This window comes from Pedobacter sp. AJM (assembly GCF_002197755.1).
Taxonomy (GTDB): Bacteria; Bacteroidota; Bacteroidia; order Sphingobacteriales; family Sphingobacteriaceae; genus Pedobacter.
In genome coordinates this window covers 173,014-215,297 of record NZ_NHOT01000004.1, presented here as the reverse complement: position 1 = coordinate 215,297, position 42,284 = coordinate 173,014, and the positions used below count along the sequence as shown (strand labels likewise).

General features: G+C 39.9%; 38 protein-coding genes and 1 tRNA gene (1 of these 39 running past the window's edge). 17 read left to right on the top strand and 22 right to left on the bottom strand.

The genetic code is table 11. The features are described 5' to 3' along the window. Positions 1 to 1,289: RHS repeat domain-containing protein (locus CBW18_RS11900; RefSeq protein WP_140418673.1), on the top strand; the 1,289-nt coding region annotated here is incomplete at its 5' end. A gap of 11 nt (positions 1,290 to 1,300) precedes the next feature. Next, on the top strand, positions 1,301 to 1,690 hold the full coding sequence (locus tag CBW18_RS11895) for a hypothetical protein (protein WP_088301552.1): 390 nt from the start codon (positions 1,301 to 1,303) through the stop codon (positions 1,688 to 1,690). Positions 1,691 to 1,964: 274 nt separating this feature from the next. On the opposite strand, the gene CBW18_RS11890 is transcribed toward CBW18_RS11895, so the two are convergent. Next, positions 1,965 to 2,303 (bottom strand): hypothetical protein, encoded by a 339-nt coding sequence (locus CBW18_RS11890; RefSeq protein ID WP_088301551.1) that lies wholly within the window; start codon positions 2,301 to 2,303, stop codon positions 1,965 to 1,967. Between the two features lie 491 nt (positions 2,304 to 2,794). Between CBW18_RS11890 and CBW18_RS21880 the strand changes: the two genes are divergently transcribed. Genes CBW18_RS21880 through CBW18_RS11875 form a run of 3 tightly spaced genes read left to right on the top strand, consistent with a single transcriptional unit; the run spans position 2,795 to position 4,070 of the window. Beyond that, positions 2,795 to 2,935, top strand: coding sequence for a hypothetical protein (locus CBW18_RS21880; protein WP_371566794.1), 141 nt, complete (start codon positions 2,795 to 2,797; stop codon positions 2,933 to 2,935). Next, the gene (locus tag CBW18_RS11880) at positions 2,922 to 3,536 is read left to right on the top strand and encodes a hypothetical protein (protein ID WP_088301550.1); all 615 of its coding nucleotides are present in this window, start codon (positions 2,922 to 2,924) and stop codon (positions 3,534 to 3,536) included. Before CBW18_RS21880 ends, CBW18_RS11880 begins: the two co-directional genes overlap by 14 nt. Further along, on the top strand, positions 3,537 to 4,070 hold the full coding sequence (locus CBW18_RS11875) for a hypothetical protein (protein ID WP_088301549.1): 534 nt from the start codon (positions 3,537 to 3,539) through the stop codon (positions 4,068 to 4,070). A 238-nt stretch (positions 4,071 to 4,308) separates the two neighbouring features. On the opposite strand, the gene CBW18_RS11870 is transcribed toward CBW18_RS11875, so the two are convergent. Further along, positions 4,309 to 4,500, bottom strand: a complete 192-nt coding sequence (locus CBW18_RS11870; RefSeq protein ID WP_088301548.1) for a hypothetical protein — start codon at positions 4,498 to 4,500, stop codon at positions 4,309 to 4,311. A gap of 506 nt (positions 4,501 to 5,006) precedes the next feature. Then, complete coding sequence (locus tag CBW18_RS11865; protein ID WP_088301547.1) at positions 5,007 to 5,228, bottom strand: hypothetical protein; 222 nt, start codon at positions 5,226 to 5,228, stop codon at positions 5,007 to 5,009. Positions 5,229 to 5,422: 194 nt separating this feature from the next. On the opposite strand from CBW18_RS11865, the gene CBW18_RS11860 reads away from it, so the two are divergent. Continuing rightward, complete coding sequence (locus tag CBW18_RS11860) at positions 5,423 to 5,929, top strand: hypothetical protein (protein WP_088301546.1); 507 nt, start codon at positions 5,423 to 5,425, stop codon at positions 5,927 to 5,929. Here CBW18_RS11860 and CBW18_RS11855 read toward each other — a convergent pair. Continuing rightward, positions 5,926 to 7,200, bottom strand: a complete 1,275-nt coding sequence (locus tag CBW18_RS11855) for an HRDC domain-containing protein (RefSeq protein WP_140418672.1) — start codon at positions 7,198 to 7,200, stop codon at positions 5,926 to 5,928. The two genes, CBW18_RS11860 and CBW18_RS11855, sit on opposite strands and share 4 nt — an antisense overlap. Here CBW18_RS11855 and CBW18_RS21385 point away from each other — a divergent pair. Then, complete coding sequence (locus CBW18_RS21385; protein WP_172406510.1) at positions 7,192 to 7,329, top strand: hypothetical protein; 138 nt, start codon at positions 7,192 to 7,194, stop codon at positions 7,327 to 7,329. The genes CBW18_RS11855 and CBW18_RS21385 overlap by 9 nt on opposite strands. A gap of 18 nt (positions 7,330 to 7,347) precedes the next feature. Here CBW18_RS21385 and CBW18_RS11850 read toward each other — a convergent pair whose 3' ends face one another. Next, a complete protein-coding gene (locus CBW18_RS11850; RefSeq protein ID WP_172406509.1) occupies positions 7,348 to 8,028 on the bottom strand; it encodes an AAA family ATPase in 681 nt (226 codons plus the stop codon). A 347-nt stretch (positions 8,029 to 8,375) separates the two neighbouring features. On the opposite strand from CBW18_RS11850, the gene CBW18_RS11845 reads away from it, so the two are divergent. The 6 genes from CBW18_RS11845 (at position 8,376) to glgX (ending at position 14,594) form a co-directional block, all read left to right on the top strand. Continuing rightward, entirely contained in the window at positions 8,376 to 8,690 is a 315-nt protein-coding gene (locus CBW18_RS11845; RefSeq protein ID WP_088301543.1) for a hypothetical protein, read from the top strand. A gap of 9 nt (positions 8,691 to 8,699) precedes the next feature. After that, complete coding sequence (locus CBW18_RS11840) at positions 8,700 to 9,446, top strand: competence protein CoiA (protein ID WP_088301542.1); 747 nt, start codon at positions 8,700 to 8,702, stop codon at positions 9,444 to 9,446. Positions 9,447 to 9,570: 124 nt separating this feature from the next. Beyond that, positions 9,571 to 10,401: an aldo/keto reductase gene (locus CBW18_RS11835; protein ID WP_088301541.1), complete on the top strand. Its 831-nt coding sequence runs from the start codon at positions 9,571 to 9,573 to the stop codon at positions 10,399 to 10,401. 216 nt (positions 10,402 to 10,617) lie between these two features. Next, positions 10,618 to 11,070 carry a VOC family protein gene (locus CBW18_RS11830; RefSeq protein WP_088301566.1) on the top strand — a complete coding sequence of 151 codons (453 nt, stop codon included), beginning with the start codon at positions 10,618 to 10,620 and terminating at the stop codon, positions 11,068 to 11,070. A gap of 76 nt (positions 11,071 to 11,146) precedes the next feature. After that, on the top strand, positions 11,147 to 12,262 hold the full coding sequence (locus CBW18_RS11825) for a serine hydrolase (protein ID WP_088301565.1): 1,116 nt from the start codon (positions 11,147 to 11,149) through the stop codon (positions 12,260 to 12,262). Between the two features lie 202 nt (positions 12,263 to 12,464). After that, the gene (gene glgX, locus CBW18_RS11820) at positions 12,465 to 14,594 is read left to right on the top strand and encodes a glycogen debranching protein GlgX (RefSeq protein ID WP_088301540.1); all 2,130 of its coding nucleotides are present in this window, start codon (positions 12,465 to 12,467) and stop codon (positions 14,592 to 14,594) included. Positions 14,595 to 14,629: 35 nt separating this feature from the next. Here the strand turns inward: glgX and CBW18_RS11815 are convergent, their stop codons facing one another. From CBW18_RS11815 to CBW18_RS11780, 8 genes are all read right to left on the bottom strand, one after another. Continuing rightward, positions 14,630 to 14,833, bottom strand: coding sequence for a hypothetical protein (locus CBW18_RS11815; protein WP_088301539.1), 204 nt, complete (start codon positions 14,831 to 14,833; stop codon positions 14,630 to 14,632). 10 nt (positions 14,834 to 14,843) lie between these two features. Continuing rightward, positions 14,844 to 15,065 carry a DUF3606 domain-containing protein gene (locus tag CBW18_RS11810; RefSeq protein ID WP_088301538.1) on the bottom strand — a complete coding sequence of 74 codons (222 nt, stop codon included), beginning with the start codon at positions 15,063 to 15,065 and terminating at the stop codon, positions 14,844 to 14,846. Positions 15,066 to 15,448: 383 nt separating this feature from the next. Next, positions 15,449 to 16,957 carry a RagB/SusD family nutrient uptake outer membrane protein gene (locus CBW18_RS11805; RefSeq protein ID WP_088301537.1) on the bottom strand — a complete coding sequence of 503 codons (1,509 nt, stop codon included), beginning with the start codon at positions 16,955 to 16,957 and terminating at the stop codon, positions 15,449 to 15,451. Between the two features lie 18 nt (positions 16,958 to 16,975). Next, positions 16,976 to 20,008 (bottom strand): SusC/RagA family TonB-linked outer membrane protein, encoded by a 3,033-nt coding sequence (locus CBW18_RS11800; RefSeq protein WP_253249020.1) that lies wholly within the window; start codon positions 20,006 to 20,008, stop codon positions 16,976 to 16,978. Between the two features lie 103 nt (positions 20,009 to 20,111). After that, on the bottom strand, positions 20,112 to 21,020 hold the full coding sequence (locus CBW18_RS11795; RefSeq protein ID WP_088301536.1) for a carbohydrate kinase family protein: 909 nt from the start codon (positions 21,018 to 21,020) through the stop codon (positions 20,112 to 20,114). Between the two features lie 11 nt (positions 21,021 to 21,031). Continuing rightward, the gene (locus CBW18_RS11790) at positions 21,032 to 22,216 is read right to left on the bottom strand and encodes a glycoside hydrolase 100 family protein (RefSeq protein WP_088301535.1); all 1,185 of its coding nucleotides are present in this window, start codon (positions 22,214 to 22,216) and stop codon (positions 21,032 to 21,034) included. Positions 22,217 to 22,220: 4 nt separating this feature from the next. Then, positions 22,221 to 23,564 (bottom strand): MFS transporter, encoded by a 1,344-nt coding sequence (locus CBW18_RS11785; protein ID WP_088301534.1) that lies wholly within the window; start codon positions 23,562 to 23,564, stop codon positions 22,221 to 22,223. 1 nt (position 23,565) lies between these two features. Beyond that, complete coding sequence (locus tag CBW18_RS11780; RefSeq protein WP_216359230.1) at positions 23,566 to 25,275, bottom strand: alpha-glucosidase; 1,710 nt, start codon at positions 25,273 to 25,275, stop codon at positions 23,566 to 23,568. 267 nt (positions 25,276 to 25,542) lie between these two features. Between CBW18_RS11780 and CBW18_RS11775 the strand changes: the two genes are divergently transcribed. Continuing rightward, positions 25,543 to 26,541: a LacI family DNA-binding transcriptional regulator gene (locus tag CBW18_RS11775; protein ID WP_172406508.1), complete on the top strand. Its 999-nt coding sequence runs from the start codon at positions 25,543 to 25,545 to the stop codon at positions 26,539 to 26,541. Positions 26,542 to 26,576: 35 nt separating this feature from the next. On the opposite strand, the gene CBW18_RS11770 is transcribed toward CBW18_RS11775, so the two are convergent. Beyond that, positions 26,577 to 27,845: an Hsp70 family protein gene (locus CBW18_RS11770; RefSeq protein WP_088301531.1), complete on the bottom strand. Its 1,269-nt coding sequence runs from the start codon at positions 27,843 to 27,845 to the stop codon at positions 26,577 to 26,579. 425 nt (positions 27,846 to 28,270) lie between these two features. On the opposite strand from CBW18_RS11770, the gene CBW18_RS11765 reads away from it, so the two are divergent. Further along, positions 28,271 to 28,343 (top strand) — tRNA-Lys (locus CBW18_RS11765). Between the two features lie 166 nt (positions 28,344 to 28,509). Here the strand turns inward: CBW18_RS11765 and CBW18_RS11760 are convergent. Beyond that, complete coding sequence (locus tag CBW18_RS11760; protein WP_088301530.1) at positions 28,510 to 29,154, bottom strand: pyridoxamine 5'-phosphate oxidase family protein; 645 nt, start codon at positions 29,152 to 29,154, stop codon at positions 28,510 to 28,512. A 79-nt stretch (positions 29,155 to 29,233) separates the two neighbouring features. Here CBW18_RS11760 and CBW18_RS11755 point away from each other — a divergent pair, with 79 nt between their 5' ends. Beyond that, a complete protein-coding gene (locus CBW18_RS11755) occupies positions 29,234 to 30,709 on the top strand; it encodes a PLP-dependent aminotransferase family protein (protein WP_088301529.1) in 1,476 nt (491 codons plus the stop codon). A 405-nt stretch (positions 30,710 to 31,114) separates the two neighbouring features. Here the strand turns inward: CBW18_RS11755 and CBW18_RS11750 are convergent, their stop codons facing one another. The 7 genes from CBW18_RS11750 to CBW18_RS11715 form a co-directional block, all read right to left on the bottom strand. Beyond that, positions 31,115 to 31,570 carry a MarR family winged helix-turn-helix transcriptional regulator gene (locus CBW18_RS11750; protein ID WP_088301528.1) on the bottom strand — a complete coding sequence of 152 codons (456 nt, stop codon included), beginning with the start codon at positions 31,568 to 31,570 and terminating at the stop codon, positions 31,115 to 31,117. Next, positions 31,545 to 31,991: an EVE domain-containing protein gene (locus CBW18_RS11745; RefSeq protein WP_088301527.1), complete on the bottom strand. Its 447-nt coding sequence runs from the start codon at positions 31,989 to 31,991 to the stop codon at positions 31,545 to 31,547. Before CBW18_RS11745 ends, CBW18_RS11750 begins: the two co-directional genes overlap by 26 nt. Next, complete coding sequence (locus CBW18_RS11740; protein ID WP_216359229.1) at positions 31,988 to 32,428, bottom strand: SRPBCC family protein; 441 nt, start codon at positions 32,426 to 32,428, stop codon at positions 31,988 to 31,990. The genes CBW18_RS11745 and CBW18_RS11740 overlap by 4 nt, the downstream gene beginning before the upstream one ends. Before the next feature lie 966 nt (positions 32,429 to 33,394). Next, positions 33,395 to 34,714 (bottom strand): gluconate:H+ symporter, encoded by a 1,320-nt coding sequence (locus CBW18_RS11730; RefSeq protein WP_088301524.1) that lies wholly within the window; start codon positions 34,712 to 34,714, stop codon positions 33,395 to 33,397. A gap of 9 nt (positions 34,715 to 34,723) precedes the next feature. Then, positions 34,724 to 36,439 (bottom strand): IlvD/Edd family dehydratase, encoded by a 1,716-nt coding sequence (locus CBW18_RS11725; RefSeq protein ID WP_088301523.1) that lies wholly within the window; start codon positions 36,437 to 36,439, stop codon positions 34,724 to 34,726. Between the two features lie 135 nt (positions 36,440 to 36,574). Then, positions 36,575 to 37,411 carry a fumarylacetoacetate hydrolase family protein gene (locus CBW18_RS11720; protein ID WP_088301522.1) on the bottom strand — a complete coding sequence of 279 codons (837 nt, stop codon included), beginning with the start codon at positions 37,409 to 37,411 and terminating at the stop codon, positions 36,575 to 36,577. Between the two features lie 274 nt (positions 37,412 to 37,685). Beyond that, positions 37,686 to 38,573 (bottom strand): AraC family transcriptional regulator, encoded by an 888-nt coding sequence (locus CBW18_RS11715; RefSeq protein WP_088301521.1) that lies wholly within the window; start codon positions 38,571 to 38,573, stop codon positions 37,686 to 37,688. 570 nt (positions 38,574 to 39,143) lie between these two features. Here CBW18_RS11715 and CBW18_RS11710 point away from each other — a divergent pair. Then, positions 39,144 to 42,284: the 5' portion of a SusC/RagA family TonB-linked outer membrane protein gene (locus CBW18_RS11710; RefSeq protein WP_088301520.1), read on the top strand. The gene runs 30 nt beyond the window's last position; 3,141 of the gene's 3,171 nt are visible here — the first part of the coding sequence; its start codon is at positions 39,144 to 39,146; its stop codon lies off the right edge, out of view.

Below are 42,284 nucleotides of genomic sequence, written 5' to 3'. Positions count from 1 at the left end.
ATGGCAGCCAGCTGTGGTTTGCGGCGGAGGTAACCAATGGCTATGAATATGACCGGAATGGGAATGCGGTAATTGACGGGCGTTCGGGATATCATTTTGATTATAATGTGCTTAACCTGCCCCATGAGGTGAGGGCTGCGAACAACATCGACCTGGTTACAGGCTATACTTATGATGCAGCTGGTAACAAGCTCAAAAAGAGCACATCTGCTGGAACCATTAATTACATTGATGGGATCCAATATAAACCAGATAAGAGCATCGATTTTATCCAGACGGAGGAAGGTTTGGCCAGAAATAATGGCAGTGGGAATTACAGTTACGAATATCACCTGTCCGATCATTTGGGCAATGTTAGGACAACTTTTTACAAAAACCCAATCACCAACCAGCTGGAAGTATTACAGCGGGATGATTATTACGCTTTTGGTTTAAGAAAAAATACACAATTCGGAAATAATAAATATCTTTATAACGGCAAGGAGTTGCAGGAGGAGTTAGGGCAGTATGATTACGGGGCAAGGTTCTATGATCCAGTAATTGGCAGATGGAATGTGGTAGATCCGTTAGCGGAGAAGATGCGTAGGCATTCGCCTTACAACTATGCGTTCAATAATCCTATTAGGTTCATTGACCCCGATGGGATGATGGCAAAACCCTTTGACGAGTGGCTTATCGATGGAGAAACTGGCAAGAAGCTGCAGAAGCAGAGTGGTTTAGGAGGTAAAGATATAGATTACCTTCACCATATTGGGGGAAAAAATGATGGGCAAACAGAAATAGTTAATAATAAAACAGGTGATAATACTTTTACGAAGGCTGGAGAATTTATTCGTGGATATAGCCACAGGTCATCAGATGTTCGATATACAACAATAGCAAATGAGTTTTTCAGTGGTACAGGGCCTAATAAAAGTTTGATAGAGGGAGCTGACCACAGAATGAACCAAGACATAATGAGATCGCCCCAGTTTGCGAAAGCTGCATCCGAGTTTATGAAAAATGGAACCGATAAGAATTATATGTTTAAAGGCGAATTTGGAGTACTTGGGGCTCTAAAAGCTGACAACAATATGACAGCACAAATGATTGGGAAAGCAAATATCAGCTTTTATCCTGTCGGTGATCAACTTGTAATTATGGTGGTTGATAGTAAGTCAAAAACATCGTGGTCAGTGAACCCTTTTGCAAAAGGAGAACAAAATAACATAACCCGAGGAGAATTTGGAACAGGAGGTCCTCAAAGTACAACGCATCAAACTTACATTTGGAATCTCCCAATTAGATAATATATGTATTTATGAAAGCTAAAGTCTATTATTTTTTATTTATTGCCTTGTGTTGTTGTTCGTGTAACGTGACAGTCAAAGATATCGTCGGAACCTACGTTTCGAACTTTAGAGTAAACAATCTTGATACTCTTAAGGTAAATACGGACGGCACATATGAAAAGCATGTGTATAGAATATCTGATAATAGGCTTATATATCAAAACAAAGGAAGCTGGGAATTAAGAGATGGAAGAATAATATTCAAAGACTTTTTCGAGAGCGATCAGGCTTTTTCTAAAGAATTTAAGGGCTATTCAGATATTTTGATTACCACTTCTTTAGATGTAAATAACAGTTTTGGAAAGGTTTCATTTGATTTTTCGGAAGAAAAGAATGATTATCTGTATAGAAAGTTATAACCCACGCTGGTGCGAGCGTGCCGCTCCTAACTGTTCTTAGCGTCTCGCTAAGAACAAAATGCAAGTTACATAGCAAAGCCCGGCAGTTTAAAAATTGCCGGGCTTTGTTATTTCTGCACCAACCCAAGTTTAAGGAGTCTAGCTTTGATGGCTCCGTAAGTCCCCGATTGGGGCTTCATTTGTAAAATAGCTTTTACCCAAAGCTGGCGCACGCGTGTCGCGTGTGAGAGATGAATATAATTGTAGCAAAGCCTGTCAGAAATGCCGCGCTTTATTATTTCTGCAGGCGTTCAAGTTTGAGGAGTCTGGCTTTGATTGCTCCATAAGTCCTTAAGTGCAGTTTGGCGAGTTCTGTAATCTTGGAGCCATTACCAAAGCGTTCTACCAGCAGTTTATCTTCTTCTTCGCTCCGGGCTAAACCTTGGTTTCCTTTTTTGGTGAGGGCTTCGAGTTGATTAATGGCGAAAAATAGCGGCCTGATGATTTCTTGCTGGTTGTATGGGCTGTCTGCAGAGAATACCTCACCTGTTATGGGGTCGGTGCCAATGGCCAGCGCCTGGAAAATTTCCAGGTGTCGGTTATTATCCTGCACAGGCTTTACCGGTTTTGGCATCTCTTATGATTGTGTTGGCCAGGAAAAGTAATTTATTTTTATAGAGGATTCGAGTTTTTAAATATTATAATATATTGATGGGATCCAGTATAAAGCTGATAAGAGCATCGATTTTATCCAGACGGAAAGGTTAGGCCAGAAACAACGGCAGTTGGAATTACAGCTATGAATATTACCTGTCCGACCATTTGGGCAATGTACGGACGACGTTTTATAAAAACCCAAGTACCCACCAGCTGGAAGTGTTGCAAAGAGACGATTATTCATAAGCTGCTTATGTTTTTATTGGTATTCATGAGCTCGGCAAAGCCTCGGTTATTATGCATTTGGATTAAGAAAAAATATACAATTAGTAAATAATAAATATCTTTATAACGGCAAGGAGTTGCAGGAAGAGTTAGGACAATATGATTATTCACATTTGGCCTGTATGCTAAAGGTGTTCATGAACTCGGCTAGGCCTCGGTTACGAGGCTAGATTCTATGACCCGGTGATTGGAAGGTGGAATGCGGTGGATCCGTTGGCGGAAACCAGTAGAAGGTTTAGTCCATATGTTTATGGTAACAATAATCTAATTCGTTTTATAGATCTTGATGGGATGGCTTCAATGCCATTCTATGCAAAGGATTGATAAAAAGAACAAACCAGATAGGTTGGTAATGGAATTTGTCGATGATCGTAAAGATATGACTATAACTACGAAAGTATATTATAATTTTAATGATCCAAAAACAGATGTTCAAGCTATCAAAAATGGAGCGATAACCCATGTAGAAATTATGGGGGACGAGAAAGTAGATAGGCAAATTAACAATAGTGGGGTTAAAGATGTGAAGTCAGGTCCACAGGATTATGCAAAAGACCAGGCTACGAAAAAAATGGATTATGGCGTAAGAGGTCAGGAAACAGGTGATTTAGCTTCAAATACGTTTTACGTACGAGAAGGAACTGCATATAACATAGGAGATATTGGAAATTACTTATGGGGTCGAGGAATGTCTGAATTAGGCATTGGGCTTGGTACAGCTAAAACGGGAGCTCACTATAATAATATTGTGAATGGACGTGATCAGAAGACTTCATCATATGATTTTGGGCTAGGAACGTATGGAGGTCCAGGTTTTTGGGATTCTCCTGCGGATCAGCGTGCAATTAGCAATGGATATAATAACAATAAGAATCCGACAGTAAGAAAAATAAATTGGGCCGAACTTTTTAGAAACCCTAAATGAATGAAAAGAGTGTATAAGAGAATTCCTATTGTAATTTTTGTACTATGCTTTGTCTCAGCATGCAATCATATGGATAAATATCCTTTAATGGTGTTTGAAAATAGAAGTGTCTTTATTGATGAATTTAATAATGTAAGTATAATAAGAAGTAGAGGAAAAAATACAATTATACTTTATTTTTATAATGGAGTGAATAAAAATCAATTTTTTTTCGATGTAGATAAAGGCAAGCTAACTTTAACTCAAACTAGTAAAAAAAATAATGAAAAGCTTTTTAAAGAAGATGAACTTTTCGAAAAACAGATAATTTTGCTAGCCGAAAGAAAGGTTAAACTAATGGATAAGTATAACATTAGAGATGTTAGCCATGAATTTCAAAATCAGGGTATTAGTATGAAAGTATATTTCAATTCCTTAGAGTCATTGCTGTATATTAAAGATATTGCAAATGTCAATAATATAGAATGGCTAAGGCATCTTAAAAAAATAAAAAAGCTAGATGAACATTGGTTTTACGAAACTGAGCAAAGCTAAATAGATAAATCAAAGCCCAGCAGTTTAAAAACTGCACTGCCCCCAAAAAGTTAGACACTATTTGGGGGCAGTGCAAAATATCGGGCTTTGTTATTTCTGTAGTAACCCAAGTTTAATTAGTCTGGCTTTGATTGCTCCATAAGTGCGAGAGTGCAGTTTAGCGAGCTGGGTTAATCTTGATGCCTTTGTTAAAGCGTTGTGTGAGCAATGCATCTTCTTCTTCACTCCATGGAAGGCCCTAGTTACCTTTTTCGGCGAGGGCTTTGAGTTGGTTAATGGCAAAGAAAAGTGTTCGGATGATTTCGGGATGGTTGTACGGGCTATTGGCAGGGAACACTTCTCCGGTTACGAGATCTGTGCCGATGGCCAGCGCCTGGAGAATTTCCAGGTGGCGGTTATTATCCTGCATAGGCTTTGCCGGTTTTAGCATCGCGTATGATGGCGTTGGCCAGAAAAAGGAGTTTGTCCTTAATGGAGGGGGCGAGTTCTTCTATTTCATCAATAAGCTTTAAGGTCTGTTTGTCAAAGCCTGTTTTGCTGCCAGGTAATCGAGCGAAACTTCGTTTCTTTCGTACCTTCCAATAATTACCGCTATTTCATCGCATGGTTAGTCGGTTTCAGTCCCCGTCTTTAGCGTATGTTTAGATTTTCGCTATTGCTAGCCTGTATGTAGCCGGTACAAAAATAAAAAAAATAGCTCAACGGTTTCAAAATCACTGGGCTATTTATCTTTTAGGTAGGGACTACTTTTTAACTTTAATACTAAAAGCAATAAGACAAAAGGGTTAACTATCGAAATCAAAATAAATATATTGATTAGTTCGAATATGCTGCTGATTGAAAATTTTTAGCCAGCACTAACTATCCTATATCAATTTTTCAGAACTAGTTAATCCATAAAAAGAAAGAGCGATCAGTCATGATCGCTCTTTCTTTTTATGCATCTGTTTCTTCGTCATCCTCGTCTTCTATCCACTCATCCAGTTTGGTACCTTCGCCATCAGCAAATGGAATTTCCTGTTCTGTGTATGCTGAATCATCTTTTTCTTCCTTAGGCAGGTGTCCTTCTCCGGCGTTTCCACCTGCACGGTGCATTTGGAACTGATCAGAATCTTCAATTTTTTTCTCGTCTTTTGGTTGATCTTCCTGGTCTCTCATAACTTTATATTTTTCTTTAAATAACAGTTTCGCGCTGGCATAAGTTTTTATTTTCAGAAAAATGAAAGGTATAGAAAAATCGTTTTAAATATATTTAATCTGTTTAGTCTAAAAATGCGTATTTATTTTATTGCAAAACTATCAGGTTAAATATATTTTTGCTTTATTGCCAGATATTACCAACGTTCCACTAAATGAAGAACCATTCCATCAGTTTAACTCCGGCTAAATGTGAGCTTTTGGATAACATCCTAAAAGAATTTGATGAAGAAGTTTACATCAAATCTGATCGTGTGCTTAAAATTTTCAGGGGTAACGGGAGTCTGGCATCAGATTATTTAGATTTTCTGGTCCAGATGAATCTGGTTATTTTGGTAGGGCAGGTAGATGGCATACCGTTGCCGGCCATGGTGGGGAAACAGGCTGGTGTTGATATGTTTATCAGCGAAGGTGGGTTTAAACGTCGCTATGCCCTGAACAAGCTGGAACAGGATACCGGCAAAAGTATTTTTGATTTACAGAATGAAAATCTTGATTTAAAAGAAAAACTAATGAAGCAGGAACAACTGCTTAAAAGTTTAGAAAATAGCCTCACACAGCAAGGGAAGGATATTTTAGAAAAGTGGCTGGTACGGATCTTATGCTTTCTTGCAGGGATATTATGTGCCTATGCTTATTATAAAATCTTTCACTCCGCTTAAAAAAGCGTACTCGCACCCAAATAGTCATTCACTATTTTTAAAATTTCCTTTCCTAAATCCACCGCATTTCCAATGCCTACACCTTTTATCGCAGCCAATTGATCGGCCGATCGCGGAGGCTTAGCCGCAATGTTTAATAAAGCCAGATCAGATAAAACAGAATGAGCCGGAACGTTTCGCTGCTGACTGAGGCCCTTTCTCCAGTCCACCAGGCTTTGATATAATTTCTGGTTGATCACCTCTTTAGGAAGTTCGGTTTTGGCGAAGGTTAGTTTTTTAGGTCGCTGATCAAATTTATTGGTTGCTCCAAGATAAGTTTTAGTATAATCTTCCAGCGAAAAAGGATGCCATGAAAAATTAAAGAGTGCCAGTTTAACATTCAGCGCATTGGCGCAATGGCTTAGGGTGGCTAAAACCCTTTCTGATTGTTCATCCAGGTAAATATTTAAGGAAGCAAATTTGCTCATTTCATGGGTCACCGTTTCGAGTTTCGGAATAAAATATTGAGCTGCCTTAGTCAGACGGCCTAAAAAAACCGCATCATTTTCCAGGATTGCGCTTTTATCTATTTTAACCAGTTCCTGATCTTTAAATCTTCCCGCAACCCGGATGATGTCTTTTTCCAGCAGGACATTAACAACCGCGCGAAGGTTATCTAGTGCTGCATTTTCATCATTTGCCCTGAATTTTGCAGTTTTCAGGATCCCCCAGTAACCTTGAATGACGCCGAAATCAAATAAATCATCAATCAGGTTCCAGGCATATTGCTGCTGGAAAATATTTAAATCATTTGCAGTGGGCTTCTTGCTCACAGCTTGTTCTGTAAAAGCAATAATCCTTTTATCTGTCATGATGTTTTCCATCTTCACAGGAGCTTTAAGCAGCAGGCCATCCAGGCTTTTACAGCGGCTTAAGGCTACATAAGCCTGGCCATGGGTAAAAGATGAGCTGATGTCAACAATGGCTTTCTCAAAAGTTAAACCCTGACTTTTATGAATGGTAATGGCCCAGGCAAGCTTAAAAGGGTATTGCGCAAAGGAACCGGTATTGGTTTCATTAATCTTATTTTCATCCTGATCCAGTGCGTATTTAACATTTTGCCATTCTTCACGCTCTACTTCAAATGACTGACTATCATCCAGAAACTGCACATGAACACTATCTTTTTCTATACCGACAACCTTCGCAGCCTTACCATTATAATATTGTTTTTTTCCTGAAGAATCGTTTTTAATGAACATCACCTGCGCACCAACTTTCAAATGGAGCACCTCATCCACCGGATAGGCATCTTTAGGGAAATCGCCGGTTACCCTGGCTGCGAAAGCATGCGTTTCACCATCCAGTTTTTCAAGGCATTCCGTATTAATCTGCCCAACCAGGTTATTGTGGGTGGTTAATGTGATGTAATCTTCTTTTCAGGCATCTGCCAGTGTTGGATCATAGTGTTCATTCAGCTGATTTAAAAGGGCAGGGGTGAGCGTGTTTTCCCTGATCCGGTTTAAAATATCCAGAAACAAGGGGTCAGACTGCCGGTAAACTTTCTGCAGTTCGAAAGTAAGCAGTGAAATCCGCTTTAGAATTAAACTATCGAAAAAGTAAGGGCTTAAATAATAATCCTTAAGGATATGCCAGGCATCATGTGCAATGGGTGAGAGCTGGTAAAGGTCGCCGATCATTAAAACCTGTACGCCACCAAAGGGTAAATTAGATGCTTTTACATTTTTGAGTGTCTGGTCAATAAAATCGAGCATATCTGCCCTGACCATACTGATCTCATCAATCACCAGAAGTTCAAGGCATTTCAGTAATTTAATTTTATCCTCAGCGTATTTCAGTTCTTTAGAAGCTTCGCCAGGCTGATTTGGAATAATGGGACCAAAGGGCATCTGGAAAAAAGAATGGATGGTTACCCCGCCTGCATTGATGGCAGCTACAGCAGTGGGTGCCACAACGGCGAAATTTTTAGCAGTGGTGGACTTGATTTTACGCAAGAGTGTGGTTTTCCCGGTTCCTGCCTTTCCCGTTAAAAATATAGGTTGGTTGGTGAATTGAATAAAATCAAGGATAAGTTGATGATCCTGATCCGAATTTTCCAAATTGTGCTTGTTATCCATCTTTACTTACTGATCTCCTGAAAGCATTTCGCTAATTTTTGCAAAGATGCACAGAATTGAACTGATCCTGGCACTCTTTTCTATACAGGTTATGCACAAAATCATCATCATAATTGTTGATCCAGATTTGGGACCTTATTGCCCTGAAGAAATGGAAAAGGTATCCTGTTGATGCTCAGTGATGTTTTTAAATATGACATTCAACTAAAGAAAATATCTTTAATATTTTTGTTTACTAAGTATTTTAGTATAGATTTGTTTGTCTCGAAAGAGTTATTGATGATTTAGCGAAGAAAGCAGCTGGCTGTTTTCAAAGAATAGGGGATAATATGACTGTTACCGTTTTAGCAATATTTGAAACAGATTTTCGACCAGACCATTCACTGGGTAAAATTATGAATGAGCGGCTTAAGGTGGCTGCGGATGACTTACGTGATATCCATTTACAAGCCATGGAAGCCGTAGGGCAACGCAGTGATGATCTAGTGGTGTACATCAGTTATAATCCAAAATATAAGATTCGCTGGCGCATTGTAAATGATGTACCGGAAGAGGTAGAACAGTATGTTGGCCGGGTTTGTGGCGATTTAGGCTACATTCAGTGGAAAACTGCTGTGATGAATATTTTTAAAGGGAACGAATAGCCATACCAAATGCAATATGCCCTATTAAACGGATGTAAAGCCGAAGCGGTAAGGGGTGCGCAGGGCATTTGCATGTGTTGCGGGCAAAAGGTAATTGCCAAATGCGGATCCATTAACATTAAACACTGGGCACATGCGGTGGCAGACAGATGTGATTCCTGGTGGGAAAATGAAACCATCTGGCACCGCGAATGGAAAGCTGAATTTCCGGTTAATTTTCGTGAAGTAAATTTTTTTGATGAAAAACTGCTGGAGTTTCACCGGGCCGATATCCATACCGCTGCCGGAATCACCATTGAACTTCAAAACTCAGCCATTTCATTAACAGAACTACAGGCACGTGAAGCCTTTTATCCCAAATTAATCTGGTTAGTGAACGGATTAAAGTTCAAGGGCTTTAAAATTTTAAAGTCAATTCCTGATCCCCATCATCCTGCGCTTGATGATTTTGAATTTTGCCTCTCGGAGCATCTTTCGATGATCCGTAAAATTGATGCGCTAACACAAAATCCCAATCCCGCGATTCTTAATTTCTACCACCAGGATTTAAAATCAGTTCCTGTCAGTACAGCATTTTATGCTTTCAGCTGGCGCCATCCACATCAGGCCTGGATGCAGGTGTCGTGCCCTGTTTTTATCGACTTCGGTGGGCACTTTTTATACCGGCTAAGAAAAAGATACCAGATTTCAGGCCATTACAGCTATCTGCAACTGGTGAGTAAAAGATCTTTTCTGGCCAAATATGCCATTGGTTGATGGTGCTGAAGCGATGGCATTTACATTTGTAGCGGCATGATCATAATTTTTTCCGGAACAAACATTCAGCATCATTTTCCAGTTAGTTATCATATATCTTTTTAAATATTAGCACATATAACAGATGAATTTAACATTCAAATTAGGCGATATTGAAATTAACCGTTTGGGTTATGGCGCCATGCAGTTAACCGGACAGGGTGTTTTTGGTGAGGTGGAAGACCGTGAAAATGCCAAAAAAGTTTTGCAGGCCGCTGTAGCAAACGGGGTGAATTTTATTGATACTGCCGAAGCTTACGGACCAAAATTTAATGAATTACTGATCGCAGATGCATTACATCCTTATCCATCCGGATTGTTGATTGCGACCAAAGGTGGCTTTGACAGAACCGGACCAAACAAATGGGTTCCAAATGGTCATCCGGAGAAAATTAAAGCTGACATTGAAGGAAGCCTGGAAAGGCTAAATGTTAAACAGCTTGACCTGTGGCAGCTGCACCGGATTGATCCGAATGTGGATGTAAAAAAAACACTTGCACCAGTAATTGAGGCGGTTAAAGCTGGAAAGATTAAACAAGTGGGTTTATCTGAAGTTGGTGTAAATGAAATTAAACAGGTGCAGGATCTTTTACCTATAGCTTCTGTACAAAACATGTATAACCTGGGGGATCGAAAATGGGAAGATGTATTGGATTATACTGCTGAAAAAGGCCTGGCCTTTATTCCGTGGTTTCCATTGGCTTCGGGACCTACCAAACTGGAAGATAAAATTAAAGCGATTGCAGCAGCACATCAGGCCACTACTGCCCAGATTGCATTGGCCTGGTTACTTCAGCGTTCAGATAATATCCTGCTCATTCCGGGTACCAAATCAATTGTACACCTGGAAGAAAACCTGAAAGCAGCAGACATTAATTTATCTGCAGCAGAATTTGAAACCCTTTCCCGTCAATAAAAAATCCCATAACTGGTGGTTGATGTTCATCAGTCATCAGTTATTTTACTTCCTTCTTTCTGTTCTTCTTCTCTAGAACGGTAGATCAGACCCATCAATTTTTTTCCATACGCGTCGACCATAAAAAAGCATCTCCACCAATGTAACTTTGTAAGTAGGTTTTGATAAAAACCCCATTTTTTTTATAAATTGAAGGATAAAATCAGATATTTAGGTATGAGAAAAATTATCCCTTCTTCATTGTTATTGCTATCTTTTTTCTTCTTTCAACATACTATGGCACAGCAAAAACCCGCAGTTTTAAATCATATTGCTGTTTATGTATCCGATTTAAATAAATCAACAGCCTTTTATGGTACTGTATTTAATTTAAAGGAAATTCCGGAGCCCTTTAAAGATGGTAAACACACCTGGTTTTCTTTGGGGAATGCCGGAGCTTTACATCTGATTCAGGGGGCCAAAGGCAATCAAATTTTCGATAAAAACGAACACCTTTGCTTTAGCGTGTCTTCTATTGATACGTTTATTAAAATATTATCAGCGAAAAACATTGCCTTCGAAGACTGGACAGGCAAAGCAGGAGCGGTTACCCTCAGGGTTGATGGCATAAAACAAGTTTATTTTAAAGATCCGGACGGACATTGGCTGGAAACAAATGACGCAAAATAAAGCATCTGCTATGATTCACCGTGATATTCCTTTTTAATTCAGACATATGATTTCTTCTTTTTTTTCCAAACTGATCATGATAATGGTTTTGCTGCTTCAGTTTGGCATGGCCAGGGCACAACAGGAAGGTGCTGAAGCAGATTTTGAACAGGTGATGAACAGGTTTAATGCCGTTGGTGCTGCTGTTGCAGTAGTAAAAGCAGGCAAAATTATCTATACGCACTCTTTTGGTTTGAAGGATCTGGAGCATAAAACGCCATTAACTGATCAGGATATTTTCCGGATCGCCTCCATTTCAAAATCTTTTTCTGCCACCGCTATTATGCAGCTGATTGAGGCCGGGAAATTGTCTCTTAATGATGATTTCGGTGATTTAGTTGGTTTTAAAATTAGAAATCCAAAATTTCCGGATCAGAAAATTACACTTAAAATGGCACTTTCGCACACTTCCGGTTTAAATGATAGCCAGGGATACCTGAACCTGGATTTGATTAACCCTGATAAAAACCCGGATTACGCAAAGTGTTATAACGACTATGCGCCCGGAAAAGGATATCAGTACTGCAACCTGAATTTTAATCTTATCGGAACCATTATTGAAAAAAAATCAGGTGAGCGTTTTGATCAGTACATTGAAAAACATATCCTGAAACCGCTGGGACTTTATGGAGGCTATTGTGTCGATTCTTTAGATAGCAATCGGTTTGTGAAGCTTTATGAATACCATACAGATACCAAAAGTTTCACGCCATCGCCGGCTGCCTATGCGCCCAGGCGGGAAGAAATCAGCCAGTATGTAATGGGTTACAGCACGCCCATTTTTTCGCCAACGGGCGGAATGAAAATTTCGGCAACTGATTTAGCGAAATATATGATTATGCATATGCACTATGGTCAGGCTGATGGTGTAAAAATCATGTCCAAAAAGCATTCAAGGCTCATGCAAACCAAAATTACGGAGGACGAAGAATATGGCCTGGCACTTCGCCAAACCAGTAATTTAATTCCGGGGGTAAAACTGATTGGGCATACCGGCTCTGCCTATGGATTGTACAGTACCATGTTTTTTAATCCGGAGCAAAAATTTGGCTTTGTAATTATTACCAATGGAATAAATGCCACCTACACCGGAGATTTTCCAGATTTTAGCAGGGCTGCACTGAATAGTTTATATCATTATTTTATGCCTTAACTCGCTTGTTAGTAGTAAGTTGTTTAACTTAATTGGGGCGTCAGATTCATTTGATGAAAAATGTTGTCGTCAGCAAATTCATTTTGTTAAAACTTTTAGTGCTGAATATTACTTTTAAATAGGCTGATCGGAAAATATGCTGTAAGCAATATGATATTATCCGTCAATGGCTAAAAATTTAACCATCTAATTAAAAAATATAATGCCCGAAATTTTACAATTCCCAGGAGATGCTTATCCCTTAGGCGCCACATGGGATGGTAAAGGAGTGAATTTTGCACTTTTTGCAGAAAATGCAACTGCTGTTGAACTCTGTTTTTACGATCATGAACACGCAGATACAGAAACAGACCGGATAACTATTCTGGAGAGATCTCACGAAATATGGCACGCTTATATTCCCGATATTAAACCCGGCCAGCTTTATGGCTATCGTGTACATGGGCCTTACGAGCCTGAAAACGGGTGCCGGTTTAACCCGAACAAAGTATTGTTAGATCCTTATGCCAAAGCGATTGCCGGAAACATCAGGTGGGATAATTCACTGTTTGGCTATAACCTGGGTGATCCGCTGATGGACCTGAGCTTTAGCGAAAGTGATAATACCGCCTTTATTCCGAAATCAGTGGTGATCAACCCGGCCTACGACTGGACCGGAGATGTGCATCCCAAAACCGATTATCACGAAACGGTGATTTATGAAATGCATGTTAAAGGCTTTACCAAAACGCATCCTGAAATTCCTGAAAATATCCGTGGAACTTATGCCGGATTGGCACATCCGGTGGCCATTGATTACCTGAAGAAGCTGGGCGTTACCGCAGTGGAGCTGATGCCTGTTCACCAGTTTATATCAGATCATCATCTGCAGGAAAAAGGATTGACCAATTACTGGGGATACAATACCATTGGGTTCTTTGCACCCGATTCTCGCTATGCCTCATCCGATGTAAGAGGCGGACAGGTAGACGAATTTAAAGATATGGTTAAAGCACTCCATGCCGAAGGGATTGAAGTGATTTTAGATGTGGTTTATAACCATACCGGCGAAGGCAATGAACTTGGGCCAACTTTATCCTTTAAAGGGATTGATAATGGTGCCTATTATCGCCTGGAAGAAAACAGGCGTTATTATACTGATTATACCGGAACCGGAAATACCTTAAACTCCATGTTACCCAATGTGCTTCGTTTTATTATGGACAGTTTGCGTTACTGGATTCAGGAGATGCACGTAGATGGTTTTCGCTTTGATCTGGCTTCTACGCTGGCCAGAGAACTGCATGAAGTAAACAGGCTAAGTGCCTTTTTTGATATTATACATCAGGATCCCGTGATTTCGCAGGTGAAATTAATTGCTGAACCCTGGGATGTAGGTGATGGTGGTTATCAGGTAGGTAAATTTCCTCCGGGCTGGGCTGAATGGAATGGCATGTACCGCGATACGATGCGCGATTACTGGCGCGGAAACCCAAATATGCTCGGTGAATTTGCACAACGATTTTTAGGGAGCCCGGATTTATACCAGGAAGATTATAGAAGGCCTACGGCAAGTATAAATTTCATTACTGCCCACGATGGATTTTCGCTTCATGACCTGGTTTCCTATAACGAAAAACACAATGAGGCAAATTTAGATCATAATTCGGATGGAGAAGACCACAACAGATCCTGGAATTGTGGTGCAGAAGGTGAAACCGATGACCAGCATATCGTGCAGCTTCGTCAACAACAAAAAAGAAATTTCCTGGCTACCTTATTTTTATCTCAGGGTATCCCGATGCTGGTTTCCGGAGATGAAATGGGAAAAACACAACTTGGCAATAATAATACCTATTGCCAGGATAATGAACTGTCCTGGTTAAATTGGAATGCCGTAGATGAATCATTGTTATATTTTACACAACAAATGATTGAGTTACGCTTAAATCATCCGAGTCTAAGAAGAAGAAAATGGTTTAACGGACAGGAAGTTGGCGATGATGGGGTTAAAGACATTGCCTGGTTTACACCTGATGGCAATCCAATGAAAGGCTATAACTGGGAAAGTGATTTCGCCAGGTCTATCGGGATATATTTTCATGGCGAGGGCATTCAGAGTAAAGGACCAATGGGCGAAGACATCCTGGACAATCATTTCTTTATTATATTTAATGCCCATTACGAGGGCCTTCAATATCAATTACCCAGCGAAGATTACGCTAAAAAATGGCGAAAGGTTTTAGATACCGGTACGGGAGAAATATCTAAGGATGACTTATCCTTACATGAAGCCGCTGAAGTGCTTACTGTTGGCGGAAGATCTATACTGGTTTTAAAATCAGAGGAGTAAAAAAGGAGATTTTTTAATCTCCCTTTTTCTTAAGATTAAAGTAAATTGGCCAATCCGTTTTTTGGATAAGGAATGGTCAATAACTTAATGGTCGCTTTTGGATGATTTACGGCATCACCACCCATTTTCCGGCTAAAGAATTTTTCCTGGACAGGCAAATCAATCAGGTGATTGGCATCTGTAATGGCAGGTTTAGTCATTTTGTCTTCCCTTTTCGCACTATTCTTTTCTACTAACATCACCTTTATTTTAAGAATTAACGAAACGTTGATAAGTGCTGGCAGATTTAATTTTTTCCAATCTTAAAAAATCATTTAATTTAGAAAACTCCATACTGTGGATCGCTCTAATTGTTGATTTTAATTTTTCGCTGCTTACGCCGAGTCTTGCTGCCCAGTAATTGCGATCTTGTTCGTCAGAAATGTCGATTAACTCTTTACGAGCTGTAGTCGAAATATTTTGAGTTTCCATAGGTCTATAATTTGGTTAACGGATATGTAGGGAACAACAAATCTTAACGCTTGGTTTTATAGATTTAATAGGATTTTGTTTTTTTATTGTCAGGATTGTAAAACTTAAGCCTAATTTGATGGATTTGTGGATGAAAATGATGGCTTAAATCAGTTTTTAGCTTGATTTAGCGGTTAAATGTCAGAATTATGCTTTTTTTAAATCGTTATGCTGCGATTAAATGTAATGCAAAAATTACATATGAAGATTGGTTCTCCTACCTGAGCAATTGATTGGACGATAAAAAATAATCGATACCGTTTCCATTTTAACGGATGAAAACTTGCGAAGTCTTGCCGGGTTACGGCTTTTAAGACTTCGCAAGTGAAGGTTTTTTTAAAAAATTAATATCCCGGATTCTGAATCAGGTTTGGATTGCCCAGTTGATTATCAGGAATAGGGAATAAAAGATATTTTGCCTCGCTGGCTGCTTTTTCCTGCCAGGCGGCAAGGAATTTACCAAAACGAATTAAGTCTTGTCTTCTGAAACTTTCCCAATACAATTCACGGCCCCGTTCATCTAACAAATTATCCAGCGTTAAGGTACCTAATGTTGATGCGCCCCTAACTGTTCTGATGGAATTGACAATCGTCAGGGCTGCGCCCGCTTGCGAAGTTCTGAGTAAAGCCTCTGCTTTCATCAATAAAACATCAGAATAACGATAATATACCCAATCGTTATCAGGTTTTCTGGAGCCGGCATTTTGGTAATCAATTGGATATTTAATTACCCGTATTCCGGCTACCTCCAGGTGATTTGGATCTCTTTCAATGATGCTTACCTCCGGAGTAAAGGCCAATGGATTTCCTTTTCTGTCTTTTAAAGCCGCACCGGTTTGGTCAAATTGCTGACCAACTAAAAAGCCTACTCTGATTCCTGAAATATTGGTTTGACCTGTATATGTACCCCCTCTTCTTTGATCGGTAGCCTCGAATTTGCCGTAAAAATTGGATAAGGTTGCAAATCCATTATAGCCATTCGGATTTTGGTTATAGTGAAGCGTACACTTCCATTGTCCATCTAAATCACTTCCGTCATTTCCTGCAGTATTTTCTGCAGTAAAAATGTTTTCTTTTGAAAGAACATTATTAGAAGGCGCAAAGTTGTCGAAATAGTTCGCAGATAATACATATCCGCCTGTTGCAATTTCATCAGCTAATGAAATCACCTTGGCCATATCAGCAGCATCAAATGTAGGTGCGGTACGGTTTAAGAATGCGCCTTTATTCAGATAGACTTTCATCAGTAGGGTTTTTGCAGCATTCTTATTTGCCAAGTTTGCTGGACCATTTGGCAAGTCTGGAATAATGGCAGTTAACTCACTGATTAAATAAGCAATTTCATCAGCTGCATTTCTAACCTTGGAAGGCAGTATTACACCTTCACCAGTTTCCCGGTAAGGCACCTGGCCCCAGCCATCTAAAATGGAAAATTGTGCAAAAGCCCTCAGAAAACGAGCTTCAGCTGCCTGTGCCGGCGTTGGACTGAATCTTAAAACCGTAGTAGCCGCATAACTTATGCTATTTAGATCTCTGAATACGCCAGATATTCTGGCATCATCTGCAGCCCACTTGTGTAAATGGAGTGCTCTCCATGCACCATTATCATCCCAGTCTCCTGCTCTTGTCGGAACAATTGCCTCATCAGAGGTTACTTCCTGCAAAGCAGACCAGTTCCATGGGGCTTGATAGGGACCTCTCATGGCAATATAAGCGGCAGAAATTAATCCTGGTACGTTCCCCTGAGAAAGTGTACCTGAATTTACCTGCCCATTTAAATTTTCATCTAATTTGGTACAGCCGGATAGCGCTAAAGTCGCTGCTATACAAGCAATGATATATTTATTTTTCATTTGATTACTATTGAAGGATTAAAGAGAAAAATTAACACCAAAATTGAATGTTCTTGCTGTTGGATATGCGGTATAATCTATGCCGGCAGAAGGAACACCATTCACACTTTTGTTTACATTTACTTCCGGATCAAAACCGGTATAGTTCGTAATGACGAAAAGATTCTGGCCGTTGATATAAACATTTAATGATTTGATCGCTTTTCCGATATTGCCGATGTTATAGTTTAAGGTTGCATTGGCTAGTTTTACATAATCACCTTTTTCGATGTACCTGGAAGATGCTGCAATTGGGTTTGCAAGAGATTCCTGTACGGGTAAAGCAAGAATGCCTGAAGAAACATTTCTGGAACCCAGGTTGGAAATTGCTAAAACGGAGTTTGCTGTATTATTGTAAATACTTTGTCCGAATGAACCATTAAAGTTAGCACTAAAAGATAATTTTTTATACCTTAAATTTGTGCTTAAACCCATGATAAACTTTGGATTAGGATTGCCTACATAGTATTTCGTAAATCCATCATCGGTATACAAAGAAAATCCATTGGCATCTAAACCATTGTATTGTCTGGTTACCATGGCAAATAAGGGTAGGCCATTTTGAATCACTTCTGTGGTTACATCACTTAATCCCTGACCGCTTAAAGCACCAGTTTTAATCAGGTCGCTCAGGTTTTCGACTCTGTTTTTAATGTAGGTTAAATTACCGCCTAAAGACCATGATAAATTATCTTTTTCAATAATATTTGCATTTAAACTCATCTCTACGCCTTTATTGATAATCTCACCACTTAAGTTTTTCCATGTAATTACATTACCTTGCTCGGCCGGAGCAAATGCGGTTTGCGGATATAATAAATCTTTTGTGGTTTTATTAAAATAATCGATAGATCCCGTCAGTTTATTTCCGAATAGGCCAAAATCTATACCGGCGTTGGTTTGTTTATCTTCCTGCCATTTTAAGTTATCGTTTTGGTTATTTATACCCACCTGCGGAATAGGGTCTCCAGCCTTGCTAGGTGTTCTGTATACAAAACGTTGCTGAGATGAGCCCGAAGGGAAATCCTGGTTACCGGTGATCCCATAACTTGCCCTGATTTTCAATACATCCAGCCAGGCTACATTGGCAAGAAAACTTTCCTGTTTAATATTCCAGGCTGCCGCAAATGATGGGAAATAACCATATTTATTATTTGTACCAAACTTTGTTGAACCATCTGCTCTGACTGTTGCTGTTAATATGTATTTATTGTCATAGTTAAAGATAGCCCTGGCAAAGTATGATTGCAATTCAGTTGTTGGATCATAACTGGTTACAAAAGTTCTGTTTGCCTTAAGCGTAGCCTCAAAAGCATCAGTGTAGTCAAGCGGTAGATTTCCGAAACCGGTTGCCGTATTAACAGCACTTTTATTTATGAAATTTGAATATTCATAACCGATAACAGCATTTAAATTCAGTTTAGAAACAATTTCTTTGTTAAAATTTAAGGTATTGGTGAACTGCTGCGTAACCAATTCTGTATTGGAGTAGCTGGCATAACCACCTAAGAAGTCTCCCGAAGGCTGAATACCCTGCAGGTTTAAAGTACTTCTGGTTGATGCTCTTCTGATCCCTGTGCTGTAGTTTACACTGGCGAGCATTCTGTATTCTAACCAGGGCGTAATTTTATAATAAGGCGAAACGCTTCCTAAAATGGTAGATACTTTAGCTTTGTCGCTGTTTGCAGCCAGGGCAGCTAATGGATTGATCGTTGTAGAGCCATAATCAATGAATAAGCTTCCATCCGGATTATAGAAAGATTGCGTCGGGTTCCAGGATAAGGCCTGGCTGATCAAACTTCCGGTAAATCCGGCATCAGTGGTAATGGGTGCAATATTTTCCAGATACTGATTGCTGATCATGTTTACATCAAGACCAAGCTTTTTGCTTTCTAAAAACTTAAAGTTTCCATTAAAACCAGCACTGTATTTTTTAAAATCTGAACCTTTGATAATTCCCTGTTGATTCTGGTAACCCAAGGAAGCCCTGAATGTATTACCATTTGTACCGCCACTAATGCCTACTGAATAGTTTTGGTTGTATGCTGTTCGTAAAACCTCGTCTAAAGCATTCACACTGGTGCCAAAATCACCACTGGTTAAACCATATTTTTTGAGTGCGGCACGATATTCATCCCCTGTTAAAACGTCAACTTTGCGGGCAATGTTACCTACGCCTGCAGAAGCATTGATGTCTATTTTAGTATCACCAGATTTTCCGCGTTTAGTGGTAATCAACACCACGCCATAGGCCGCTCTTGAACCATAAATGGCTGTAGCCGATGCGTCTTTTAAGATTTCCATGGATTCTATATCTGCCGGATTAATAAAGTTGAGTGGGTTTCCGGCAGGAGCAGTACCAATACCTGCGCTGGCAGAAGGCCTGGCCGAACGTCCGTCTAATGCCACACCATCTACAACATATAAAGGTTGTCCGGATCCTGTAATGGCCGAATTTCCCCTGATGCGAACAGTAGAGGCACCGCCTGGCTGACCGCTGTTGTTAATCATTTGCACACCGGCAACTTTCCCCTGAATCAACTGATCGGGCGCATTAAGCGGACCTTTATTAAAATCCTTTGCTGAAACAGTGGCAGCGGCTCCGGTAAGATCGCTTTTCTTAACCGAGGCATAACCTACTACCACAACTGCATCCAGATTATTAAGCGAAGCGAGCGTAACGTTTACCAGGGTTTGATTGTTTACACTAACGGTTTGCGATTCAAAGCCTACAAAACTCACAATTAATTTTGAAGTTGCTGAAGGTACAGCAATCTGGTATTTTCCTTCTGCATCTGTTTGTGCTTTCACGTTTGTGCCGGCTACCTGAATGGTAGCACCAACTAACGGAAGTTTGTCATTGTCGTAGATAATTCCTTTTACCACAGTCTGGGCAAAGGCGGTAACACTGAGCGAAATCATTAGCAAGATAATGGTTGTCAGTTTCCCTAAAAAATGCAATTTCTGTTTATTGTGGAAAACAGACCAATTGCTAAGTAAAGTAAGGTTCATAGTTGTTTTAATTAATGGTTAGAAAAATATATTTTAAAATAGCGCACTTAGCGGTTAAGGTGGTGCAGGTTTAAATGGGTTCATATTGAATTTAAGTTAGTTGTTATTTATATAAAGGTTCAGGTGTTTCTATTTTCTTTCTGGCGATTTCCAACGCATAACTGATGCATTTTTCCAGCGGTTTATGCTGAAGGTAGGCGGCAATAAATCCCGACCAGAATGCATCTCCGGCGCCTGTAACCCCCTTTATGGCGGCTGCCGGAAGTGCTGGCTGATATTGCCATTGTCCACTTTGTTCTTTGTACCATACACCATCTTTACCGCAAGTGAGGCAGATCAGTTTTATATCTAGCTGGTCTAACCATTCCCTGGATTCTTCCATGCTTAATGATTTTCCCCTGAAGCGCTCGAGGTCATCCACACTGATCTTCAGCAAGGGATTTAACTGGCAAATTTTCTCGAAAACTGCCTGGCCATCATTGTCACCCCACACGGAAGGTGCGAAATTCCAATCGATGGAAACTTCTTTGTGAAGTAGATTTGCTTTTGAAAAAGCAGCCAGAATGGTCTCACGTGCAGGGGAGAGGCTCAGTGAAAAAGCAGTGGTATGCAGCAGATCTGCAGATTCGATCAGTTGATCTTCAATTTTTGTAATGTAAGCATCCGCACTGCGGTAAGCTATAAAATCTGGTGTTTCCGGATTTTTTCCAACTAACACGATCGTGGTTTGGTGTTTGGGCGAGCGCAGTACATATCGATTGGAAAGCCCTGCGGTTTCAAGCTCATCCTTTAAGAAAAGGCCCAGGTTGTCATGGCCAACAGTGGCCACCAAATCCGCAGGTATGCCCAGCCATTTCAGGTTGCAGCAAAAGTTAGCCGCACTTCCGCCCTGGCTAATTTTAAATGCCGACGGTGAGGCCAGGGAGGGGATATTTTCCTCAGAAATGATATCAGCCAGTAATTCACCGATAACCAGTGCCTTTTTTTGTGAAATGTTATTGATAGATTCCATTTGCTTGCGCACTACGCTTTAAATAAGTTTTTAAATTCCGGATGAGTCAAGGCTTGTTCAGCAATGATGGCACCGGCGGCGCTCCAGGTACATTTTTCTACACCGCAAGGTGTTTTGGCCAAGCCGTGCAGACATTCATTAAAGCTGTTTTCATTTTGATTAGCCGCGTGAATATTCATGGTTAAATGAAGTGCCATATCTGTTTCCCCATTTAAATGTAATGCTGCTGCCATCCAGCCATTCCATACCGGCCACAAACCACCATTGTGGAAATAATTTGGCAGGTTTCTGAAGGAATAAGCATAGTTATTTTTCAATTCATTCATATCGGCATTGTGTACTTCTATCGTTGGTGCGAATGATGGAATCAGCGATTGATTTTCTGCATAATTATCTTTTAGATATTTCAACAAAATATTGTTCTGCTGGTCATTTCCAATACCCAGTAACAAAGAAAAGGCATTTGCCTGAAGGTCGAAATAGGCGTAAATCCTTGCCGGGTTAAAGCCCATCAGCCAGAAATTGCCGGAAGCATCTGTTAACTGATGTAGCAGATTAGGTGCATAGGCATTTTTTGGTTGTTCGGTTTTCCAGTAATTATTGATAATAGCAGCGGTAATGTTTTGTGCTTTTTTTGAATAAACTGCATTTTTTGTCAGCCTGAAAGTCAGTCTCAAAGCCCAAACACGAAGCAGCTGATCAAAAAGAATGTAGCCATGTTGAATATATTCATCAGCCCAATCGCCGCTTTGCGGCACATAAATCAGGTGTTTCCCGTTAAATTCCCAGGCTTCCATCACCGCAAGGCATTTCTCCACTTGTTGCTGATATTTTTTCCATAGACTATAATCTTCGGTTAAAATGGTGTATGTACATAAGCCAATGACAGCCCAGGAAGGATTATCGGCTCTGCCCGATGTACCGCCGTAACTGGCTGCACCATCTGCTGGCGAAACATTTGAAGGCATAAAACCACTTGCGTGCTGTTTGTTAAAGAGGGTATCGATGGTTGATTGAGCTGTTTTAATTAATTGCTCATCGCCACTTAACAGCGCGGCAATGCTGGTAATAACGCCATCCCTGGTCCAAACGCGTTTGTAATTGTCGTATTCATTTACGGCGGCTACAAATCCGAATGGTGTTGAGGCTTCGTGTAAAAGGTTCAGCGCTTGCTGATATGATTTTTCGTTTACCATGAGTTTAAACTTGAAGATCCTTGCGTCTGATTAATAAAACAAAACCACCGGCAATGGTAATGAGTACACCGGCAAAGATGATCGCATTTTCAGGGTGATGACCTAACAAATATTTGTATACATATTTAAAAGTGATGGTTTCCAGGAGCATTGGCATGACGATGAACATATTTAAGATGCCCATAAAAATGCCTGTTTTTTCTTTGGGAATACTCCCGGCAAGCATGGCATAAGGCGTACCCATCATACTGGCCCAGGCCACACCCAAACCCATAATCGGGATAAATAAAAGTTTTGCGTCGTGTATCGCCGGTAGGGAGATCAGGCAGATGCCACCAAAGATTAAACTTAACAAATGAACCCGCCTTGCCGTGATTTTCCGGGCAAAAAAGGCTAGTGGAAACGCGACTAAAAAAGTAACTACGTTATAGCCACCATTTACAGTTCCGGTGAGTAACTGTGCCGATGCAAAACCTGCTGATGCGGCATCGCTGGTATTATAAATGGTTTTAGCGAGGCAAAGCGTAATAAATTGCCAGTATATAAACATGGCGTACCAGTTAAACAGGTAAACAATTCCCAGCTTTTTCATGGTCAGCGGCATGGTTTTAAATGCTTCGTTGATGTCTTTCAAAATGCTTCCGATGCCTCCTGAAGCTGCTTTGATATCCTGAATTTCTTCCTGAGTTAAAGACGTTTCTTTAGTGCTAAAGCAACTGTACATAATGGATCCGATAGATACCACACCGCCGATAAAGAAAGCTGCATAAGTGGTGTATGGTATATTATTTCCACTTCTGGCATGAATGCTGATTAAATCAGCGGCGATAAGGATGCCCGGTGTAAGGTTGGCCAGGGTAATGCCTAAACCAGTGAAAAAACTCTGGGTTAGAAAACCCAGGGCATGCTGCTCAGTAGGTAATTTATCACTTACAAAAGCCCGGCATGGCTCCATGGTGATGTTGTTTCCGGCATCCAGAATCCATAAAATGCCGGCAGCCATCCAGATGGAACTGCTGTAAGGCATGGCAAATAGGCAGATGCTGCAAATGATGGCACCAATTAAAAAATACGGACGTCTTCTGCCGAACCTGCTCGTGGTTTTATCACTCATGGCACCAATAACCGGCTGAATAATCAGGCCCGTCATTGGTCCGGCTAAATTAAGCAGAGGCAATTGATCTGCATGGGCGCCCAGATAAGAATAAATGGGAGTCATATTGGTTTGCTGCAAGCCAAAGCTGTATTGGATGCCAAAAAAGCCCATGTTCATGGCGATGATGGAACCGAAATTAAGTTTAACCGCGTTAGAGATTTTCTCTCCTTTTTCTGGTTGTGCAACGATCATGTTAATGCTTGTTCAGTTTATAAACCACTGCCTGCCATGGCATCAGTTTGATGTTATTATTTTTTTTGGAAGGAGATTCTGTATAATTATTAATGGCCGGTGCTGCTGCGGTGGTATTAATTTTCTGATCAACATGATAGTTAATTTCCTTTGAAGAAAAATTTAACAACACCAGCAGGCTTTCTTTTTCATCTGTTCTGGTGTAGCAGTATACATCCGGATTTTCGAGGTCATATGCCTGATAATTGCCATACATTAAGGTTGGTGTTGCTTTTCTAAATGCAACAATCCTTTTAAAATAGGTTAGTACACTGTTTGGATCTTTCTCCTCCGCAAATGCGTTAACGGATTTATAATTTGGATTCACTTTGATCCACGGTGTTCCGCTACTGAAACCTGCATTTGCGGTGTTATCCCATTGAAAAGGCGTTCTGGTATTGTCGCGAGATATGAATTGCTGCTTAGCCATGAAGGTTTTGAGGTTTTTCTTTTTTAAAACCGCATTTTTATGGGCATTAATGGTGGCGATATCGCGGTAGTCTTCAATCTGATCAAACTTAATGTTCGACATGCCCAATTCATCTCCATTAAAATAAAATGGCGTTCCCCGCATGGTCATGATCAGTGTGGTTAATAATTTTGAAGAAGCTTGTCTAAATTCAGGGCTATCATTGCCATATTTACTTACCATTCTGGGTACATCATGATTCGCCAGAAAAACAGCCAGCCAGCCTTTATCGGCAAATGATGTTTCCCATTTGGTAAAGGCTTTCTTTAAATCGGTGAGCAGGTAACCTTTGGGATCGTTCCCGATGTCCATGATTTCAAAATGATAGGCCATATTTAATTCATGTCTATCTTCATCAACCAAAGCATGTGCATCTTCCAATGTGCTTCCGGCACCTTCAGCAACCGTCATGACGTTGTATTTGCTCATCACTTCTTTGTTCATTTCTTTGAGGTAATGGTGCAGATTCGGACCCATTCCGTAATAATTAATGATATTTTTCTCGTAACCTTCCGGGTATTTTTTCCAGGTGGTATCTTTTGAAACATATTGAAAAGCATCCATCCGCAAACCATCTATGCCTTTATCCAACCAGAATTTCATCATATTATATATTTCATTGCGAAGCTTTTCATTCTCCCAGTTTAAATCGGGTTGCTTTTGCGAAAAATAGTGGAGGTAATAGGATTTTGTAATTGCATCGTATTTCCAGGCATCATTATTAACGTCAAAGAAGCTGTAACGTGGGGTAGGCTTTCCTTTTTCTTCAGGCCACCAATGGTAATAATTATGGTAGGGGTTGGTACGAGATTGTTTGGCCTGTTTAAACCACTCATGCTCATCACTGCTGTGGTTTAATACCATATCCAGTATCAATTTAATATTTCGCTGGTGAAGGCCTTTCAGTAAGGCATCGAAATCTTTCATTGTGCCAAACTCTTTCATGATACTGCGGTAATCACTAATGTCGTATCCGTTATCATCATTAGGCGAAGAAAAGATCGGATTTAGCCATACAGCATCGATGCCCAGGCTTTTCAGGTAATCTAACTTGGAGATAATCCCCTTTAAATCTCCAATTCCATCGCCATCACTATCCTTAAAACTTCTTGGATATATCTGATAAATAATAGCTTCTTTCCACCATTTGGGTTGCCTTATTTTTTTCTGTGCATGGGTTTTTCCAACACAGATTATAAGCAAGCAGATTATCATTCGCAGATAGAGAAATCTCATAATATCTTTTTACACTGTACTCGTATCACTACAGCATCAGTCATTATTATTTGGTTAGTTGTGCGTAGCAAAAGGCGGGTTACCGCTACATTGCCACTTGTTTATAATATGAAGATAGGTTTAATTCAATTTAAAACCATCAAATTGAATCTAATAATTACCGCAAACGTTTGCGATAACATTTCCGCAAATGTTTGTTGTGGAAAACTTATATTTGATCAACCAAGTATGAAGATGAGACCGAACCCAACTTTGAAGAAAATTGCCGAGCAATTAAACGTGAGTATATCAACTGTTTCCCGGGCATTGAAAGATCATCCAGACATTTCTGCTGAAACCAAACGAAAGATAAATGAGCTGGCAGCTTTGATAGAATATGATCCCAATCCATATGCGGTGAATCTTCGCACGCATAACAATAAAGAATTTGCGATTGTAGTGCCTAGTTTATCCAATTTCTTTTATCACTCTTTCATTAGTTCCATTGAGGAGGATGCCCGGCGGTATGGATATTCCGTATTTATCTACCGTTCTTCTAATGATCCGCAAATTGAACTGGAGATTTTAAAAAGTTGCAGGCTTAAGCGGGTATCTGGTGTATTTATATCCATCACGACAGAAACTAAAGATATTGCGCCGTTTTTAAAAATGGATGAATACGGTATTCCGGTTATTTTTTTTGATAAGGTACCCGCTTATGAACTGTGTAATAAAATTTGCGTAGCCGATGAGCATGCGGCATCACTGGCCGCTTCAGCAATTTTGAAAAAAGGTATTAAGGATGTATTGGGTATTTTTGGCGATCAAAATATGTCGATCACCCAAGTTCGCTATCATACATTTAATCAGGTACTGGCTGAAGGTAATCAAGGGATTCAACTGCAAACCGTGAATGCCTGCAGTGCTGATGAGGCAGAACAGATCGTTTTAACAGCACTTGCTGATTTTAAAGGGATATACCTTGCCATATTCTGTATGAGTGATGAAATCCTTGCTGGCGTAATGAAGGCTGTACAGCGGAAGGGCTTAAAGTTTCCACAGGATATAGGGATTATTTGTATCAGTGATGGCATGATTCCGAAATTGTTCTACCCGGAGATTACTTACGCAGAAACCAGCGGCTTTAAGTTGGGGAAACTTGCCTTGAGTAGAATGATGCGTTGTATTGCCGGAAGCTCATTCGCGCAAACGATTATTGATGAATCGCGATTAATTGAAGGAGGGTCGCTGTAGGGGTTAGGGGAAAGTTGGTTGGGGGGATTAATCGTTTAATTTTCAAAAAGGTAGCCGCTATACGCTAAGCCTTTGGCAACACTTTTAAAATTATCACCGGAGTTAAGTGGAATATGCGGGAACTTGGTTTTGAACAGTTGCTGAATGGCAGCCACCATTGATGTTCCACCGGTTAAGAATAAACAATCGATATCTTCTGGTTTAATTTTGTGGAGTTCCATAAATTGATTGAGATAGGCTTCAATTTTATTGACATCCTTTTCTATAATACCATTATATTGAGCTATAGAAATGCTTTCATCTATTTCAATCCCCATGTTGGAATACCGGAAATCAGATTGTGCCTGATCGGAAAGTTCAATCTTTGTTTTTTCAATGGCCCTGAAAACAGAATAGCCTAAATTTTGATCGACCAGGGTAATCAGGTTTCTAAACTTCGGATCATTGCCGGAATAATAGTAGTAATCCTCCATTTCTTTCTGGATTTTCAGGCCATTAAAGAAATTCATTTTATCCCAGGTACAGATATTGGCGAAAAGCGATTTCGGTACGTTTAACTTTTTCCCCGGTGTAGCTTCATACATGGTATTTTTGCCGAAGTAAGGTGTTCCACGATCCCACATAAAGGCAGAATCCAGGCTATCACCACCAATATAAATTCCACCTGAAGCAATCATATCATTTTTACGGTCGTTGCTCCCAACTTTTTCAGGGTCAAGGATTAAATAAGTGAAATCAGTAGTACCGCCACCTAAATCGGCTACCAGCACCCTTTCTTTTTCCTTGATGGTTTTTTCATAAGCGAAAGCTGCACCAATAGGCTCAAACTGAAAACGCACCTCCGTAAAGCCAGCCATTTCAGCTGCCTTTTTTAATCGGGTTTGTGCCAAGGTATCTTTAGAAGTGTTGTCATCATCGAAAAATACCGGCCTTCCAATTACAGCCTTATTGCATTCTTCACCTATGATTTGATCTGCTTTTGCCTTTAAATCTTTAAGAATCAGGGTAACTAAATCTGATGCGGTATAGCGTTTATTGTGGATCCGGGTTTCGGTAAAGGTACTTCTCGACAGAATTTGTTTAATGGATTTAATGAATCGCCCTTTCATGCCGTCATTTAAGTATGCGTCAATGGCTTTTTCACCGACAATATGACTTTCACCATTAACAAAACTTTTTGTCTCGGTAAAATAAATGAGAGAGGGAATAGAAATCGTATCAATAATTTCCTTTTTCTGTTCGTCGTAAATGGATAGGGCTGAATTGGTTGTGCCAAAATCAATTCCGTATAAAAAGTTACTCATGTAAAACTGAATTTAAAATTCCCGGAGCATGTTTCGAACAAAATAATTGAACAATATTGATAACAAATAGGGGCTAAGTTCATGTCACATGAAGTTCCTGTTCATTGCAAAATCTGTTCATGATCATCTGTTGATCTCGAATATGCTACTGTTTTCTGAATCTTGCTTTATCGATTTAAACCAGGCTCAGAGAATATTTCGGCAAATATCTATAATTTAATGAGGTTATCTATCAAAAGTTTTCAACGGTTGAATAAGCATTTACATGACAGATTTGGCTGACGATTTTTCATCCAAGACAAATTCAAAATTTATAGATTAAAAATATTTTACTGTGAATCAGTGGTTTCAGATATGATAAGGTGAGTTTGTTTAAATGCTTATTGTTTATTATAAAAAAATTCTATCTTTGCGATCTCAATAATGATTCCGTAGCTCAGCTGGTAGAGCATTACACTTTTAATGTAGTGGTCCTGGGTTCGAATCCCAGCGGGATCACAGAAGGTAGTATTAAAACTACGTAAAAGCTTGCAAATCAAATGATTGCAAGCTTTTTTGTTTTTGTGTAAAAACCAAAATACTCACCGAATCTCATATTAAAAGTGCGTGATTCGGTGAGTAGTTTTAAAGCTGGAAAAAGAAGAACGGCCAGCTTATCGGCATCTTAACTATTCCCAATATGACTTAAATGATCAGGAAGCGGAATTTGCTGGCTCATTTCATCCGCTATTGGCTGTAGTCTTGAGGTTTGCAACGGAATAATACCCGACCATATCGGTAACAATTTATCTTCTGCCTCGTCGTTAGGCATCCCTTCCCTAATTTTCGCCGATGCCTCAGCCAGGTTAAATGCCAGAACTGCTGTTCTGCGTATCTCACTCTCCGTTATCGGACGAAGATAATTCCAGCTGCCCGGCACTATCTTATCCATAAGCCACTCAAAGGATTCAAGCTTTCCCTTTTCATCTTCTACCTTTTCTCCCGTAGCGAATATCACCACTGACCGATAATTCACAGAGTGGCTCAGTGCCGATTTGGCAACCACAAGGGCATCAGTCAACATAACAGTTATGCAAACTGGTATCCCCTTATCCAATTCCCGAATAAAATGGCTCCCTACAGAACCATGAATATAAATCTTATCTCCATAACGCACAAATGACGTTGGAATAGAATAGGGTTTATTATTCATGGCGTAACTTATGGTACAGAACAAGGCTTCATCCAATATTGGATAGATAGTTTCAACATCAAAATTTGCCCGTTTTGCTGCCCGGCTCGGGATGAGCTGATTGGTTGTTTTTTTCATTATATTTTCTTTTTAACAAAATTGTATCTTTATTGGATGCCTGTTATCATCCAATTTTTTCAAAACAAGTAGTCCGGTTATGCACCCGTTTTTCTCGACCCTTAATTTAAACAAAGGCAACTCTATAACGCTATATGTTCAATTAGCCAAAAAATTAACCCACGCCATTATAGAAGGCATCCTACAACCTGCAACGAAATTACCTAGCTCTCGACATTTGGCTGAGTTACTTTCCGTTCATCGAAAAACCGTGATTAGAGCTTATGACGATCTAATTGTCCAAGGTTGGCTGGAAAGTAAAACAGGAAGCGGCACTTTTGTAGCAGGCCATTTACCCGTAATTAAGCCTGAGAAGTTTGGCAATAAGATTCAAAACACCGGAGATGCTTTACTAACTGCAGGTTTTCATTTTGAACAAGCCGCTCATTTAAAGCGCAAGTTTATTAAGGAACATACCAGCTACCATCTGGATGATGGCTTTCCCGATCCCCGCCTCGCACCATTGCATGACTTATCCAGAGCCTATCGTACGCAGTTGATTATGGGTAACGCCTATAATCGTTTGGGATACGAAGACCCGCAGGGCTCAGCCTGGTTAAGGGAACAATTGGCTATTTACTTTAGTGAAACCCGTGGAATGAAAGTGACTAAAGATAACATCTTGATTACACGTGGCACTGTGATGGGTTTATATTTGGCTAGTACAGCCTTAATAAGGCCAGGCGACAATGTCGTAGCAGGTACACCAGGATGGGCTAGCGCAAACAATATTTTTTTACAGGCTGGAGCTAATTTATTACAGATAGTGGTAGATGATTATGGAATCAATACACATGATTTGGAACAAATATGTAAGATAAAGACTGTACGGATGGTTTATGTTACCTCTCACCATCATTATCCCAGCAGTGTAAGCTTAAGGGCGGAGCGGCGCATACAGCTCTTGCATTTATCCTCAAAATATGGCTTTATTATTTTTGAAGATGATTACGACTACGACTTTCATTACCTCAACAAACCATTATCACCTTTAGCCAGTGCAGATGAGGAAGGAATGGTTTTATATTTTGGATCGTTCACTAAAACAATATCACCAGCCTTTAGAGTAGGCTATTTGGTCGGGTCTGAAAATGTGATCGCCCAGCTTGCTAGGCTAAGGCGGATTGTAGACCGACAGGGAGATACCATGTTAGACAATGCGATGGCCGAACTATTGCAAAATGGCATTATTCAGCGCCATTTGCGCAAGTCGCTCCGCCTTTATCGGCAGAGACGCGATACTTTTTGTAATTTACTGAAGAATGAATTAAACAGCTACCTGAATTTTGTGTTACCAGAAGGTGGCATGGCCGTGTGGACAACTTTCGATCCAGCCATTGATATGTATAAACTTACACAAGATGCTCGTAAAAAGGACCTTTCTTTTTCTGATGGCAGAATTCATCGCTCGCACTTTTATCAGGCAAATTCAACACGGCTTGGTTTTGCTTCATCTAATCTCGATGAACTAGAAGATGCTGTAAACATCTTGAAACGGCTGCTTACCAGGTATTAGTTCAGGGCTAACAACCCCCATCATACTATATTCCTGAAAGTAAGGGATGCGCCTTTTGTCATAGCTCAAAAAGCTGATTGAAATTATATTGGTTCTGTTCCTGTTTTTTAGCAAATTTATTAGTGTCATCTTTATATTCCGGGCTAGCAATCAAGGTTATTTTCTTCATGTCGAAGCAAATCTCCATGAGGTTTTGTTGTTCGTCCGAAAGATCGATTTCAGATAGTTGCATTTCATTAAGCACATATGTTGTAAAGCTTCTTACCTCGGTTTTAGTTTGCCATTCATTATTTATTGAATGGCAAATTATTTTTATCCTAATTTAGGTAGTGTTGTGATGATTATAACCGGAGACTAGAAAAACAGTTAATAATTCAAAATCCTGACTCTGGTGACCTTTTTTATTTACTTTACAGTAAGTAGTTTCAATAGGTTCTGATTAAATCCTTGCAATTTTTTTTCAAGGGCGGAAAAGAAATTATGATCAAACTGTTCAACTGTAACAACAGCGTCCTTAATTATCTTTTTTCCATTTTCTGTCAATGATACAGTTTTTGCTCTTGTATCAGTCTTGTGTTCCTGTCTGCTCACCATATTCTTTTGTAGCAACGTTCTCAGTACAGTCGAGGTAGTCATAGGATCTATTTTAGTATGCATGGATAACATAATTTGCGTCACTTCCTTTTTTTCTAGAGTTAGCCAATGTATGCTGGCCATAAGTACAAACTGCGAATGGGTAATATCGTATGGCACCAGTGCTTTTTTTATCTCTCGCTGCCATAAATTAGTAACCTGCCATAACAAAAAGCCGGTACTTTCTTCTGGTTTATCAAAACTAAATGTGTTGTCCGATGGGTTCATGTTGTAGCATTTTAGAAGTAATCAGATTAAAATCATTTTCTTTGATTTCGAGGAAACCAAAACGAAAAGGATAACCCCATTTCTTTTTGTTTAGTATAAATTCAAGGTCATTGATTAATGGTGCAATTAAACATTCCACTGATTTTAGAAATTCAATATTTCGCCGGAAGGGTTTAAAATTCTCCGTCATTTGAAATTGATATATTTCATCATCAGCCACTTGTCCAACAGCAGTAAAAGCTTGTAGCTTTTCATTTCCTTCCATTGTAATTTTTGAAGAGTAAATGATCAGATAATCACCTTTTTTCATTTGTTTTAGGGGTGTTTGCTTACCATGACAAACTTGAATAAAGTTACCGTTTACACCACGTTGCGTGTGTTCTTTTGAAATGGCTGCTATCCAGTATTTTGTCGTGTTCATAATTTTGAAGCAGCTTTAATTTGATCTTGCATATCATTTGGCAATCCATCAACAATTTTCTGAGCAACTATTTTTATCCAAAGGAAGCCCAAAAAACCTTTAACCGTTATTGTATTGGTTATTCTTAATCCATCTGCAGTTTCTTCAAATAAGTGGTCATCAAACATTTTGGCCAGCGGAAAATGTGTAACATCAAGAAAATGCTTGTTTTCCGTGGTTTCAAGCAGTTTTACTTTTACACTCGGCCCGCCTTTTGGCCTTAAGATAAAATGGTTTCCTTTTTCAAATTTGCCTTCCATTTTAGCAAATTCAATTCCGTTATCCCAAATGTGCCAATTGTTCACGTCAGCAAAAAGTTTCCACATTTGTTCTTTTGTAACTTCCTTGGTTACGATAGAATGAGATTTTGTCCACATAGTTTTATATAATAATTTCAAATATAATAAGTTAACTTACATTTTGTGAATTTATTTCAGGTACAAAGCTGTTCCTGTCAATGAGGTTGTGATTAGGAACAGGCTACTATACCAATGACGAGGTTTTTGACCATGCCCCGAAATGGTGGTGATGTTCGTTTTTTACGGTGATGACCTTAGGCATGGTGCCCACGAGGTCTTTAACCAGATCGATCTGTTGGCTGATCTTCTGGTTTTCATAACGCTTGTTGGATTTTTCTATCTGGCCAGAGTGTTCGCTAAGGTCTCTTTATATTGTTCTAAAAACAACTTAAAATCTCTGGCAGTTCGTTTTCTATGACTTCCATCCGCTTAACTAATCCCAGAGTAAGCTCTTCAGCCATGTTTACTTTTTTATTTTAATTCGTCGTGTTTCATTACACACCTGATTCAGAATGAACAATGTCATTTGTTCCAGGCCAGGTTGCTACCCTATTTTATTATTTTGCTTAAAACATGTCTTGAAGACATACCATTTTCGAAACAAAAAAGTTCGAAACATTTTTTTGTTTCGTGAAAATTTGTTTCGAAATCCTGAAACATTTTTTCCTGAAACTTTTTTTTGTTTCGAAGAAAAATGTTTCTAAATTTTGTAAAAAAGCCATAGCGTCATTTTTTCTCTCAAAATCAATTTTAGGCAGCGTAGATTAAAACGAAAATTTTCAGGAGAAAAGATTTCTCAAATTTTTACTTGTATACATAATCATGCAACTAAAGATGATATTAATGACGTGAAATTTATTGGGTGTACCAGGTCTTGAATGATTCCTGGTGGCGTTGAAATGTTTGTTCTTAGATTTTCACCAAGGGTAACCAATTAGCTAATGAAAAGGGGCTGCAACCTGCTTTTATTTTGGTTTATAGGCCCAATTTATGCTTATATCCATAGAGGTGCTGTGATTAATGCTAACGCACTGAGGGATATCTATTAAATGTTATGGCCATTATCTATTTAAACAGTACCTGGTTCAAAATCAGTATCCCAATAAGTCCGATAACTGAAACCAGCGTTTCCATCAGCGACCAGGACAAAAACGTTTGTTTGATAGATAACCCTAAATACTCTTTGAATAACCAAAAAGAGGAGTCATTTACGTGAGAACAAAACAGGCTTCCTGAGCCAACCGCGAGCACCATTAAATTTGGATCGGCACCATGAGGGCCGATAAGCGGAAACACAATGCCGGCAGCGGTGAGGCCGGCTACGGTAGCCGAACCCAGGCAAAGCCTTAGCACAGCCGTTATTAACCAGGCCAATACTAAAGGTGGTAAGGTCAGCCCTTGCAAAATTGCGGCAAGGCTGTTGCTCACCCCGGTTTCTACAAATACTTGTTTCAAAATGCCTGCGCTACCGATTATTAAAAGAATCATCGCGATATCTTTTGTTGCATCAACATAAATGACCATAATGTCAATCAGCTTTTTACCTGACCTGATCCCAAGTGTAAAAGTTGCAATGCAAATGGTTAATATCATGGCAATCGTTGGATCACCGATAAATCCGGCAAAATTTACAACAACCTTATGGTCACTACATATCCTGGTTATCAGCGTGGTACCCAAAATGATCAGTACAGGTAACAATGCGGAAACCACACTATTTGTTATCCCCGGCAATTCATTATCGGGCAGTTCATCGGCCCGCAAGGTAACTGTTGGGCTGGATTGCATATTTATTAATATTCTTGCGAAAAGAGGGCCTGCAATAAGTATAGCAGGTATGGCTACGATTAAACCATAAACAAAGGTTTTAACCAAATCTGCATTAAATTGCGTCACTAAAGCCATGGGCGATGGATGAGGTGGTAAAAAACCATGCATTACGGACAGCGATGCGAGCATTGGCAAGCCTACATATACCAGGGGTAACCTGTAGTTATACGCTACCGAAAAAATAATTGGAATAAGCAATACAAACCCAACATTGTAAAATAATGGAATGCCCACTATAAAACCGGTTAAAGACATGGCCCAGGTGATGTATTTATAGCCGAATGTTTTTTTTAATACCGAAGCTATTTTTTGAGCAGCACCACTGGACGCAACGAGTTTTCCGAGCATGGCGCCCAAAACGATGATGATTGCCAGCGATCCTAATGTCTCTCCTAATCCTTTATTAACAGTTTGCGGAATACTGGAAGCGGGCATACCCAACAATAAAGCTGCCATTACCGATACGATTAAAAATGCAAGAAAGGTATTCACCTTTGCCCAGGCAATTAATAGTACAAGTATTGTTATGCAGCCAAAAAGAATCAGTACATCCATGTTTCTGCTTTAATGGGAGTCTCTGGTTACGGCTGAACCTGAGCCGCCTACTAAAAAGTCCAGATCAGCACCTTTATCTGCCTGCTGAACATGTTTGACGTATAAATTTACATAGCCACGTGTTGCATCAGAAAGTGGCTGTACCCAATTGCTTCGCCTCAGGGCTAACACTTCATCACTCACTTCAAGGTGGATACGTTTATTGGCTACATCCAGCTCAATGATGTCTCCGTTTTCTACAAGCGCTAAATTTCCACCAATAGCAGACTCAGGCGATACATGCAGCACAACTGTACCATATGCCGTACCACTCATCCTGCCATCCGATATCCTTACCATATCTGTTACGCCTTTATCAAGTAGCTTTTTTGGTAATGTCATGTTACCCACCTCAGGCATACCCGGATAGCCGACCGGACCGACCGTTTTCAAGACCATTACACAAGTTTCATCGATATCCAAATCAGGGTCATCTACTCTCGCATGGTAATCCTCAATGTCTTTAAACACAACTGCCCGACCTCGATGCTGCATCAAAGCTGGCGTAGCTGCGGATGGCTTGATCACCGCGCCGTTAACTGCCAGATTACCTTTGAGTACGGTAATTCCGGCTTCCTGAATGATCGGCTGCTCAAATTCATAAATCACTTCCTTATTGTAATTTATTCCTTTATCAGCAATGTTCTCAGCATGCGTTTTCCCGCTTACCGTTAGGGTATCCATTTTTAAAACAGACTGCATTTGTTTTATAACAGCAGGTACACCACCAGCATAGTAAAAATCCTCCATCAAAAATTTCCCTGAAGGCATCAGATTTACGAGCAGCGGCATTTTACTGCCAATATCATCAAAATCATCTAAGTTCAGCGCTACACCCATACGCCCTGCAATAGCGGTGAGGTGAATAATAAAGTTTGAGGAACCCCCCACTGCTGCATTTACCTTAATGGCATTTTCAAAAGCATCCCGTGTGAGTATTTTAGAAATTTTCAAGTCTTCTTTAACCATTTCAACTATTCTCCTTCCGGATAGCTGAGCAAGCCTTTTTCGCCGGGAATCAACTGCAGGTATAGCCGCACCACCCGAAAGGCTCATGCCTAAGGCTTCAACCATGCAGGCCATCGTGGAGGCCGTTCCCATGGTCATACAATGGCCAGGACTACGGGACATGCAACTTTCTACTTCTGCATATTCATCGTAAGTAATTTCGCCTTTCTTTAATTCCTCTGTCAGCTTCCAGACACTTGTTCCTGAGCCGATGTCATGTCCGTGATATTTTCCGTTTAACATGGGGCCGCCGGGAACCACAATCGTTGGTAAATCTACACTTGCCGCTCCCATTAGGGTAGAAGGTGTCGTTTTATCGCAGCCCGTAAGCAGCACTACACCATCAATAGGGTTGCCTCTTATTGATTCCTCTGCATCCATACTGGCCAGGTTACGGAACAACATGGCGGTGGGTTTCATGAGCGTTTCACCCAATGACATGATGGGAAATTCCAGCGGAAAGCCACCAGCCTCTAATACCCCGCGACGAACACTTTCGGCAATATCACGCAAGTGGGCATTGCAGGGTGTAAGTTCAGACCACGTATTACAAATCCCGATTACCGGTCTGCCGTCAAACATGTCTTCGGGCATGCCCTGGTTTTTCATCCAGCTGCGATAAATGAGGCCCATCTTATCTTTTTTGCCAAACCAGGTCGAACTTCTATATGATTTCATATTCCAGAATATACTATGTTGCGCTATTTTTTACTTCCTTATTTAGATTTCTCGCTAGTGGACGTATTGATTGAAAAATCGTTTCACTCGCTCCGGCATAGGTTTAGGAACCTATCATTTGTTTGCCGATGTTTATCATGCAACGGTATTGATCAGTGAACCAATCTCCGGAATGGTTATTTTTACAATATCGCCGCTGTGTAAAGTAAAATCATCGGCGGGGATGATTCCTGTACCTGTCATTAAATAGGTTCCATGAGGGAAATCCAATTCCCGAAACAAGTAGGCCACTAAATCCTTGTGCTTACGTTTCATTTGATTAATGGATATTTTCTCCTTAAAAAGAACAGCAGAATCCCTTGAGATTTCGATGCTGATATTCGTATCCGGATCTATTGGTCCGTTTGTTACTAAAAGGCAGGGACCTAAAGCGGTAGCCCCGTTATATGATTTTGCCTGCGGCAGATAAAGCGGATTTTCGCCTTCGATGTCCCTCGAAGATACATCATTGCCTATGGTATAACCTTCTATAGTGCCGGCTGAGCAAATAAATAAGGTCAGTTCCGGTTCAGGTACGTTCCATTTAGAATCTGCCCTGATCCGTATGTTTTCTCCGGAGCCCACTGTACGGTAAGCTGGTGATTTAAAAAAAAGTTCCGGCCGATCTGCATCATATACCCTGGCATAAAAATCCCCGCCTTTTGCTTCTTTTGATTCCTCTATTCTGGCTTCCCTGCTACGGAAATAAGTTACGCCGGATGCCCATACTTCCTGGTTACCGATGGGTGTTAAAACAGCTGAATGGGTGAGCGCTTGTAAATCTTCGTCAGGTTGGAGGTATTGCAATTCACTGCTGACCACTTTAAAGAGATTGCTTCTGTTCACAAACCTATCCCAGCTTTTCTCTTCCGTTAAAAAATATTGGTTATTGTGGTTGATAATAATCCCGCTAGAGGTGTTATAAATTCTCATAATTATTTGGTTAAGTTTTTTGGACCGAAAATTAGTTTGAACTTATTTACGTATCCAGGCGGTAAAATCGAAAGGCAAATAAATCCTTTTAAAGCACATTTACGGCATAATGTTAATATAATACAATAAAATGCTTCAATACTAAAATTGCTGGTTTGCGTAGCCTGATTTGATCATTACTAACAAATATACTTTTTGATTTGAGCCTACCTCAGGTAAATTACCTGGCAATATCTTAAAATAAACGGGCCATTAAAGCAAGTCAAAAATGCTGCTAGATAAATTTCTTCTCTTCAGTTTTAAGATAGTTATACCTGTAGTCCATTGGATTTTTTTTGGTAAGCGCTTTAAACTGATGATAGAAGTGAGAGATATTGTTGTAGCCACAGGCATAGCCTACCTCAGTCATGTTAAATTCCTCTTCTAACAGCAATCTGCATGCATTTCCAATTCTCACTTCCATTAAAAACTGGATATATGTTTTCTTTGTTTTGGATTTAAAGTACCTGCAAAAGGAGTGCTTCCCCATGTTAATTAATGCTGCCACATCTTCTAATGCTACTTTTTGGTGGTAATGATTAAATGTGTATTCGAATATCGCGTTAATGCGGCTTTGATCAACGCTATTCACTTCTGGATTAAAGCCATTGGATGATATAATTTCATATTCTTTCGAAGCAGCTATTATTTCTAAAGCGGATAATAAATTGATCAACTTACGGGCAGGCGATTCGTTGAGCATTTCCTCCGCTATTTTACCAACCTTTCGTCTAGTTACTCCTTTTAAGCGCAAGCCCAGTTTGCTTGTGTTGAGCAGTTTAACAATCGGGCTAATTTCAGGGAGATTTAAAAATGCATCACCCCAGATGTTGTTTTCAAAAAGAATCACGATGGTTTCTCCAACCTTTTCGATATCGCTTTCCAGATATTTTTGTTCACACCGGAAAGTATGTGGCAGGTTTGATCCAAATAAAAATACGTCACCATTTTTAAAAGGACCCACGTAGTCGCCTATCAGGCAGGTGCCGTAGGTTCTTTTAACAACTAATAACTCACACTCAGGGTGATAATGCCAGGCACTTAATATCGCATGTCCTATATCCTTATGGATATTAAAGGAATGCTCCGGGTTTGGAGTAGCCTTTTTTAACGTAGCTTTCATGTTTATAATTGGTTAATTACGAAAATGAAATTAGAAATTATGTGTGATATAATATCCATCTAATCACTTATTGAAGTGGATATATTAACCATGCCAAGCTTTTTTATTTGCGTATTATACCGACTTAATTATGAGGTGATACGATAAGTAGTTGATAGACAGGTCTATTTTGGCGCTTTGTGAGGCGGTAACTAATATCAGAAAGAAATATCTATGTTAATATGTTACAATTTTTTGCTGTAATACTGAAATTGCTTTTCATTAAAGTTGTCTTTATTTGCTTGAGTAACATAATTGTTTCTAAACCAAATATAAAAGGAAAGTGATGCTCTATTCTTCGCAACTATTTTCTTCAAATGAACTATTTAGCCTAAGCATTTTGCCTTAGATGATTAGAACAGAGATTGATTAACTAACCAAGCAATATAACCATATGAGATAGATTTTACTTACCATTCAACAACATACAAAGTCGCTAAACGCTGCGTATGTTCCGAACTGACAGCAACCCCTCTTCTGCGGTTATTTAAGCTGCTTATTAAAAATAACAATTCTAACCAAACAACAATTATGAAAAAAAAAATACTTCCACTAGTATTTATTTGTACTGTGTTAACGGTATTCATTCTTTTCAAGTCCGAACGCGCATCAGCTGGTGGGCTAACAACCGGAGTCTTTAGTACGCCTTCAACAACCAAAAAGTTAAAAATAGCTTTTATAGGAATCACAGGTAAAGTTACCGATGAACAGGGCATTGGTTTGCCCGGCGTAAGCATAGTTGAAAAGGGAACGCGGAATGCTGTGGTAACCAATTCATCTGGCAGCTATACCATAAATGTTGCCAATAACAACGCAGTATTGGTGTTCACATCCGTTGGCTATAAGCCCATAGAAATAACAGTAAATACAAAAACCGTAGTTAATGTGTCTATGGTAGCGATTACGAATGCGTTAAATGAGGTTATTGTAACCGCACTCGGCATAAAAAGGGAGGCCAAAAGCCTGGGGTATTCAGCTCAAAAAGCCGACGTAGAGGCATTACAAACTAACCGTACAACTAACCTCGCCAATTCGCTTGAGGGCCAAATCGCCGGACTGGATGTTTCTCCACCTGCCGCAGGGCCAGGCGGGAGTACCAAGATCCGTTTGCGCGGACAATCTTCTTTCACCGCAGACAATTCGCCACTGATCGTAATCAATGGCTTGCCAATGTCGCAGGGCGCAAGCAGCAGTAATGGTTATACACAAAATGTGGATCAGGGAGATAATATGCAAGGTATCAATCAGGACGACATCGAATCGATGACTGTTTTAAAAGGATCTACCGCTGCAGCATTGTACGGTTCGCGTGCCGTTAACGGAGCAATTATTATTACAACAAAGTCGGGATCAAAAAATAGTGGAATAGGTGTTGAGTTCAACTCTAATTTTACGATAAACCAGGCGCTGGATTATACAGATTTTCAATATGAATACGGGCAAGGTGAAAATAACATCCGTCCCTCGTCACAAGGAACTGCGCAGAGTTCCGGCGCCTGGAGCTTCGGTGTGCCGTTTGATAATGTACCTACCTACCAATTCGATGGTGTGCAGCGTCCTTATGCGCCTGTTAAAGACCGGATAAAGACGTTCTTCAGACTTGCACCATCGTGGAGTAATACAGTGGCAATTTCCGGCGGTAATGACAAAGGAAGTTTTCGGGTGTCACTTTCTAATCAAGATGCCCAGGGCATAGTACCAAACAACGATTATCATAAAAAGATTTTTAACGTTGGCATTAACTATAAACTTACCGATAAGTTATCTGCACAATTTTACGTTAACTATGATCACCAATTCAATAACAATCTGCCACTGGTCGGCGTACAGGGAAATGCAATTCCTACATCAATTTACAGGCTGGCTAACTCCATTTCTTTTGATGTACTCAAGGCAGGCGCTATAGATGCCAACGGAAATGAAACACCTACTTCGAGGTTTGCTACCGTTACCAACCCATACTGGATATTAGCGAACCAATTTCAAAGACAAACAAAAGATCATTTGTTGGGTACTGCCGTGGTGCGCTATCAGTTTTTCGATTGGCTATATTTTCAGGGCAGGGCAAACATGGACCTGTTGCACTCTACCTATGAATCAAATACGCCGACGGGTACGCTGGCTGTATCTGCAGCACCATCAGGACTATATAATGGTAGCTATGGGATAAGTACATCAAGTACACGCCAAAATAATTTTGACTTCTTGCTGGGGGGAGGACATAAATGGAAAGATTTTTCATTTAATGCAACGGTAGGTGGGAATAACTTTCCCTTAATTACGTCTACATTTAACGAGGCGGTAACCAACTTTTACATCAGAGGTTTATATACCATTGGGAACGGTGTTACGGCAAATTCGAGTTACAACTTGACTAAACAAACCGTAAATTCATTGTATGGTACTGCAGAATTGTCCTACAAAAATTTATTATACCTCAATCTTACCGGCCGTACAGACTGGTATTCGGTACTGGCGAGAGATATAGATCATTATTTCTATCCTTCAATTAGCGGAAGTTTCGTTTTTTCTGAATTACTTCCAACAGCAAAATGGTTAAATTTTGGAAAGCTTAGAGTTGCTGTTGCAGAAACGGGAAGTGCCCAGGGTGTTGGCGCCTACAATGCATTAACATTTTTGCTTGCCCAGAATTCATTCAATGGGCTTCCTTTAGGAAGTATTAACGGAACAGCTTCACCAAATACCCAGATTAAGCCTTTTGGCGTAAATGAAAAAGAAATTGGTATCGAGTTGCACATGTTCAACAACAGGGTAAACCTGGACGTGGCTGCCTATGATAAGAAAACGACTAATCAAGCCGTTCCAATAAGCCTTTCTGCAGCAAGCGGATACAGCACCACGCTGGTTAACTTAGGTGGTTTGGACAATAAAGGATTAGAATTTAACCTGGAATTAATACCTGTCCAAAATAAAAACTTTACCTGGAAAACGGCTTTTAATTCTGCTTTCAATTCTTCAAAAGTATTGTCATTAGCGAACAACCAATCGCAACTTGTGGTGGGCAGTCCCGAGTTTTTTGGTTCTATTGTCCATGTGGTAGGTTTACCCCTTAACCAAATTGTAGGTTCAACTTATAAGCGGGATGCTTCCGGAAATATCGTATTATCGGGAGGCAAACCCGTGGCAAGTGCTACACCAGTTAATTTTGGAAGTGGCCTTCCTACAGCAACAGGGGGGTGGCTAAATACGTTGAATTACAAAGGCTTTACCTTTATTGCCCATATTGATTATAAAGCAGGTGGTAAATTACTATCGAGCACCAGTTTAAACTTATTAAGAGAAGGTTTATCAAAAGAGTCTTTACCTGGACGTGTCGGTGGCGTAATTTTTCCGGGCGTAAATGCTACAGACGGATTACCAAACACCACTGCTGTAAATGCAGAGGATTTTTATGCAAATTATCGTTCAACGAATATTTTAGATCCCTTTATTTACAACTCGAGCTTTGTTAAACTAAGAAGCCTTTCGCTGGGATACGATTTGTCTAGATTTATCAATAAAAAATATGTGAAAGGCTTAGTGCTATCTGCCGTATGTCGTAATGTATTGATCATCAAGAAATATACGCCGAACATCGATCCCGAAGCAATAGCCTCAAGCGGAGATAACCTCACGGGTTATGAGCAGGCATCGCTACCAACAACACGTACT

What these genes read in the sequence shown, in the direction of transcription:
- CBW18_RS11790 (WP_088301535.1), bottom strand. Translation starts at nt 22,216, where the DNA reads ATGGTAAACGAAAAATCATATCAGCAAGCGCTGAACCTTTTACACGAA.
- CBW18_RS11750 (WP_088301528.1), bottom strand. Translation starts at nt 31,570, where the DNA reads ATGAACCCATCGGACAACACATTTAGTTTTGATAAACCAGAAGAAAGT.
- CBW18_RS11875 (WP_088301549.1), top strand. Translation starts at nt 3,537, where the DNA reads ATGAAAAGAGTGTATAAGAGAATTCCTATTGTAATTTTTGTACTATGC.
- CBW18_RS11715 (WP_088301521.1), bottom strand. Translation starts at nt 38,573, where the DNA reads ATGAAAGCTACGTTAAAAAAGGCTACTCCAAACCCGGAGCATTCCTTT.
- CBW18_RS11775 (WP_172406508.1), top strand. Translation starts at nt 25,543, where the DNA reads ATGAGACCGAACCCAACTTTGAAGAAAATTGCCGAGCAATTAAACGTG.
- CBW18_RS11725 (WP_088301523.1), bottom strand. Translation starts at nt 36,439, where the DNA reads ATGAAATCATATAGAAGTTCGACCTGGTTTGGCAAAAAAGATAAGATG.
- CBW18_RS11795 (WP_088301536.1), bottom strand. Translation starts at nt 21,020, where the DNA reads ATGGAATCTATCAATAACATTTCACAAAAAAAGGCACTGGTTATCGGT.
- CBW18_RS11800 (WP_253249020.1), bottom strand. Translation starts at nt 20,008, where the DNA reads ATGAACCTTACTTTACTTAGCAATTGGTCTGTTTTCCACAATAAACAG.
- CBW18_RS11745 (WP_088301527.1), bottom strand. Translation starts at nt 31,991, where the DNA reads ATGAACACGACAAAATACTGGATAGCAGCCATTTCAAAAGAACACACG.
- CBW18_RS11895 (WP_088301552.1), top strand. Translation starts at nt 1,301, where the DNA reads ATGAAAGCTAAAGTCTATTATTTTTTATTTATTGCCTTGTGTTGTTGT.
- CBW18_RS11860 (WP_088301546.1), top strand. Translation starts at nt 5,423, where the DNA reads ATGAAGAACCATTCCATCAGTTTAACTCCGGCTAAATGTGAGCTTTTG.
- CBW18_RS11870 (WP_088301548.1), bottom strand. Translation starts at nt 4,500, where the DNA reads ATGCTAAAACCGGCAAAGCCTATGCAGGATAATAACCGCCACCTGGAA.
- CBW18_RS11865 (WP_088301547.1), bottom strand. Translation starts at nt 5,228, where the DNA reads ATGAGAGACCAGGAAGATCAACCAAAAGACGAGAAAAAAATTGAAGAT.
- CBW18_RS11755 (WP_088301529.1), top strand. Translation starts at nt 29,234, where the DNA reads ATGCACCCGTTTTTCTCGACCCTTAATTTAAACAAAGGCAACTCTATA.
- glgX (WP_088301540.1), top strand. Translation starts at nt 12,465, where the DNA reads ATGCCCGAAATTTTACAATTCCCAGGAGATGCTTATCCCTTAGGCGCC.
- CBW18_RS11830 (WP_088301566.1), top strand. Translation starts at nt 10,618, where the DNA reads ATGAGAAAAATTATCCCTTCTTCATTGTTATTGCTATCTTTTTTCTTC.
- CBW18_RS11845 (WP_088301543.1), top strand. Translation starts at nt 8,376, where the DNA reads ATGACTGTTACCGTTTTAGCAATATTTGAAACAGATTTTCGACCAGAC.
- CBW18_RS11760 (WP_088301530.1), bottom strand. Translation starts at nt 29,154, where the DNA reads ATGAAAAAAACAACCAATCAGCTCATCCCGAGCCGGGCAGCAAAACGG.
- CBW18_RS21385 (WP_172406510.1), top strand. Translation starts at nt 7,192, where the DNA reads ATGGAGCACCTCATCCACCGGATAGGCATCTTTAGGGAAATCGCCGGT.
- CBW18_RS11720 (WP_088301522.1), bottom strand. Translation starts at nt 37,411, where the DNA reads ATGAGAATTTATAACACCTCTAGCGGGATTATTATCAACCACAATAAC.
- CBW18_RS11835 (WP_088301541.1), top strand. Translation starts at nt 9,571, where the DNA reads ATGAATTTAACATTCAAATTAGGCGATATTGAAATTAACCGTTTGGGT.
- CBW18_RS11840 (WP_088301542.1), top strand. Translation starts at nt 8,700, where the DNA reads ATGCAATATGCCCTATTAAACGGATGTAAAGCCGAAGCGGTAAGGGGT.
- CBW18_RS11810 (WP_088301538.1), bottom strand. Translation starts at nt 15,065, where the DNA reads ATGGAAACTCAAAATATTTCGACTACAGCTCGTAAAGAGTTAATCGAC.
- CBW18_RS11815 (WP_088301539.1), bottom strand. Translation starts at nt 14,833, where the DNA reads ATGTTAGTAGAAAAGAATAGTGCGAAAAGGGAAGACAAAATGACTAAA.
- CBW18_RS11805 (WP_088301537.1), bottom strand. Translation starts at nt 16,957, where the DNA reads ATGAAAAATAAATATATCATTGCTTGTATAGCAGCGACTTTAGCGCTA.
- CBW18_RS11770 (WP_088301531.1), bottom strand. Translation starts at nt 27,845, where the DNA reads ATGAGTAACTTTTTATACGGAATTGATTTTGGCACAACCAATTCAGCC.
- CBW18_RS11785 (WP_088301534.1), bottom strand. Translation starts at nt 23,564, where the DNA reads ATGATCGTTGCACAACCAGAAAAAGGAGAGAAAATCTCTAACGCGGTT.
- CBW18_RS11880 (WP_088301550.1), top strand. Translation starts at nt 2,922, where the DNA reads ATGCAAAGGATTGATAAAAAGAACAAACCAGATAGGTTGGTAATGGAA.
- CBW18_RS11730 (WP_088301524.1), bottom strand. Translation starts at nt 34,714, where the DNA reads ATGGATGTACTGATTCTTTTTGGCTGCATAACAATACTTGTACTATTA.
- CBW18_RS11825 (WP_088301565.1), top strand. Translation starts at nt 11,147, where the DNA reads ATGATAATGGTTTTGCTGCTTCAGTTTGGCATGGCCAGGGCACAACAG.
- CBW18_RS11890 (WP_088301551.1), bottom strand. Translation starts at nt 2,303, where the DNA reads ATGCCAAAACCGGTAAAGCCTGTGCAGGATAATAACCGACACCTGGAA.